Below are 57,671 nucleotides of genomic sequence, written 5' to 3'. Positions count from 1 at the left end.
ACGCCGGCCAGCTGCTCGATGGCCGCGGCGACACCGTCGATGCCCTCGAGCGGACGGGTCAGGTGCTGCCACACGGGGAGGAACCGGGCGTAGGCCTCGGGTGCAACGGGCTCGACGCTTCCGCGGATCGCCGCCAGCGACCGCATCCGCAAGCGGCGCAGGACCTCCGCGTCGCACCACTCGGTGTCGTCGCCGGCAACGGATCCGGCTGCACCTGTCGCGGAGCCCGTCGCAGGGACCGGAAGGAAGAAGCCGCTCGCCATGCGCCCCTGGGACTCCAGGCGCTGCAGCGTCAGTCGCGCGACGGCCACACCGACCCCCAGCCGCTCGGCCACCGCCGCCGCGGGGAAGGGGCCGTGCGTGCGGGCGTAGCGGGCGACCAGGTCTCCGAGCGGGTCGGCGACCGGCTCGAGGAAGGCGTTGGGGAGCCCGACGGGGAGGGCCACCCCGAGCGCGTCGCGCAGGCGTGCGGCATCCTCGATCGCCGCCACGCGCGCCCGCCCCGCAATGGTCACCGGGATCGCGCGACGGTCGGCGATGAGCTGCTCGAGGTGCGCCGCCGCCTCGCGTGCGGCATCGCCCTCGGTGTCGAGCCGCGCCGCGACCTCGGGAGCGTCCAGCGGGCCGAGCACGCGCACGAGGTCGGCGACGCCCTCGACACCGCGCGCTCGTCGTTCGGGATCGAGCCGCTGGACCTCGCGTTCGAACTGCGCGAGCACGTCAGGGTCGAGGAGTTCCCGCATCTCGACCTTGCCGAGAAGCTCCCCGAGCAGCCCGGGATCGACCGACAGGGCTGCGGCCCGGCGCTCGGCCAGCGGCGAGTCGCCCTCGTACATGAAGGCGCCGACGTACCCGAACAGCAGGTCACGGGCATAGGGCGACGGCTGTGAGGTGGTGATCTCGACCAGGCGGATGCGCCGCTCGCCGATCCCGCGGACGATCTGCAGCAGGCCCGGGAGGTCGTAGACGTCCTGCAGCACCTCGCGGAGCGTCTCGAGGATGATCGGGAACGTCGGGTGGCGGCGTGCCACCTCGAGAAGCTGGGCCGAGCGCTGGCGTTGCTGCCAGAGGGGGGCACGGCGGTTCGGATTCAGCCGCGGCAGCAGGAGCGCCCGGGCCGCGCACTCGCGGAAGCGGGACGCGAACAGCGCCGACCCGCCCACTTCGTCGGTGACGATCTGCTCGAGCTCCTCAGGTTCGAAGACGAAGAGATCGGCGCCGGGTGGTTCGGCGGCGGCATCCGGGACACGGGCGATGATGCCGTCGTCGCTGGCCACCGCGGCACCCTCGACACCGAGGCGCTCGCGGATGCGGGCGTTGACGGCGAGCGCCCAGGGGGAATGCACCTGCATGCCGTACGGGGAATGCAAGATCACGCGCCAGTCGCCGACTTCGTCGCGGCTGCGCTCGACCGTGAGGGTGCGGTCGGTCGGCAGAGTTCCGGTGGCCTCGCGCTGCTCGGCCAGATACGACAGGAGATTGGTGATCGCGTTGTCGTCCAAGCCCGATGCGCGGAGACGCTCCTCCGCCTTCTCACGTCCGGCGGTGGACACGTCGCGGGAGAACTTGCCCAGCGCCTCGCCGAGTTCGGCAGGCCGGCCGATTCCGTCTCCGTGCCAGAACGGCACCTTGCCCGGCTGCCCGAAGGCGGGCACCACGTTGACGCGGTCATGGGTGATCTCCACGATCCGCCAGCTCGTCGTGCCCAGGGTGAAGACGTCGTTGACGCGGGACTCGTAGACCATCTCCTCGTCGAGCTCCCCGACCCGCGCGTTCTGCGTCTCGCCGGCGACGAAGACCCCGAAGAGTCCGCGGTCGGGGATGGTGCCTCCACTGGTCACCGCGACGCGCTGCGCGCCCGGTCGGCCGGTGAGCGTTCCGGCGTCGCGGTCCCAGACCACCCGCGGACGGAGCTCGGCGAACTCGTCCGAAGGGTAACGGCCGGCGAGCAGGTCGAGGGTGGCCTCGAACGCCGATCGGGGGAGCGCGCGGAACGGAGCACTGCGCTTGACCGTTTCGAACCAGTCCTCGACGTCGATCGCGCCGAGAGCCGCGGCAGCCACGGTCTGCTGCGCGAGGATGTCGAGCGGATTGGAGGGGACGGCGATGGACTCGATCCGGCCCGCGAGCATCCGTTCGGTCACCACGGCCGTATGCAGCACGTCGCTGCGGTGCTTCGGGAACAGCGCCGCGCGGCTGACCTCGCCCACCTGGTGACCGGCACGGCCCACACGCTGCAGGCCGGACGCGGCGCTCGGCGGCGCCTCCACCTGGATCACGAGGTCGACCGCCCCCATGTCGATCCCGAGCTCGAGGCTGCTGGTCGCTACGACACAGCGCAGCGTTCCCGACTTCAGTTCGTCCTCGACCTGGGCGCGCTGCTCTTTGGACACGGAGCCGTGGTGCGCCTTCGCCAGGACCGGCGGTGCCCCGATGATGGCCCCGGCCTGCGCCATCATCGCCGCCGGGACGGTCGGCTCGGGCAGGTCGACGCCGAGCCGCTCGGCATAGATCTCGTTGAGGCGTCCGGTGAGCCGCTCCGCCAGCCGCCGCGAATTGGAGAAGACGATCGTGGACCGGTGCTGCAGGATGCGGTCGACGATGGCCTCTTCGACGTGCGGCCACACCGAGCCGGTGACCTCGGTGTTCTCGGCGAACCAGTCCTCGCCGGCATCCGCGGGGGGAGCTTCGGTGCCCGGCGGCGGGGGAGGGTTGAGCATGTCGACGACCGGGACGATGACGCGCAGGTCGTAGGCCTTCGTGGCGCGGGGGGCGACGATATCGACCGGCTGCGCCCCGCCGAGGAACCGGGCGACCTCGTCGATGGGGCGGACGGTGGCCGACAGTCCGATGCGCTGCGCGGGCCGATACTTCTGGCCGGCCGCCTCGGCGCGCGCCTGACGCAGGGCGTCCAGACGCTCCAGGCTCACCGCGAGGTGGGCTCCTCGCTTGGTGGCGGCCACCGCATGCACCTCGTCGACGATCACCGTGTGCACGTCGCGCAGGGTCTCGCCGGCCTGACTGGTGAGCATCAGGTACAGCGACTCGGGGGTGGTGATGAGGATGTCAGGCGGTGTGGTGACGAGCTTGCGCCGGTCGGAGGAGGTCGTGTCTCCCGATCGGACGCCCACCGTCATGGATGGTGCTTCGAGACCGAGCCGCCGTGCCGACTGGCCGATTCCGACCAGGGGCGAGCGGAGGTTCCGCTCGACGTCCACCCCCAGGGCCTTCAGCGGCGAGATGTAGAGGACGCGTGTGCCGCGCGGCACAGGCGCCGGGCCGCGACGTCTTCCGCGTGCGGCGGGCGCTGCGGGCTCGGTCGGCGGAGTCTCACGGAAGACGCGATCGATCGCCCACAGGAAGGCCGACAGGGTCTTGCCCGACCCGGTGGGCGCGACCACGAGCGCATGGCGGCCGGCGGAGATGGCATCCCAGGCGCCGATCTGCGCGTCGGTGGGTGCCGCGAACGCGCCACGGAACCAGTCCTGCGTGGCAGGACTGAAGCGTTCGAGCACATCGCTCACCTTTCCATCCTCTCCTGCACCACCGACATCGGGGCGCGGTCGACCCCCGCGCGGCGGGGCGGGGGCTTTCCGGCAAGGTACCGCGGCCTCACGTGTCGAGGGACGGCTGGCGACGACGCGGATCCCGTCGTGGAGGGTGCGTGCTTCCGGATCACCCTTCCACGGTTGTAGCCCGGATTCAGACCTCGCTGATCCCTTCCGCTCCCAGGGCGAGGACGAGGTCGGGCGCGATCCGGGCGAGGAACGCATCGTCGTGGCTCACGACGAGCACCGCTCCGCGGTAGGCCGCGAGGGCGTCGACGAATCGGTCGACCGTATCGAGATCGAGATTGTTCGTCGGCTCGTCCAGAATCAGCAGCTGCGGGGCCGGATCGGCCAGCAGCAGCCGGGCCAGCGCCACCCGGAAGCGCTCGCCTCCCGACAGCGTCGCCACGGGCCGGTCGACCGCGTCCCCGCGCAGGAGGAATCGCGCGAGCCGGTTGCGGAGCTCGGCCGGCGGCACGTCGGGCGCTCCGGCCCGCACGTTCTCGAGGACCGATGCCCCCTCCTCGAGCCCGTCCACCCGCTGCGGCAGGTACGCGACCCGGTCGGTGTGCAGCTGGGCCGTCACCGAACTCGCGCCGAAGCCGCCGCCGACGTTCCCGATGATCTGCTCGAGCAGTGTCGTCTTGCCGATGCCGTTGGGACCGACGATCGCCACCCGCTCGGGGCCTTGCACGATCCAGGTGCGCTCGCCGTCGCCGAGGCTGAGGATGCGGCGCGCACCGGCTACCCCGGGATCGGGGAGGTCGATGCGGATCACGTCGTCGTCCCGCACGCGTCGGTCGGCCGCATCCCACGCAGCGCGAGCCCCCGCCTCCTTCTGACGCACCTCGGTGCGAAGGCGACCGGCCGACACCTGCGCCGCGTGCTTGCGGCCGCCGGCCACGATCCCGGGGACGCGCTTCTCGACCTGTGCCTTGTGCCCCATCTGCGCCCGCCGGGCGAGCTTGTGCTCCGCTTCGATGCGGTCGCGCTTCTCGCGTCGCACCGCCTGCGCGGCGGTCCGCTCGGCCTGGCGCGCAGTATCCTGCTCCGCATTCAGCCATTCCCGCCACGCGGAGTACGGGCCGCCGAACACGGAGAGGGTGTTCTCGTAGAGTTCTGCGGTGTCATCCATCAGGTCGAGGAGGGTCACATCGTGACTCACCACGACGAGCGTGCCGCGCCACGAACGCACCATCTCGGCGAGCCTTCCGCGCGCGTCGCGGTCGAGGTTGTTCGTCGGTTCGTCCAGCAGCGTCAGAGGGGCGTCGCCGAGGCGGATGCCGGCGATCGCGGCGAGGATCGCCTCCCCACCCGAGAGCGAGCCGATCGTCCGGCCGAGGGCATCCGGCGGCAGCCCGGCCTCGGCCAGCGCGGCGATCGCGCGCGCCTCCACGTCCCAGTCGTCGCCGACCGCCTCGAAGTGGCGCGGGTCGGGGTCGCCGGATTCGATGGCCCGCAGGCCCGTCAGCGCGGCGCTCACCCCGAGCAGGTCCGCGACGGGGCGGTCGACATCGAGGGTGAGCCGCTGGGGCAGGTACGCGACCTCACCGGAGCGGAACACGTGGCCGGAGGTCGGCTGCAGGTCGCCCGCGGCGATCCGCAGCAGGGTCGACTTGCCCGATCCGTTGCGACCGACGAGCCCCGTGCGGCCGATGCCGAAGGCGCCGGACACGTCGCGGAGGGCCGCGGTGCCGTCATCCCACACGAGGGACACGGAATCGAAGACGAGAGAGGAGGAAGAGAGGGCGGACATCATGCTCCGGTGGTGCAGGCACTGACACCGGACCGCCGCGGCCTTTCAGGCCGGCAGAGGCTGCCGAGTTACGGCGGGTCGACGGTTCAGCGCGCGGACAGGGGCGCGGAAGCGAGGTCGATCTTCACCGGAGGGGGTCCTCACACTCGGAACAGGGCTCGGCCACGATAATCGAGCAGTTGCAGCGACGCAACCACTTCGCGGGCTGCGTGCGCGCATCACGGCCTGGCGCCGTCGTCCAGGCGCTTCGTGAGGAACGCGTGCACGTCGGCGAGCTCCTGCGCCGACACGCTGTGCGCGAGCCCCGGATAGACGCGTCCGGTGAGCTCGGCATGGGCGGGCAGCCAGTCCACGGTGTGCGCCACGAGGGGCTCGGGGATGACGTCGTCGCGGGTTCCGCGTCCCCAGAAGACCGGCGGCTTTCGCTCGGCAAGGGCCGGGTCTCCCGGGAGCGCGCCCGGTGTGGCGTATCCCGACAGGTTCACCGCGAAAGCGAACCGCTCGGGATCCAGCCGCATCGCCTGCAGTGCCACCGCGGCGCCCTGCGAGAAGCCGAGCAGTCCCACGCGTGCGGCCCCGGCGACAGCATCCACCCACTCCACCACTCCCGCCGCGGCCGCGGTCACCGCCGACGCGTCGCGACCGGCCAGACCCTCGATCGGATACCAGGAGTACCCCGGCGACGGCCACGGCGGGGCCAACGGCGCCCGCACGGCCGCGAAGACGAACGCGTCGGGGAGGTGCTCGGCCAACGCGAACAGGTCGCGTTCATCCGCGCCGTATCCGTGGAGCAGGACCAGCACGGGGCGGTCGGCGCGTTCTGCGGGTGGGGCGCTCCAGACGACGAGGTCGGCGTCGATGCGGGGCGTTTGGCTCATGCGGCCCATCCTTCCAGCCGGCGCCGAAGCCGGGACATCCGTCCGGGATCAGCGCGATTTCGCGGTGGGTTGGTATACAGGGAGCATGCCTGTGCGCACCCCGGATCCCGACCCCGCCGACGGCAACGACGACGACGCCCGCAGCGAGCCGCTCGGTTCGCCCTTCGACTCCGGCTCGGCGGGGGGAACCTCCGGCAATCCCGGGTGGCTCAGCGACGTCGAGCTCGCCGAGATCCGACGGCGGATGCCGATCCTCTACGTCGAGGCGGTGCCGGTGCGCACCGACGGCATGGGAGCCGTGGTGCAGGTGGGGATCCTCCTGCGCGCGACACCCATCGGCGAAATGAGCCGCACCATCGTGTCGGGGCGCGTGCGGTACGGCGAGACGGTGCGCGACGCGCTCTTCCGCCACCTCGAGAACGACCTCGGGCCCATGGCGTTCCCGACGCTGCCGCCGCAGCCGACCCCGTTCACGGTCGCGGAGTACTTCCCGCTGCCGGGGATGACCGCGTTCCACGACGACCGGCAGCACGCCGTGTCGCTCGCCTTCGTGGTGCCGGTGTCGGGAACCTGCGAGCCCCGGCAGGATGCGCTCGAGGTGACGTGGCTCTCACCCGAGGAGGCGTCCTCCGACGCGCTCGCCGACGAGATGGAGGGCGGCCGCGGCACCCTCATCCGCCTGGCGCTCGCGAGCGTCGGCGCCCTGCGCTGACGGCCGGCCCCGCCTGAGCCTTCGCCCCGCGCGCCTTCGCCGAGAAACGAAATCTTCGGCGAGACGTACCGCAGCGCGTCGTGTCTCGCCGAAAATGCCCTGTCTCGCGGGGCGCCCCGGGCGCGGGTGCGGGGGCGCGGGTGCGGGGCGGGGGCGCGGGCGGTCAGGCCCCGGCGGCGGTCGTCTCCCGCGCGATGACCTCGAGGAACGCGTCGATGTCGGCCTCGGTCGTGTCGAAGCTGCACATCCACCGCACCTCGCGGCGCGTGGCATCCCAGTCGTAGAAGCGGAAGCTTTCCCGCAGCCGATCCGCCACGCCCTCGGGCACCGTCGCGAACACGCCGTTCGCCTGCGTCGGCTGGGTGAACGCGATCCCTCGGATCGTGCCCTCCGCGAGGCCCGCCTCGATGCCGGCACGCAGGCGCTGCGCCATTGCGTTGGCGTGCGAGGCGTTGCGCAGCCAGAGGTCGCCGTCGAGCAGCGCGATCAGCTGCGCCGAGACGAACCGCATCTTGCTCGACAGCTGCATGTCGAGCTTGCGCAGGTAGGTGAGGCCGGTGGATGCCTCGGGGTCGAGGACGACGATCGCCTCGCCGATCATCGCGCCGTTCTTGGTGCCGCCGAAGCTCATCACGTCCACACCCACGTCGCGCGTGAAGGCGCGCAGCGGCAGACCGAGGGATGCGGCGGCGTTGGCGATCCGCGCCCCGTCCATGTGCAGCCGCATCCCGCGCTCGTGCACGTGCTCGGAGATGGCGCGGAGTTCGTCGACGCTGTAGAGCGTGCCGAGCTCGGTGGACTGGGCGAGGGACACCACGAGCGGCTGCGCCCGGTGCTCGTCGCCCCATCCCCACGCCTCCCGGTCGATGAGCTCGGGGGTGAGCTTGCCGTCGTCCGTGGGGACGTTGAGGATCTTGATCCCGCCGACGCGCTCCGGCGCCCCGCCCTCGTCGACGTTGATGTGGGCGGTGGATGCGGCGATCACCGCGCCCCAGCGGGGGAGCATGGACTGGAGCCCCACGACGTTGGCGCCGGTGCCGTTGAAGACGGGATAGGCCTCGACGCCCTCGCCCAGGTGCTCGACGAAGACGTCCTTCAGCCGCGCGGTGTAGACGTCCTCGCCGTAGGAGATCTGATGCCCCTCGTTGGCGGCGGCGATCGCGGCCAGAACCTCGGGGTGGACGCCGGAGTAGTTGTCGGAGGCGAAGCCGCGCACGGCGGCGTCATGCAGTGCAGTCACGACATCCCAGCCTAGGTGCGCCCGGAGCCGCCGCGCCGACGCCGAGAAACTACATCCCGGTCGAAACACAGCGCGCCGCGTCGTTTCTCGTCCGGATCGTCGTTTCTCGGCGAGGGAGCGCGAGGGAGCGCGAGGAGCGGGGGGCGGGGGTCAGTCGGGGGTGCTCAGCTCGAGGACCGTGTCGTTCCACACGGAGGCGTCGTCGTCCCACAGGGCGACGAAAGCGTCGGCGAGGGCCGCTTCGAGCCCGGCGAGGCTCCGCACGCGGAAGATCACCGACGCAGCCGTCTGCGGGCCGCCGGCGTCGCGCGCAGCCTTCGCGAACCCCTGTCCCACGGCGCGCGTCCACGCTTCGCTCGCGGCCTTGACCGCGGCATAGTTCGCGCCTCCGGCCAGGGGTCGCGCCGCCGCGGTGGACGACACGATCGCCAGCCTCCCGGCGGTGGAGGCATTCAGATCGGCGTCGAACGCCCGCGAGACGTGCCGCAGGGCGGTGAGCGACACCTCGAGCGCCCGGAAGTCCGCGTCGCTCTGGCCGGCGAGCCCGCCGCCGCCTCGCCATCCCCCCACCAGGTGCAGGATGCCGTCGATGCGGCCGTGACGGGAGCGCACCCGTTCGGCCATCGCCACGACGCCCGACTCATCGGTCAGGTCGCAGGCTTCGACCGCGACGGCGGGCATTTCGGCGCGTAACGCGTCGAGTTTGGCCGCGTCGCGACCGGCCACGATCACCCGAGCGCCCGCGGCCGACAGCGTCGCGGCGGCCGCGCGTCCCGCGGCGCTCGTACCACCGGCGAGGAGGATGAGTCGGCCGGCGACGAGTTCGTCCGGCACGACGTCGATGTCGGGCTGATGTGCCGTCATGCGCCCAGTCTAGGAACGCGGGGGCACGCGCGACACGAGTTCGAGCCGATTCCACTGACCGGGCTCGTCGAGCTCGCCGTAGGCGAGGTCCACGCCGTCCGGGCCGACGGATGCGGCGCAGACGAGCAGCGACAGCGTCGGAACCCCGTACGGCCGGTTGTCGCGGACGATGGCGCGGTCGTCGGTGGGTGGCAGTCCGGCGCTGCGGTCGAGAACCGCCATCCAGTCCCGCCACCACGGCGTGGATGCAGCGGATCCGGCCACACCCGATGTCCCCGCCGCGGCAGCCGCGAACTCCGGGAGCCACCGGGCGATGCGCGGTGTCCCCTCATCGTCCACGTCGTCATGCGCGATCATGTGCACGCCCGGAGCCAGCCGCGTCTCCCGTAGCGCGTCCCCGTCCCACGACGTCACCCGGGTGCCCTCCTCGTCCACCACGACGAGGTTGAAGCCGTTCGTGCGCGGCGCCGACGCCGGCGGTCGCCCGTCGACCGCGTCGAGCACGATGGCGCCGCGGGATTCGGTCGCGCCGGCCACCTCGCGCCGGTTGAGGATGACCGCGAGCCGCGCTCGCGCCGGATCCGCCGCCATCCATGCCCCCCCGGCCCGCGCATCGCGGACGCCGACCACGCCCGGATGCGACTGCGGCCACCACGGCCCCGGCGCATCCCAGGGCCGCCCGGGGTCTTCGTCGCGCACGGCGAGGACGCGCGTGGGCGCTGTCGGGTCCTCCGGAACAGAGAGGATGACGGTGCACATGGCATTTCTCCCGCCTGCGCCTGCCCCGTGGAAGGATGGGCGCGTGTTCATCGTCGTGGGCGTCACCGGTGGGATCGCCGCGTACAAGACCGTGCATCTCGTCCGGCTCCTCGTGACCAACGGCCATGAGGTGCACGTGATTCCCACCGAGGACGCACTGCGTTTCGTCGGGCTGACCACGTGGGAAGCGATCAGCCGCAACCCCGTGTCCACCAGTGTGCACGACGACGTGGCAGAGGTGCGGCACGTCGCCCTCGGCCGTCGCGCGGAACTCGTGATCATCGCACCGGCGACCGCGAACACCCTCGCCTCGATGGCGGCGGGTCTCGCGTCCGATCTGCTGGGAACGACGCTGCTCGCCACCTCCGCGCCGGTGGTGGTGGCCCCGGCGATGCACACCGAGATGTGGCAGCATCCCGCCACCCGGGCGAATGTCGCGACCCTCGCCGCACGCGGCGTCACGATGGTGGGCCCGGCCGACGGACCGCTCACCGGCGGTGACTCCGGTCCTGGGCGGATGAGCGAACCGGAGACGATCGTTGCGGTCGCTCTTGCGCTCGTACCCGAGCGCGTCGACCTGGCGGGGCTCACCGTCGTCGTGTCCGCCGGTGGCACGCGCGAGCCGATCGACCCCGTGCGGTTCCTCGGAAACCGCTCCAGCGGCAGGCAGGGCGTCGCCCTGGCGCTGGCCGCCGCCGACCGCGCGGCAGAGGTCGTCCTCGTGGTGGGGCACGTGGATGACGGCGTGCTCGATGTGGCCGCGGCGCACCCGCGCATCCGCGTCGAGCGGACCAGCACGGTCGCCGAGCTGGAAGCGACCATGGGCCGCGCCGCGCCCGTCGCCGATGTCGTCGTCATGGCCGCGGCGGTGTCGGACTACCGCGTCGCCGAAGTCAGCGAGCACAAGCTCAGCAAGGAAGACGCCGGCGGAACGGGACTCACGCTCGAGCTGGTCCGCACCCCCGACATCGTCGCGGGGCTCGCCGAGCGCCGCCTCCCCGGGCAGACCGTGGTCGCGTTCGCCGCCGAGACGGAGGACGACGACGAGGCGCTGCTCAACCGCGCGCGCCGCAAGGTCGCGCGCAAGGGCGTCGACCTGCTCGTGGCCAACCGGGTCGGGTGGGAGGCCGGTTTCGGCGGAACCCACAACGTCGTGACGGTGGTCGGGCGCGACGGTGCCGCGCTCGCGCGGGCCGAGGGCACGAAGCGCGAGGTCGCCGACGCCGTCTGGGACGCGATCCTCGCCGTGCGCTGATCCCGCCGCGTACCCGCGCGCCGCTCGCCCCAACCCGGGTTTGGGGCGCGAGGCGTGCTTCGGGGCGAGAAATACCCGCCCCGAAGCACGCGATCCGCCCCGAACCCGGGGAAGGTGCCGGGCAGGGGGGATGCGGGGGTCAGTCGGTGCCGCGGATCCCCGCGGTCGACGCGATGACCGCGCGCATCTTCTTCTCGAGCGCCTCGTAGAACATCGACAGCGGGAATTCGTCGTCCAGCACCGCATCCGTGTAGCCCTTCGGGGTGCCCGAGAGCACCTCGTCGGGAAGGCCCCGCGCCCACGGCGATGCCGGATGCGGCGTCAGCACGCCGCGCACGAGCTCATATGCCGCGAGCCAGTGCGCTGTCTTCGGCCGGTCGATCGAGCGCCAGTACAGCTCGTCGATCGCATCCCCGAGCGCCACGACCGCTGCCGGGACCTCGTCCCAGTCGAACGCGAGCGACGTGTCGGTCCAGTGCAGCACTCCGCGCTGGTGCAGCCAGGCGAACAGCAGCTGGCCGCCGACCCCGTCGTAGTTGCGCACCCGCGAACCGGTGATCGCGAACCGGAAGATGCGGTCGAAGATCACCGCGTACTGCACGAGCGTGGCGTGCTCGAGCATCGCGGCCTCCGCCGCATCCAGCGGTTCGACCGGCTCACCGGCGGCGGCGTCCTCCACGCGCGCCCGCAGCCGCTTCTCGATCGCGACGCACTCGCGGAACGCCGTCAGGTCGCACCGCAACTCCTCCAGCGAGTACAGGAAGAACGGCATGCGCTGCTTGATCATGAACGGATCGAACGGCAGGTCGCCGCGCATGTGCGTCCGGTCGTGGATGATGTCCCACATCACGAACGCGCGTTCGGCGAGTGCCTGGTCCTCCAGCATCCGGGCAGCGTCGGCGGGCAGCTCGAGCTTCGTGATCGCCGCCGCGGCGTCCACGACGCGTCGGTACCGGGCGGCCTCGCGGTCCTGGAAGATGGCGCCCCACGTGAAGGTCGGGATCTCGCGCATCGCGACCGTCTCGGGAAACAGCACGGCGGAGTTCGTGTCGTACCCGGGTGTGAAGTCCACCAGGCGCAGCGACACGAACAGCCGGTTGGTGTACTCCTGCTCCAGCCGCGCGATGAACTCGGGCCAGATGACCTCGGCCAGCACGGCCTCGACGTGCCGGTCGCGGGAGCCGTTCTGCGTGTACATCGGGAACACCACGAGGTGCCGGATGCCGTCGATGCGATGCTGCTGCGGCTGGAACGCGACGAGGGAGTCCAGGAAGTCCGGGACGCCGAACCCCTCGGCCTGCCACCGCGCGAAGTCGGCGACGGAGGCCTCGAGGTACTCCGCGTCGTGCGGGAAGCGCGGCGCCAGCTCCTCGATCGCGGCGGTGATCTCTTCCACGAGGGACGCGGCGGCGGGATGATCCGCGGCATCCGGAACCGACCCGTCCTGCGCCTGCAGGGACTGCAGGGCCGTGGCGGCGTCCTTCAGCGACAGCCATGCCGGGGAGCGCTCCACACCGGAGGCCCGGCCGTCCTCGACGACCTCGGGCTCGCCGATGATCGCCTTGTGCGCACGGGACGTGGCGGCGGAAACAGACATGGGAACCTCCGATCTCCGGGGTATGACCGGCGCGTCGCACCGGGGCTGGTCAGGATGCGGCCAGCCTACCGCCGGCGTGTCAAGCGCTCTTGGCGGGGCGGGCGGACCAGTAGCGTCGGAGCATGCCCGACGAAAACGAACCGGCGTCTGCGGACGGCTTGGGTCTGCTGGTGCTCGCGAACAGCGGCGCGGGCGAGGCGGTGCTGCGTGCCGATCCGATGCCGGAGATCCGCAGGCGGCTGCCGCGCGCCGTCGTCCGCGAGCTGGACGCGGACGAGAGCCTGGACGACGTCGTGGCGGAGGCCATGGCCGCCCGTGACCGCCCCGCGGTGCTCGGCGTGCTCGGGGGTGACGGATCGGTGTCGCGCATGGCGCACCTGGCGCGTCGCTACGAGGTTCCGCTGCTGGTGCTCCCCGGCGGTACGTTCAACCACTTCGCGCGCGCCGCCGGTCTCGAGGACGTGGATGCGGCCCTGGATGCCTTCACCGCCGGACGCCTCCGCGAGGTCGCGGTGGCCGAGGTCGTGGTGGACGGCGGGCATCCGATCACGGTTCTCAACGCTGTCTCGCTGGGCGCGTACCCGCAGTTCCTCGCCGAACGCACCCGCGAGGGCCATCTGGGGAAGTGGGCCGGTGGCGTCGTGGCGATCTGGCGCGAACTGCATGGTTCCCAGCCGATCGTTATCGTCCGCGATGGCCGCCGCGCGGCGGTGTGGTCGGTGTTCGTCAGCGTCGGACGCAACGACCCGGAGCGGCACGCGACGATGCAGCGCGTGCACCTGGACGACCCCACCCTCGACGTGCGGGTTCACCACGCGCGAGGGTCGCGGGTGCGGGCCATGGCCTCCCTCGCGTTCGGGCGGCGGACGGTCGCCGCGATGCGCGCCCTGCGGCTCATGCCGCCCGCTTCCGACTTCGAGCGGTTCATCGAACCGGCGTGGGACATCCAGGTCCGCCCCGGGAAGGCGGAGCCCGTGTACGTCCACGACGGTGAGCTGGAGGAGGCCGACCCCGCCGGGTTCTCGCTCAGCATCCGCGCCATACCTGCCGCCCTGCGGGTCTACGCGCGGTAGCGGCAGCCCCCGCAGATACATCTGCAGGCGGATGCTGCGTCTTCCCGCTCCGCGTAGCCTCGGACACGATGTTCCGTACGCTGCGCCGCTCCCAGATCGTCATCGACGTCGTCGCGGCGCTGGTGTTCGGTTTCGTGGCGCTGGTGGTGGACGTGTCGCTGCTGAGCATGAGCAGCAACGCGCAGCTGCTCGCGGGCGTCGGCGCGGCGGCACTGCTCGCGGTGGCGCTCGCGTTCCGCCGCCTCGCCCCGGGGCTGGCGCTCGCCATCGCGTGGCTCAGCGCGATCGTGCAGATGGTGGCCCTGCTCGACCCGTCGCCCAGCAACGTGGCGATCTTCGCGGTGCTGTACGCCACCGCCGCGTACGGCAGCCGCCTGGTGTACTGGCTGGGCTTCGCGTCGGCGTTCGCGGGCGCGCTCGTGATCGCGGTGTACCTCTACGTGGTCCAGCCCGGCGTCGTGGAGTCTCGGCTGATCACGGTGGGGCTCGCCGTGCTCGTCGCCGCGACGTTCGCGCTGCTGCTGGCGTGGGTCACGGGAGCCCTGGTCCGCACGGCGCTGTCCGCGCGTGAGGCGCGACGTGCGCGCGAAGAAGCCGAGGCGGATGCGGTTGCCGAGCAGGAGCGGGTGCGCATCGCTCGCGACATGCACGATGTCGTCGCGCACTCGCTCGCGGTGGTCATCGCGCAGGCTGACGGTGCACGGTATGCCGCCGCATCCGATCCTGCCGCCGCGACGACGGCGCTCAGCACGATCTCCACGACGGCCCGCGCCGCGCTGTCGGACGTCCGCCTGCTCCTCACCCAGCTGCGGCACAGCCAGGGCGAGGGACCGCAGCCCACGTTGGCCGATGTCGACGCGCTGTACGCCCAGGTGCGTGCGGCCGGTGTCGACCTCGAGGTGGATGTGGATCCGGCGCCGGCCGCCGATCCCTCGGCCTCCGTGCAGCTCGCGGTCTACCGCATCCTGCAGGAAGCCCTCACCAACGCGCTGCGCCACGGGGCGAGCGGCCCGGTCACGGTCCGGCTGGCGTGGCATCCCCGCGGGGTGGAGATCGCGGTCGGCAACCCGCTCGCGTCCCCCGCGCCCCCCTCCACGGGCGGGCACGGACTCATCGGCATGCGCGAACGCGCGCAGCTGGCCGGGGGCGCACTCGAGGCGGGGCCCGACGGCGGTCGCTTCGTCGTCACCGCGCGGATCCCGATCGCGGAGGCGCCATGACCACGCCCATCCGCGTCGTGCTCGTCGACGATCAGGCGCTGTTCCGCGCCGGCATCCGCATGGTCATCGACTCCCAGCCCGACCTCGACGTCGTGGGGGAGGCGGCGGACGGCCGCGAGGCACTCGCCGTGGTCGCCGCCACCCGCCCCGACGTCGTGCTCATGGACATCCGCATGCCGGTGATGGACGGCCTGGCCGCGACGGCCGATCTGCTGTCCCGACCCGACCCGCCCCGCGTGGTCATGCTGACGACCTTCGATCTCGACCAGGCGGCGGCCCGCGCCATCCGCCAGGGTGCGAGCGGGTTCCTGCTGAAGGACGCCGAACCGGAGTTCCTCCTCGCCTCGATACGCACCGTCCACGCCGGCTCCGCCGTGATCGCCGCGTCGGCGACCCGGGAACTCTTCGCCGCGGGGGCGCGGGAGACCCGGCCGGTTCCGCCATCGTTCGCGGCCCTCACCGGGCGTGAGCGGGAAGTGTTCGCGCTCGCCGCCCGGGGCCTCAGCAACGCCGAGATCGCCGCGGGGGAGTTCCTCTCCGAAGCCACGGTCAAGACGCACATCAGCCGCATCCTCGCCAAGCTCGGTCTTCGCGATCGCGTGCAGCTCGTCGTCTTCGCCTACGACCACGGCCTCGCCTGACCCCCGCGTCCCTCCGTCCGCCCGCGTCCGCGCCCGCGAGAAACGACGTTCCGGATGAGAAACGCCGCGCCGCGTGCCGTCTCGTCCGGATCGTCGTTTCTCGGGGTGGTCGTTGTCGGGCTCAGTCGCCGGCGACGGGCTCCGGATCGTGCGCCCACGATGGGGCGAGGGCGCGGATGCGGGCGGCACGCCACTGCCACGTGGACCACAGCACCGGCCACAGGAGCGGCGCGGTGCGCCCGCCGATCACGAGCCGATCGCGCCAGAGGGTGCGGGTCGGGTCGCCCGGCGCCGGGGATACGGCCATCTGGTGGTCCCAGACATCCAGACTCGACAGCGGCCCGGTGAGGGGAATGCCGCTGTCGCGGAAGATCCGCACCGGGCCGTTGGCGTCGGATGCCTCGCGCTCACTGACGGAGATGAGCTGGTTCCCCATGGGGAGCGCGCCGGCGACGGACAGCTGCACGGGCATGTCCATCCCCGCCTCCCACGAGGTCGGCGCATCGGACAGCGGCTCCATCGTCAGGAGCGGGCCGTACAACTCCGCCACCGCGCGTGGGGAGTGAAGGGCACGCCAGGCCGCGTCGGCGTCGCAGTCGATGACCAGCTTGAGCAGGATGCGCATCGCCCCATCCTCGCCCATCGGGCCGGCCGCGGCGCGCGTCCTAGGCTCGACGGGTGCCTGCAACCGCATCCTCGTTCGACCAGTCCGTCTACCAGGTGCGCTTCGAGTGGGGAACCGAGGGCCTCGCCCGGCTCACCCCTGCCGACATCGTGGTGGTCGTGGACGTGCTGCGCTTCTCCTCGACCGTGACCGACCTGCTGGCCGCGGGCGGGTCGTACCGGCTGGATGCCGCGGCCCACACCGTCTCGCTCAACGGCGCGGCCGTGGCATCCGCCGCCGCGAGGGGCGAAGGCGAGGTCGTGCTCGGGTGCATCCGCAACGCTTTGGCGGTGGCCCGGTGGGTCCTCGCGCGACAGGGCGAGCGCGGCGTTCGCACGAGCGTGGCGGTGGTCGCGGCCGGGGAGCGGGTCGAGGCGGATGCGCCGGAGCTGCGTTTCGCCGTCGAAGACTCCCTCGGCGCCGGGGCGGTCATCGCGGCGCTCGGCGACCTCGGCATCGACGCCTGCTCGCCCGACGCCGCCGTCGCCGGTGAGGCGTTCCGCGCGCTCCGCGGCGCCACACGGCACCTCTTGACGGCGAGCGGGTCGGGCCGACAGCTCGCGGCACAGGGCCGGCGCGACGAGGTGCTCTCCGCAGCGGTGGTGGATGCCGCATCCGTCGTACCGGTCCTCCGCAACGGAGCCTTCGTGCCGGGGTGACGCCGCGGCGCATCCGCCCACCCCAGCGCAACCCGCCAGAGCCCGGGTCAGCGGGGCGTCTGCGCGGCCAGCCGCGTGGCGGGGGTGATCTCGCGCCGCGTCCAGGTGAAGACGTTCCGCGGATCGAACCGCGGGGCGCATTTCGCGCAGGAGGTCGGCCGGGTCGCCTTTCGGTGGCGGTAAGCCACATGCCCGGCGGGGCATACGCCCACCCACGGCGCGAGCTCGTTCGCCGTCTCGCCCGCGTGGGTGGTGCCGCCGATGTAGCCGAGGTCGCGCGCGACGCGCTTCCACTGCGCTCCGTGGCCGGCCGCCGGCCCGGCGAGGGCGTGCGCCACCTCGTGCAGCAGCGTCTGGTGGTTGGTGTCGTCGTCGTAGCGGGCCGTGAGGTAGCGCGACACGCTGATGCGGCGGCGCGTGTAGTCGCACAGGCCCGCGCGACGTTTGGCGTTGTCGAACCCGAACGACCACGTCGCATCCAGGTGGAGGGAGATCAACGCCTCCGCCCACGTGCGCACCCGCTGCAGCTCCGACATGACAATCGAGCGTAAAGGCAGGTGCCGACAGTCAGCTGGCGACCGACGCGCGGGATCGACGCCGGTCGGCGGCATCGATCGCCAGCAGCGTCGATTCGAGCTGCTCGTCGGCGGCGCCGGCGTCCTGGCGGAGGAAGAGGGCGCGCTTGAAGTCGGTGCGGGCGTCGTCGTAATCGCCGGCGTCGTAGTAGACCTTGCCGCGATGCTGGTAGGCGAAGGCGGCGATCCCCGACCATCCCGCGCCGTCGGCCTCCGCAGCACACGTGCTGAGCTCTTGGGCCGCGGCGGGCAGCGCGTCGCGGGCCTGCAGGATCGTGGCATGCAGGATGCGTGCGCGCAGGAGGTCTTTGCGGGTTCCGGCCATCCGTGCCACGCGCACCGACTGGTCCGACACCGACAGGGCGTCATCCAGCCGACCGAGCACCTTCAGGAGCCAGACGCGTTCGAGCAGAGCCGGCAGGCTCCGCTGCGTACCGATCTCGTCGAGCCGATGCTGGCACTCGTTCAGGTCGACGATCTCGCGCAGCGTCTCGGGGTCGTATCCGCGGATGTAGCTCATCGTCGTCTCCCTTCGCCGTGCGGTGTCGCTCGCCTGTCACGGGCCGCTTCTAGTGTGTGGCAGCCGCGCCGGGTCGCCGGGAGGGCACGCCGGTCTCAGCGGTCGAACAGCGAAGAAATCGGCTTGGGGGAGGGCGTCGCATCCGCATCTGTGGCAGGAAGCGCGCCGCGGGCGAACTCGTCGAGCTCGGCGCCGTGCGCCACCTTCGCCGGGTGGGGTCCCGCCGCCATGAGCCGCGGGAGCCACTCCACCGGCAGGGGTGCGGGGGATGCGGCGATCACGAGATTGCCGAAACGCCTGCCCTTGAGCACCTGCACTTCGGCGAGCACGGCCACATGCGGCAGCACGGAGCGCACGGTCGCGACCTGCCGGCGCGCGAACGCGAGCCCCGCGCCGTCGGCGACATTGACCAGCAGCACGCCGTCGGGGGCGAGCAGCCGGAGGGCGTCGCGGTAGAACTCCACCGTGGTCAGGTGGGCCGGTGTCTGCGCTCCGGCGAACACGTCGCTGACGAGCAGATCGACCTGCCCGACAAGGCCTGCCGGAAGGCGTCCCAGTCCCTCCCGGGCATCCCCGATCCGCACCCGGATCGATCCTCCGCGGGGTAGCGGCAGGGTGGCGCGCACCAGATCGACGAGCGGTTGCTCCAGCTCGATCACCTGCTGACGCGAACCCGGCCGCGTCGCCTCGACGTACCGCGGCAGGGTGAAGGCGCCCGCTCCCAGGTGCACCGCGGTGAGCGGTTGCCCCGGCATCCGCAGCCGGTCGATCACCGCGGCCATCCGCGCGATGTATTCGAAGTGCAGGTGCGTGGGATCGTCGGGGTCGACGTGCGACTGCGGTGTTCCGTCCACCTCGAGCTCGTATCCGCCCGCATACGGCGACGGCACGACACGGGCGATCGTCCCGTCGGAGAGGCGCGTGGAGGCGATCTCGGCGGGTTCGACGCGGGCGCGGGCCATCCCTCCACGCTAGCCCGCGGCGGGGGTGGGCCGGCGGAACGGTCGAAACACGATCGATACACACGGGCAACCAGCACCCGGATCGCTTGCAGGTACGGTCGGTACATCGGTTGAACCGGATGCGGCACGACCGCGTGGACGCGCGTCGGCCCCGTCTTCACCCCCACATGGAAGGTGCACAGCACATGGCACACACGATGAGACGGCGCCTGCTCAGCGGCGCCGCCGCGGTCGCGATCGGGGCGATCGCCCTCTCCGCCTGCTCCAGTCAGCGCGGCGGAGGGGAAGAGGAGACGACGTCCGGCGATGTCGACTCCACCTTCGTCTTCGGAGCGTCGGGCGACCCCTCGAGCCTCGACCCGGCCTTCGCCAGCGACGGCGAGTCGTTCCGTATCTCGCGGCAGATCTTCGAGGGTCTCGTCGGAGTCGAGGCCGGCACGGCCGACCCGGCGCCGCTCCTGGCGGAGAGCTGGGAGCAGTCCGAAGACGGGCTGTCCTATACCTTCCAGCTGAAGGAGGGCGTGACCTTCCACGACGGCACCGAGTTCAACGCGGATGCTGTCTGCTTCAACTTCGACCGGCAGAACAACTTCACCGGGATCGCGCAGAGCGAGAGCCTGTCCTACTACTGGGGCAAGATCATGCGCGGCTACGCCGACACCGGCACCTCGATCTACGAGAGCTGCGAGGTCGGCAGCGACACCGAGGTCACCGTGACCCTCAACGAGCCGTTCGCCGGATTCATCCCGGCGTTGTCGCTGCCCGCGTTCGCCATGCAGAGCCCGGCCGCGCTCGAGGAGTACAACGCCGACGACGTGGGCGGCACCTCGGAGGCGCCCACGCTGAGCGAGTACGCCACCGAGCACCCCACCGGCACCGGACCGTTCATGTTCGACTCGTGGGAGCCGGGCGCCGAGGCGACCGTCACCGCGTACGAGGACTACTGGGGCGAGCAGGGCCAGGTGCAGGAAGTCATCTTCCGCGTGATCGGTGACACCACCGCCCGCCGCCAGGCGCTCGAATCCGGCTCGATCGACGGCTACGACCTCGTCGCCCCCGCCGACCTCGGCGCACTCGAGGACGCGGGCTACACGCTCGTCAACCGCGAGCCGTTCAACATCCTGTACCTCGCCATGAACCAGGCCGACCCCGCGCTCGCCGACATCCGCGTGCGCCAGGCCCTCGCCCACGCCATCGACAAGGAGCAGCTGGTCAGCCAGGTGCTGCCCGAAGGCACCGTGATCGCCGACCAGTTCATGCCGGAAAGCGTCATCGGCTTCAACGAGGACGTCACGACATACGAGTACGACGTCGAGGAGGCTCAGTCGCTGCTGGCCGCAGCCGGCTTCACCGAGGCGAACCCGCTGACGCTGACCTTCAACTACCCGGTCAACATCTCGCGGCCGTACATGCCGAACCCGGAGCAGATCTTCACGAACCTGCAGTCGCAGCTGGAGGCCGTGGGCGTGGTGCTCAACCCCGTCTCGAACGAATGGGCCGAGTACCTCGACCTCATGCAGGGCGGTAGCGATCACGGCATCCACCTCCTCGGCTGGACCGGTGACTACAACGACCCCGACAACTTCGTGGGCACCTTCTTCGGTGCTCCCTCGAACGAGTGGGGCTTCGACAACGCCGAGCTGTTCTCGGCGCTGACCACCGCGCGCGGCCTCGCCACCGAAGAAGAGCAGGACCCGGCTTACCAGGACATCAACGAGCAGATCGCGCAGTTCCTGCCCGGCATCCCGCTGGCAAGCCCCGTCCCGACCCTGGCGTTCGCCGAGCGAGTCACCTCGTACCCGGCCAGCCCGGTGCAGGACGAGGTTTACAACCTGATCGAACTGTCGGAGTGACACCCCGGATGCTGCGACCCGGACCGCCACGCGGCGCCCGGGTCGCAGCATCCTCGCACTCCCGTCGTCCGACTTGCGTGAATCGGCTGCCCTAACGCGTCGCGAGGCAGCCGATTCAGGCAAGGCGGAGGACCCTACCTCGGAGTCCTCGTGCTACGCACCATCGGCAGGCGTCTGCTCCTGCTCATCCCGACCCTGTTCGGCCTGTCCGTCCTGCTGTTCTTCTGGGTTCGGGCGCTTCCGGGCGGACCGGCCGTCGCGCTCCTCGGTGAGCGCGCCACCCCCGAAGCCGTCGAGCGCATCAACGAGCTCTATGGATTCAATGAGCCGCTGTACGTGCAGTACTTCACGTGGCTCGGGCGCCTGGCCACCGGCGACTTCGGCGCCTCGATCCAGACCGGGCGACCCGTGCTCGAGGAGTTCGTCCGGCGGTTCCCCGCGACCCTGGAGTTGTCGATCGCGGCGCTGATCATCGCCGTCGGCGTCGGCATTCCGCTCGGCTACTGGGCCGCGCGCAAGCACGGCAAGGCGTGGGACCACATCGCGGTCGTGCTGAGCCTCGTCGGCATCACGATCCCGGTCTTCTTCCTCGCGTTCATCCTCAAATACATCTTCGCGGTGCAGCTGGGATGGCTGCCCTCCGACGGGCGGCAGAACCCGCGGATCGACGCGACCCACTACACGAATCTGTACGTGCTCGACGGCCTCATCACGGGCGAGTTCGATGCGGCGTGGGACGCGTTCCTGCACCTCATCCTGCCGGCGCTCGCCCTCGGCACGATCCCGCTCGCGATCATCGTGCGCATCACGCGCGCATCCGTCCTCGACGTCCAGAACGCCGACTACGTCCGCACCGGCCGGGCCAAGGGCATCGGCCGAGGAACGCTCCGCAACCGCTTCATCCTCCGCAACGCGATGCTCCCGGTGGTCACGACCGTCGGCCTGCAGGCGGGTCTGCTGATCTCCGGGGCGGTGCTCACCGAGACGGTGTTCGCCTTCCCGGGGATCGGGCAGTTCCTCGCGAGGGCCATCTTCACGCGCGACTTCCCCGTGCTGCAGGGGTTCATCATCTTCATCGCGATCCTGTATGCGCTGATCAACCTGCTCGTGGACGTGTCGTACAGCGTGATCGACCCGAGAGTGAGAGTGCAGTGAGCTCCAGCATCCTGCCCCCCGCCCCCAGCGGCGGACCCGTCGACGACAACGCGATCGTCGACGCCGGGCTCCTCCGCGCCCAGACGCGCGGCGGGTTCTGGCGTGACGTCTTCCGGCGACTGCGGGGCAACCCCACCGCCTGGGTGGGCGCCGTCATCGTCGCGTTGTTCCTCCTCGTCGCGCTGCTGGCCCCGATCCTCGCCCCGTACCCGGCCGAGTCGCTCCCCGGCCAGCGGTTTATCACGCCTACCGACATTCCGGGCCCGGGTGAGATGGCCGAGTTCCCTCTCGGCCTCGACCGCTTCGGCGGCGACGTGCTGTCGAAGCTGATCTGGGGCGCGCAGGCCTCGCTGACGATCGGCATCGTCTCGACCAGTTTCGGCCTCGTCGGCGGGATGCTGCTCGGCCTTCTGGCCGGGATGTTCGGCGGGTGGGTCGACAACGTCGTCATGCGATTCGTCGACATCCTCCTCTCGGTTCCGAACCTGCTGCTGGCCGTGTCGATCGCGGCGATCCTCGGGCAGAGCCAGCTGGCGATCATGATCGCGATCGGAGCATCCCAGATACCGGTCTTCGCCCGGCTCCTGCGCGCGTCGCTGCTGCAGCAGCGCGGCGCGGACTACGTGCTGTCCGCGCAGACGCTCGGGTTGTCCCGCCGGTCGATCACCATGACCCATGTGCTGCCCAACAGCGTCGGTCCGGTCATCGTCCAGGGGACGCTGACCCTCGCCACCGCCGTGATCGATGCGGCGGCGCTGTCGTTCCTGGGTCTCGGCGGCGGGCTGCCGCAGACGGCCGAGTGGGGCCGCATGCTCACCTACGCGCAGTCCGAACTGGCGATCGCGCCGTGGCTGGCCTTCCTCCCCGGCATCTGTATCGCGGTCACCGCGCTCGGCTTCACGCTCCTCGGCGAGTCCCTGCGCGAGGCGATGGACCCCCGCACCCGCGCCCGCTGACCCCGCGGTCCCCGTGCGCGGGGCGGGAGGACCGCGAGACTCCATCTGCGCCACGAGACCGCATCCGTCGCCGGCTGTCTCGTGGCGGGGATGCAGTCTCGCGGTTCGGGGCGGGCGGGACGGCCGGGCGGCGGGGCGGGTCAGCCGGTCAGGCCGAGCTCGTTGCCGGGGATCGAGGCGAGGAGGCGCCGCGTGTAGGGGTCACGCGCGTTCGTGAAGATCTCCTCGCTGGATGCTGCCTCCACGAGGCGCCCGTCCTTCATGACGCACACGTAGTCGCTGATGAGGCGGACCACCGCCAGGTCGTGAGAGATGAAGAGGTAGCTCAGGCCGTACTCGGTCTGGAGGTCGCGGAGCAGGGTGAGCACCTGGTCCTGGACGAGCACGTCCAGTGCCGAGACGGGTTCGTCGCACACGATGAGGTCGGGGGAGAGGGCGAGGGCGCGCGCGATCGCCACGCGCTGACGCTGCCCGCCGGACAGCTCCGACGGATAGCGGCGCAGCATCGACTGCGGCAGGGCCACGTCATCCATCAGCTGCCGCACACGCGCCGAGCGCTCCTTGGCCGAACCGCGTTTGTAGAACGACAGCGGCTCCTCGATGATCCGCTCGATCGTGAACATGGGGTTGAGGCTCGAGTACGGATCTTGGAAGATCGGCTGCACCTTCTGGCGGAAATCCCGCAGCGCCGCACCCTTCAGGGCGGCGACGTCCTGCCCCTCGAACCGGATCGACCCGCTGGTCGGCTCGACCACTTTCAGCAGCATCCGCGCTGTCGTCGTCTTGCCCGATCCCGACTCCCCGACGATCGCGACCGTCTGACCGCGCGGGATGGCGAGCGAGACGTCGTCGACGGCGCGGAAGTCGTCGCCGCGCCCGCGGGTGGGGTACACCTTGCTGAGGTGCTCGATCTCCACGATGTGATCGGCGGCGGCCGCCTCGACCGTCTCCAGCTTGCGGCCGCGGAACTCCTCCGGCCGGAGCCGCACGGCCGCCACCGACGGGGCGGCGGCGACGAGCGACTGGGTGTACGGATGCTGCGGAGCCTCGAGGATCTGCCGCGCCGGGCCCTGCTCGACCACGCGGCCGCGGTGCATCACGATCACCCGCGACGCCCGCTCGGCGGCGAGCCCCAGGTCGTGCGTGATGAGCAGCACGGAGGTGCCGAGCTCGGCGGTCATCCGCTCGATCTGGTCGAGGATCGTGCGCTGCACCGTGACGTCGAGCGCGCTCGTCGGTTCGTCCGCGATGAGCAGCCGCGGGCTGCAGGCCAGCCCGATCGCGATGAGCGCCCGCTGGCGCATCCCGCCGGAGAACTCGTGCGGATACTGCTTGGCGCGGGTCGCCGCATCCGGAAGCCCCGCCGCCTCGAGAGTCTCGACGACCTTCCGCTGCACGTCGGAGCGGGTGGCGAGCCCGTGCGCGAGGAGGGTTTCGGCCACCTGCGTGCCGATCTTCGCGACCGGGTTGAGATTCGACATGGGGTCCTGCGGCACGAGGCCGATCTGACGCCCCCGCACTTCGCGCATGCGGCCCTCGGAGAAGCGCGTGAGGTCTTCGCCGTCGAGCAGGATGCTGCCGCGGGCGACGGATCCGCCGGAGGCGAGGAGGCCGATGATCGCCATCGCCGTGGTCGACTTTCCCGACCCGGACTCGCCGACGATCGCGATCGTCTCCCCGGCGGCGATGTCGAAGTCGACGCCATCGACGGCGCGCACGGGCCCGTCGAGCGTGGCGAAGTCGACGGCCAGGTCACGAACGGACAGCAGCGGTGCTCCGGGAGCGGGGGTCATCCGTCCATCCTGCCTCCCGCGGCGGGTCGCCGCATCCCGCCCCGCACATCGTTCCGCAGCCGTAACCCGCGCCGCCTCTGCCCGTAACCCGAACCCCGCGCCGGCCGAGTCGGTCCGCGCCGGGCGCGGCCCGTCCGGGCCGGTCCGCGCCGGTAGCGTGGGCCCATGCGCGTGATCGACCTGAACGCCGACCTCGGCGAGACGATCGCGGGCGTGCCGACCGCCGACGACGAGGCGATGTTCGCGGTGATCTCCAGCGCAAGCATCGCGTGCGGAGGGCACGCGGGGGACGCCGCATCCATGCGCGCGGCCGTGGAGCGCGCCGGTCGGCACGGCGTGGCCGTCGGTGCCCATCCCTCGTACGTCGACGCGGAGAACTTCGGCCGAGTCCGCCGCGACACATCCCCGGCCCAGCTGCGCGCCGAGGTCGCCGTGCAGCTGTCGGCGCTCGTGGCAGCCGGCGCCGACGTGCGCTACGTCAAGCCGCACGGCGCGCTGTACCACGCGGTCACGGTCGACGCCGGGCAGGCGGATGCGGTCGCCGCCGCCGTCGCGGAGCTCTCCGCCCGCCTGGGACAGGCCCTTCCGATCCTGGGCCTGGCCGGAGAGATCGAACGAGCAGCACGGGAGGTGGGCCTCCCGTTCGTCCGCGAGGCGTTCCTCGACCGCGGCTACACGGCGGCAGGCGGGCTGGTGTCCCGCGGCGAGACCGGTGATGTCCTGCATGACCCCGTCGTCGTCGCCGAGCGCGCTGTCCGGCTCGCCCGCCACGGGGTCGTGGACGCGGTGGACGGGACTCCGCTGACGGCGGATGCGGCATCCCTCTGCCTGCACGGCGACACGCCCGCGTCCCTCGCGATGGCCCGAGCCGTCCGGGCCGCGCTCGATGCCGCGGGCGTCGAGGTGCGTGCCCCGTGGTGACGATCGAGCTCCGGTCGATGGGGGAGCGGGCCGTGCTTGCCCAAACGGGATCGCTCGCCGAGGTGCTGGCACTGTCGGCGGTGCTCGCGTCGTCGCGCCCGGCGGGGATCGTCGATGTCGTGCCCGCCGCCCGGACGGTGCTCGTGCCGTTTGACCCGTCCGTCATCTCCCCTTCGGCGGTGCGCTCCTGGATCCGCGACGAAGCCGAGCGCGCCGCCGGGGATCGTTCCCTCGACCCCGCGCCGCTCGTGGAGGTGCCGATCCGCTACGACGGCCCCGACGTGGCGGCGACGGCCGAGATGCTCGGAGTTCCCGCATCCGAACTCGTCGCCCGGCACCAGGGCGCGGAGTGGTCGGTCGCGTTCACGGGCTTCGCGCCGGGGTTCGCGTACCTCGTCAGCGACGCCTGGCCGTTCGACGTCCCGCGGCTCGCGTCGCCGCGGACCCGCGTGCCCGCCGGCGCGGTGGGCCTGGCCGGCGCCTTCACGGGTGCGTACCCGCGCGAAACCCCGGGCGGCTGGCGGCTGATCGGCACGACGGATGCTCCGCTGTTCGACCCGTCCGCCGCATCCCCGGTGCTCTTGCCCCCCGCCACCCGCGTGCGCTTCGTCGAGACGCCACATTCCGGGCGAGAAACAACGCCGCGCGTCGTTTCTCATCCGGAACGTCGTTTCTCGGCGGGGGATGCGGCGGGGGTGCGCGTGCGGGAGCCGGGGCTCCTCGCCACGGTGCAGGACCTCGGCCGCGGAGGCCGGGCCTCGCTGGGGATCGCGCGCTCGGGCGCGCTGGATCGGGCGGCTCTGCGCCGGGCGAACCGGCTCGTGGGCAACCCGGAGGACGTCGCCGGAATCGAGATCACGGTGGGCGGGTTCCGCGCCGTCGCCGAACGCGACGTCTGGGTCGCGTTGGCCGGGGCGACGGGTCCGATGACGCTCGACGGGCACGCGGTCGACCCGCACACGGCCGTGCACTGGGGCGCGGGCGCCGAGTTGCACGTGGACTGGTTCGCCTCCGGAGCGCGGGGATACCTCGCTCTCCGCGGTGGCGTCGACGTTCCTGCCGTTGCCGGTTCTCGCGCGACCGACGTGCTCGCCGGGCTCGGACCCGCCCCGCTCCGCGCCGGCGACACGATCGCGATCGGCGCCGAGCCGCGCACGCCCGTGCCCGTCGCCGACCTCGCGCCGTGGGGTCCGCCGCACGACAGCGAGATCGAGGTCGAACTGGCCCCCGGCCCGCGGGCCGACTGGTTCGCCGCATCCGCACACCGGGCGCTGTTCGAGCACCTGTGGACCGTCTCCGGCGCGGCCGACCGTGTCGGGATGCGGCTGGACGGCCCCGAGCTGGAGCGCATCAGAGACGGCGAGCTGCCAAGCGAGGGAATGGTCCCGGGGGCCGTGCAGGTGCCGCCGTCGGGTCGCCCGACGATCCTGCTCGCCGACGGGCCGGTGACCGGGGGTTATCCGGTGATCGCCGTGGCGACGGAGGCGGCCCTCGACGCTCTCGCCCAGGCCCGGCCGGGCACCCGTCTACGGTTCCGTCACGCCCGTCCGCTGCCCTGATCCCGCCCCGCCCCGCCCCGCGCCGCCGTCCCGCCGCGGCTCCGCCCCGCCCCCGCAGGCCTCACCAGCGCTGGAGGACGTCGGCCACCGCGCCGTAGTCGGCCTCGGGAAGGGCCAGCGCGACCACCTCCGGGACGCTGAGCCCCGCCCCGCGGGCTTCACCGCGGGCCACCGCGTCCGCGTCCTTCTCACGCGCCGCGGCCAGCTGCGGCGCGTACACCGTGAACGGCTCCACGTCGAACACCCCGATGCGGTGGCGGATCGCCGCCGCGGCCGCGCTCAGCATCCCCGCCCGCTCGGCGTCGCCCCGGGCCGCGGCGACCGCGCACAGGCCCTCGAGGCCGTAGGCGACGCCTTCCTCGTAGTGCAGCCGGATCGACACCCCCAGGGTCCGGATGCAGCGACCCTCAGCGGCATCGATCTCCCCGCGCACGAGCTGCATGCGCGCGAGGTGGTCGCCGGCGACGGAGACGGTGAAGAGGTCCGATCCGGCCTCGGCGACCGCCGTCGCGCGGTCGAAGTGCGTGAGCGCCGCGTCGGGCGATCCGCGCAGCCACGCCAGGCGTCCGACCGCGACCTCGGTGATCGCCTCCGCCCAGCCGTTGCCGAGGTCGCGCAGCCGTGCGATCGCGTCGGTCAGCTCGGTGTCGGCGGTGTCGAGGTCGGGAGTCGGCAGCTGCAGGCGCGCGGTCGCGCGCGCCGCGATGGCCATGGCGGCGGCATCCTCATCGCCCGACTCGGTGAACAGGCGCAGGCACTCCCCGAGGCCCGCCACCACCTCCTCCGAGGGGTGCTGCCACATCTCGCCCCACAGTGCGAAGAACCACGCGACGGCACGCGTGTGCGGGGAAATGGGCCGGTCCTTGCCCAGGAGCTCCAGCATCCACACCCGCACCTCGGCGAAGAACCCGGCGATCCACCAATAGATGAGGAGGCCCCAGGCGAAGGCGCCGGCGTCGTCGAGCCGGTCGATGTGGACGAGGTGGCGGACGGCCGCACGCAGGTTCGGCAGCTCCAGCCCCAGCAGCGCGACCACCTCGGCCTGCCGTTCCCCGCGGAGCCCGGGTGCGAGGTCGCCGACCAGGCGCAGGTAATAATCGGCGTGAGCCGCCCGCATCTGGGACGCGGCCCCCCGGCGCTTCAACCGGGCGACCGCATACTCGCGCACCACGGCCAGGAGGGAGTACACCGACCGTCCGTCCACATCGGTCTGCGCGACGAGGGAGGCATCCACGAGCGCGCCAAGGGCCTCGATCTCCTGCCCTCCCCACATCCGGTCTTTTCCGAGCGCTTCCACGGCCTCCAAGGTGAAGCGCTTCGCGAAGACCCCCAGATCCTCGAGGAGTGCGCGCTGCTCCTCCGTCAGCAGTTCGACGCTCCAGTCGATCGCCGCCGTCATGGTGCGGTGTCGGTCGGGAACGTCGCGCGCCGTGGCGGTGAGGAGCGGAAGGCTCCGCTCCAGTCGACGCGCGATGGCACCGGGAGTGAGCGTCCGCACCTTCGCCGCGGCCAGCTCCAGGGCCAGAGGCAGGCCGTTGAGGCGGGCGCAGACGGCGCAGATGTCGGCGGCGTTGTGTTCGGTCAGCTCGAAGTCGGGCCGCGCCGCGCGGGCTCGGTCGACGAAGAGCGCGACGGCGGCCGAGCGCATCGCCCGCTCGAGCGTCGCGGGCGCCGTCGGGTCGGGGGCCTCCAGGGCGCGTACTTCGAAGACGCGCTCCCCCCGGATGCGGAGGACGACCCGGCTGGTGACGAGGAAACGCGCACGCGGCGCGAGTTCGTACAGACGCACCAGCGCCGGGGCGGAGTCGATCAGCTGCTCGAAGTTGTCCAGGACCAGCAGCGCCGTGCGGTCGGCCAGAGCCAGGCCGATGCGTTCCTCGAGTGCGGCCTCGCCGTTGTCGCGCACGCCCAGCGCGTACGCGATGGTCGGGATGAGCAGGGCCGGCTCCAGCACCCCCTCGAGCGGGACGAAGTGCACGCCGTCGGGAAAGAGGTCGCCGCAGGAGTGCGCGATCTCGATCGCCAGGCGGCTCTTGCCGATGCCCCCCGTGCCGACGAGACTCACCAGACGCCCGTCCGGAGCGGCGAGCAGCTTCCGCACCTCCGCGATCGCGTCGTCGCGGCCGACCGTGCGGGTGTACGGCACGGGCAGCCGCGTGGCCACCGCGGCCGCCGCCGTCGGGTCAGCCGCGCCCGCCGCCGTCGGGTCGGCCGCGCGGGAACTGTCGAAACGCTCGGCGAGCAGCATCGCGAGGTCGGTGGCCACCTGTTCCTCGAGCTCCTCCGCACCCCGGAAGGGGAGGTATGCGGCGGTGTCATCCGAGCGGATGCGGTGGATGAGCTCCTCCAGGCGGGGCTCCCGCGTGGTGGTCTGCTTGATGTAGATGAGCTTCGGCATCTCTCGCGGGGCGAGCCGGTACTCATCCTCGAGGCCGGAGATCTGCTCGCCGGGCGCGACCCAGCCGTAGCTGTCGCCGTAGATGCCCACGAACACATCGCTCTGGTCCAGGTAGGCGCGGTACAGATCGCGCGGCGGATGGGGACGCGCCCCGAGCTCGAACATCACCGGCGCGAGGCGCAGGCGTTCGACGGCCGCCCGCACCGCCCGGCGCTCGTCGGCGAGTTCGCGCAGCGTCGAGGAGACGAACACACGCAGGCGCGCATCCGGAGTGCGGATGTGCGCGGCGACGCGGTCCCCCATCGGCACATTGTGCACCCGCAGGCCGGTCGCCGGGAGGGGGGTTCTCCCCATTCCGCGGGCCGTAGAGCGCGGTTATACCGCACGTCGGGGAACCCGTCAAGATTCCGGCTGGACACGGCGCGTCATCCGACGTATAGTCGTCTTTTGCGCTCCCCTTTCCCCTGCCCTCATATGGTGGTCGGCTGTTCCTGCACGTCCCCGCTCTCGCGGTGTGCGTCGTGTCAGGTTTCGGGGCCGGGAGCACTCCACCCTGACGACAAGGAAATCACGAGTCCTGCCCGGGCTCTGCGGAGGTTATTCCCTTGGCTGCTGCGCGCAACGCATCCAACCCCACCACCCCTAAGAACGGCCGCGGAGCATCCCGGCTTTCGTTCGCAAAAATCTCCGACACGCTGACGGTCCCAGACCTTCTCGCGTTGCAGACCGAGTCCTTTGACTGGCTCGTCGGCAACGAAGCGTGGAAGGCACGCGTCGCCGAGGCTCTGGCCGCCGGTCGCACCGACGTGCCCGAGATCAGCGGCCTCGAGGAGATCTTCGAGGAGATCTCGCCGATCGAGGACCTGAGCGAGACGATGCAGCTCTCGTTCACGAACCCGTACCTGGAGCCGGAGAAGTACTCGATCGAGGAGTGCAAGGAGCGCGGCAAGACGTACGCCGCGCCGCTGTACGTCGAGGCCGAGTTCATGAACCACCAGACCGGTGAGATCAAGACCCAGACGGTCTTCATGGGCGACTTCCCGCTGCAGACCGGCAAGGGAACGTTCATCATCAACGGCACCGAGCGTGTCGTGGTGTCGCAGCTCGTCCGCTCGCCGGGCGTCTACTTCGACAGGACCCCCGACAAGACGTCCGACAAGGACATCGTGTCGGCTCGCATCATCCCCAGCCGTGGTGCATGGCTGGAGTTCGAGATCGACAAGCGCGATCAGGTCGGCGTCCGCATCGACCGCAAGCGCAAGCAGTCGGTCACCGTGTTCCTCAAGGCCCTGGGCCTCACGAGCGAAGACATCCTCGCCGAGTTCGCCGGCTTCGACTCGATCGAAGACACGCTGTCCAAGGACACGATCCTCACCAAGGAAGACGCGCTCCGCGACATCTACCGCAAGCTCCGTCCGGGCGAGCAGGTCGCCGCTGAGGCTGCCCGCGCGCTGCTGGACAACTTCTACTTCAACTCCAAGCGCTACGACCTGGCCAAGGTGGGTCGCTACAAGATCAACCAGAAGCTGGGCCTCGAGCTCCCGCTGAGCGACTCGGTGCTGACCGTCGACGACATCGTCGCGACGATCAAGTACCTCGTCCGCCTGCACCGCGGCGACGCCACCTTCTCCGGCACCCGCGCCGGAAAGCCGGCCGAGATCCGTCTGGACATCGACGACATCGACAACTTCGGCAACCGCCGCATCCGCGCGGTCGGCGAGCTGATCCAGAACCAGGTCCGCACCGGACTGTCCCGCATGGAGCGCGTCGTCCGCGAGCGCATGACCACGCAGGACATCGAGGCGATCACCCCGCAGACCCTGATCAACGTGCGCCCCGTCGTCGCCGCGATCAAGGAGTTCTTCGGCACCTCGCAGCTGTCGCAGTTCATGGACCAGAACAACCCGCTCGCGGGTCTGACCCACAAGCGCCGCCTGTCGGCGCTGGGCCCCGGTGGTCTGTCCCGTGAGCGCGCCGGCGTCGAGGTACGTGACGTCCACCCCTCGCACTACGGCCGCATGTGCCCGATCGAGACGCCGGAAGGCCCGAACATCGGCCTGATCGGCTCGCTCGCATCGTTCGCTCGCATCAACGCGTTCGGTTTCATCGAGACCCCGTACCGCCGCGTCGTGAAGGGCCGGGTCACCGACCAGATCGACTACCTGACCGCCAGCGAAGAGGCCGACTTCATCGTCGCCCAGGCCAACGCGCCGCTGAAGGCCGACGGTCACTTCCAGGAGGACCGCGTCCTCGCCCGCAAGATCGGCGGCGAGGTCGACCTCATCCCCGCTGACGAGATCGGGTACATGGATGTCTCGCCGCGCCAGATGGTGTCGGTGGCGACGTCGCTCATCCCGTTCCTCGAGCACGACGATGCGAACCGCGCCCTGATGGGTGCGAACATGCAGCGTCAGGCCGTGCCGCTGGTGCGCAGCGACTCGCCGCTGGTCGGTACCGGTATGGAGGGCTACGCCGCCGTCGACGCGGGGGATGTCATCACCGCCGAGAAGGCCGGTGTCGTGATGGAGGTCTCGGCCGACGTCGTGACCGTGCAGCTGGACGAGGGTGGCACGCAGGACTACTTCCTGCGGAAGTTCGACCGCTCCAACCAGGGCACCTCCTACAACCAGCGTGTCGTGGTCTCCGCGGGTGAGCGCATCGAGGTCGGCGAGGTCATCGCGGATGGCCCGGCGACCCAGGAGGGCGAGCTCGCGCTCGGTAAGAACCTCCTGGTGGCGTTCATGACGTGGGAGGGTCACAACTTCGAGGACGCGATCATCCTCAGCCAGGAGCTCGTCAAGAACGACACCCTCTCCTCGATCCACATCGAGGAGTACGAGGTGGATGCTCGGGACACCAAGCTGGGCAAGGAGGAGATCACCCGTGATCTCCCCAACGTCAGCCCCGACCTGCTGAAGGACCTCGACGAGCGCGGCATCGTCCGCATCGGCGCCGAGGTTCGTCCCGGTGACATCCTCGTCGGCAAGGTCACGCCCAAGGGCGAGACCGAGCTGAGCGCCGAGGAGCGCCTGCTGCGCGCGATCTTCAACGAGAAGAGCCGCGAAGTCCGCGACACGTCGCTGAAGGTTCCTCACGGTGAGCAGGGCACGATCATCGCGGTCAAGGAGTTCAACGCCGAGGACGGCGACGACGAGCTCGGCTCGGGCGTCAACCGCCGCGTCGTGGTCTACATCGCCCAGAAACGCAAGATCACCGAGGGTGACAAGCTCGCTGGACGCCACGGCAACAAGGGTGTCATCGCGAAGATCCTCCCCGTCGAGGACATGCCCTTCCTCTCCGACGGCACCCCGGTCGACGTGGTGCTGAACCCGCTCGGTATCCCGGGCCGGATGAACTTCGGCCAGGTGCTGGAGCTTCACCTCGGATGGATCGCCCAGCAGGGCTGGAAGGTCGAGGGAACCCCGGAGTGGGCCGTCCGTCTGCCGGAGGAGGCCTTCGAGGCCGCCCCCGGTACGAAGGTCGCCACCCCCGTGTTCGACGGTGCGAGCGAGGAGGAGATCGCCGGTCTGCTGGACTCGACGCTCCCCACGCGCGACGGCGACCGGCTCATCGGCTCCTCGGGCAAGACGCTGCTGTTCGACGGTCGCTCCGGCGATCCGTTCCCGGCTCCCGTCTCGGTCGGCTACATGTACATCCTGAAGCTGCACCACCTCGTGGACGACAAGATCCACGCCCGCTCGACCGGTCCGTACTCGATGATCACCCAGCAGCCGCTCGGTGGTAAGGCGCAGTTCGGCGGTCAGCGTTTCGGTGAGATGGAGGTGTGGGCCCTCGAGGCCTACGGCGCCGCATACGCGCTCCAGGAGCTCCTCACGATCAAGTCCGACGACATCCTCGGCCGCGTCAAGGTGTACGAGGCGATCGTCAAGGGCGAGAACATCCAAGAGCCCGGCATCCCCGAGTCGTTCAAGGTGCTCATGAAGGAGATGCAGTCGCTCTGCCTGAACGTCGAGGTCCTCTCGGCCGACGGCACTGCGGTCAACCTCCGCGACACCGACGATGACGCCTTCCGTGCTGCCGAAGAACTCGGCATCAACATCTCCAGCCGCTTCGAGTCCTCGTCCATCGACGAGATCTGATCCGGCCAGGCAACGAACAGAATTCCGACACAGGAGACGTAGTGCTCGAATCAACCACTTTCGATCAGCTTCGAATCGGCCTGGCTACCGCTGACGACATCCGTCGTTGGTCGTTCGGCGAGGTCAAGAAGCCTGAGACCATCAACTACCGCACGCTCAAGCCGGAGAAGGACGGCCTCTTCGGAGAGCAGATCTTCGGACCCTCCCGTGACTGGGAGTGTGCGTGCGGAAAGTACAAGCGCGTCCGCTTCAAGGGCATCGTGTGCGAGCGCTGCGGCGTGGAGGTCACCAAGTCCTCCGTCCGCCGCGAGCGCATGGGCCACATCGAGCTCGCCGCGCCCGTCACGCACATCTGGTACTTCAAGGGCGTCCCCTCGCGCTTGGGCTACCTGCTCGACATGGCGCCGAAGGACCTCGAGAAGGTCATCTACTTCGCCGCGTACATGGTCATCTCCGTCGACGAGGAGGCGCGTCACCGCGACCTCCCCACGCAGGAGAACAACATCCGCCTCGAGCTGAAGACGCTGGGTGACCGCCGCGATGCCCGCATCGCTGCTCGCATGGCCAAGCTGGAGGAGGAGCTCGCCGCTCTCGAGGCGGAAGGTGCCAAGGCCGACCAGAAGAAGAAGGTCAAGGACGCCGCCGAGAAGGACATGTCGCAGGCCCGCAAGGCCGCCGACGAGCAGATCGCCAAGCTCGAGCGCGTGTGGGAGGACTTCCGCTCGCTCGAGGTCGGCACGCTCAAGCCCGAGGACGACGTGTTCCACGAGCTCCAGGACCGCTTCGGTCAGTACTTCGAGGCCTACATGGGTGCCGAGTCGATCAAGCGTCGCCTGGAGGCTTTCGACCTGGCCGCCGAGTCGGAGAGCCTGCACCTGCAGATCTCCGAGGGCAAGGGACAGCGCAAGATCCGCGCGATCAAGCGTCTGAAGGTCGTCAACTCGTTCCTGCAGACGGGCATGAGCCCGGCCGCGATGGTGCTCGACGTCGTTCCGGTGATCCCGCCGGAGCTGCGCCCGATGGTCCAGCTGGACGGTGGCCGCTTCGCGACCTCCGACCTCAACGACCTCTACCGTCGCGTGATCAACCGCAACAACCGCCTTCGTCGCCTGATCGACCTCGGTGCTCCCGAGATCATCGTCAACAACGAGAAGCGGATGCTGCAGGAGGCCGTCGACGCACTGTTCGACAACGGCCGCCGTGGTCGCCCCGTCACCGGTACGGGAAACCGTGCGCTGAAGTCGCTGTCCGACATGCTCAAGGGCAAGCAGGGCCGGTTCCGCCAGAACCTGCTCGGCAAGCGCGTGGACTACTCGGGCCGTTCGGTCATCGTCGTGGGTCCCCAGCTGAAGCTGCACCAGTGCGGTCTGCCCAAGCAGATGGCGCTGGAGCTGTTCAAGCCGTTCGTGATCAAGCGCCTGATCGACCTCGGTCACTCGCAGAACATCAAGGCCGCCAAGCGTGCCGTCGAGCGCACCCGTCCCGAGGTCTGGGACGTGCTCGAGGAGATCATCCGCGAGCGTCCGGTTCTGCTGAACCGTGCGCCCACGCTGCACCGCCTCGGCATCCAGGCCTTCGAGCCTCAGCTCGTGGAAGGCAAGGCCATCCAGCTGCACCCGCTCGTGTGCGCCGCGTTCAACGCGGACTTCGACGGTGACCAGATGGCTGTGCACCTGCCGCTGTCGGTCGAGGCGCAGGCCGAGGCCCGCATCCTCATGCTGGCGTCGAACAACATCCTGAAGCCGTCGGACGGCCGCCCGGTGACCCTGCCCTCGCAGGACATGATCATCGGTCTGCACCACCTGACGACCCTCAAGGAGGGCGCAGCCGGTGAGGGCCGCGTGTTCGGCTCCGTCGGCGAGGCGATCCTGGCCAAGGACGAGGGCACCCTCGACCTGCAGGCCAAGGTCCGCATCCGCATCCCGGGTCTTTCGTTCCTCGAGGGCCAGGCGCCCGAGGGTTACGAGCGTCACGGCATCGTGGACGCCTCGCTCGGTCAGGCGATCTTCAACGACACCCTCCCCAAGGGCTACCCGTTCGTTCGTGAGCAGGCAGACAAGGGCAAGCTGTCGCAGATCGTCAACAAGCTGGCCGAGGAGTACCCGAAGGTGGAGGTCGCCGCGACCCTCGACCGCATCAAGGACGCCGGCTTCTACTGGGCGACGCGTTCGGGTGTGACCGTGGCGCTGAGCGACGTTCTCACCCCGCCGAACAAGAAGGAGATCGTCGCCGGCTACGAGAAGCAGGCCGCGAAGGTCCAGGCGCAGTACGAGAAGGGTCTGACGACCGACTCGGAGCGTCGCCAGGAGCTCATCAAGATCTGGACCGAGGCAACCGACGAGGTCCAGAAGGCGATGCGCGACAACTTCCCGGAGGACAACACCATCAACCGCATGGTGTCGTCGGGTGCGCGTGGTAACTGGCTGCAGATCCGGAACATCGCCGGTATGCGAGGCCTGGTGAACAACCCCAAGGGTGAGATCATCCCCCGTCCGATCATCTCCTCGTACCGCGAGGGGCTGTCGGTGGCGGAGTACTTCATCGCGACGCACGGTGCCCGTAAGGGTCTGGCCGACACGGCCCTCCGTACGGCCGACTCGGGGTACCTGACCCGTCGTCTCGTGGACGTCTCGCAGGATGTCATCATCCGCGAGGAGGACTGCGGTACGTCGAAGGGTCTCGAGCTCCCGATCGCTGCGATGGGCGCCGACGGCACCCTCGTCAAGGACGCGAACGTCGAGAACTCGGTGTTCGCCCGTACCCTCGCCGCCGACGTGGTCGACGCGCAGGGCACGGTTGTGGCCGAGGCGGGCGACGACGTGGGCGACGTGCTCATCAACAAGCTGGTCGAGGCCGGCGTCGAGAACATCAAGGTCCGCTCGGTCCTGACGTGTGACTCGGCGGTCGGTGTCTGCGCGAAGTGCTACGGCCGTTCGCTGGCCACCGGCAAGATCGTCGACATCGGCGAGGCCGTGGGCATCATCGCGGCCCAGTCGATCGGTGAGCCCGGCACCCAGCTGACGATGCGTACCTTCCACACCGGTGGGTCGGCGTCGGCGGAAGACATCACGCAGGGTCTTCCCCGTGTGCAGGAGCTGTTCGAGGCGCGCACCCCGAAGGGTGCGTCGCCGATCGCCGAGGCCGATGGCCGCATCACGATCGACGAGACCGACAAGGCCAAGAAGGTCATCCTCACGCCCGACAACGGCGACGAGGCGGTCGTGTACCCCGTCCTGAAGCGCGCGACGCTTCTGGTGGAGGACGGCCAGCACGTCACCGTCGGTCAGCCGCTCCTGGTCGGAACGCTCGACCCCAAGGAGGTCATGCGCGTGCAGGGCGCCCGCGAGGTGCAGAAGTACCTCGTCAACGGCGTCCAGGGCGTGTACCGCTCCCAGGGTGTGCCGATCCACGACAAGCACATCGAGGTCATCGTGCGCCAGATGCTGCGGAAGGTCACCGTGGTCGACCACGCTGACACGACGCTGCTTCCGGGTGAGCTGGTCGACTTCAAGAAGTACCAGAACATCAACCGCGAGACCGTGGCCGAGGGCAAGCGCCCCGCGTCGGGTCGACCGGAGCTGATGGGTATCACGAAGGCGTCGCTCGCGACGGAGTCGTGGCTGTCGGCGGCATCGTTCCAGGAGACCACCCGCGTCCTGACGCAGGCGGCCATGGAGGGCAAGAGCGACCCGCTCGTCGGCCTCAAGGAGAACGTCATCATCGGAAAGCTCATCCCCGCCGGAACCGGACTTGCGAAGTACCGCAACGTCACGGTCGAGGCGACGGAAGAGGCCAAGAGCGAGCGGTACCCCAACCGCATCTTCGCCTCGGACGGCGCGTACAGCGACGCCGACCTGAGCTACGTCGACTTCGACAGCTTCTCGACGGACGACTTCACGCCCGGAACGTACAACTGATCACGATCTGATCCTTCGAAGGCCCTCGGCATCGCGCCGGGGGCCTTCGTCGTTCCCGCGGGCGTGGCATCCGGGGGAGGATGGGCCGCCCGATTACCGTGAGTGGGGAGGGGTGCCATGGCTCGGGTGAGCGGACGCAGTCTGTGGATCGCGTGGCCGGTGGGGATGATCTGCGCCGGCGTGATCGGCGCGCTCGTGTGGCTGGCTGCCCCCGGGCTGCCGGTGGTGGTCGAGGTCGTCGGCAGCACCCTCCGCGGCGCGACCTCCGCTCCGGTCGCCGACAGTGACGGCGCCGGCGCAAGCCCCGAGGCGCCCGCGACCGACTGCCGCGGGCTGTACCCCGACCGCTTGTGGTCCGAGCTGACATGGACGCCCGAGGCGCTCCTGTCGCAGAACACCGCTCCGCCGGCGACCACCACGACGCTCGGAACGGCGCTGACTCCCCAGGTGCGCCTGACGTGCGCCTGGCGCGTGAACGAGGGGAGATCGGCATCCACCACGGTGGCCACGGTCGCTCAGGGTGCCGCCGCGATCGCGCACGCGGCCCTTACCGCGGAAGGTTTCGCGTGCACCGCCGACGGCGAGGCGGTGCACTGCGAGCGGACGAGCGGCACCGTGGTGGAGGTCCACGACCTCCGCGGCGACGTGTGGCTGTCCAGCGTCCTCACCGACTGGATGCCGGAGGACTACGCCGCGCAGGTGGCCTCCCGCGTCTTCTAGGCGGCTCGCCCTGCGCCGAGAAACGAGATTTCCGGCGAGACATAGCGCAGCGCGCCCTTTCTCGCCGGAAATGTCGTTTCTCGCGGAGCGGGAGGGACGGGCGGGAGGGACGGGCGGGAGGGACGGGGGAGGTCAGGAAGGGAAGAGGGACGCGATGATGCTGTCGGTGTAGCCCGACGGGGCGAGGTTCGAGAACTGCGTGTCGATGAGGATGCCGTCGCGCCAGAAGAGCGTCCGGCCGTCGGTGACGGGGTACTGCTCGTTGATCCACGTCTTCTCGCAGCGCGTACCGCCCTCGGGGGAATAGCACGTGAAGTGCTCCTGGTCGGCGAGACCGTTGAGCAGGTCCAGGGCGGGACCCCGGTTCATCGCGGAGATCGTCGTCGTCAGCATCGTCGTGTCGGCGCGCGGGTCGCGCCACACGCACACGAGCGATCCGTCCGGCTGCACGCCGGTGCTCATGCCCAGTGCCGGGTCGTTCAGCGGCGTCTCGCCGAGTTCGGCCAGCACGGACTCGGACAGGATGGCGCGGCAGTCGTCCGGGACGGCCGCCGGAGGAGTCGCGGACGGCGACGGGGTCGGGGATGCGGTGGCATCGGCGCTCGCGCTTTCCCCCGGCGATGGGCGCGACGAGGAGCCGGCAGAGCCGCCCTCCGGGGCGCAGGCGGCCAGCGCGAGCATCCCGGCCGCGATCGCCCCGACCAGCGCAGCACGAAACCACGAGCGTCGATCGGCGACCATCATGGCCACACCCTAGCGGCTGGCCGCGGATGGACATCGACACACGACGGCACGCCTCCCCGAGCGGATGGCAAGCGCGCGTTACCCTTCGAACGCGGGGATGCACCCCGCGTGAGGAGTGCTGGGCGATGAGTGATCCCAAGTCGTCGTACGGCGACCCGGTCGACGAACCGACGGATGCGGAGCGCGACGCCGACGTCGTCAGCCGCGCACGCGAAGGCCTCGCCGAGGCTGAGGCCGCGCGCGCCGACGTGCCCGCCGAGTCGTCCGAGTCGTCCGAATCCCCTGAGCGTCCCGTCGACGACCGGCCGCAGAGGGTCGTCGTCGAGGAGACCGTGGTCGTGGAAGAGCGAGACGACGACCCCGATGATGCCCGGTGGGCCATGTACGCCGCATCCGCCGAGGCTGAGGCTGAAGCCGACGCGCGTGCCGCCGAGGCCCGCGCCGACGAAGCCCGCGCCGACGCCCGCGCTGCCGAAGCACGCGCCGACGACACCCCCACCGTCGCCGCAGTACCCGTGGGGACGCCGAGCGAGCCGGTTCCCGACTCCGCCCGAACCTCGTCGGCGCCCTACGGCGGGGCGCAGCCGATCTTCGTCCAGGCCCCCGAGGCGCCGCGACCCCGCGGCAACCGTGGAGCCGCCGGCGCGATCGGGCTGCTCGCCGCCCTCGTCTTCGCCGTCCTGTACCTCGCCGCGACCCTCGGTCTGCAGCTGCTCAACCGCGAGATCGAGGTGTCCGGGCTGGCCGATGCCACGCTCGCCGCCCTCACGACGTGGGCGTTGTGGGTGCCGGTCGTCGTCTTCTTCATCGCGTTCTGGCTGCTCGGAGCGGTCATCAACCGCGGCCGCTGGGGTCACTGGGTCGTGTGGGGCATCCTCGTCGGACTCGCCGCGTACGCCGGCCACCTCCTCGGCGAGCTGTTCGAGGCACCCTTCTGGATGCTGACCGCCCGTGAGGGTGCGGAACTCATGGAGGGTGCGGTCCTCGCACCGCTGGCCATCGTCGCCTTCGTGCTGGGTCGCGAACTCACCATCTGGTTCGGTGCGTGGGTGGCAGCCCGCGGCCGCCGCATGACCGAGCTGAACGAGGAAGCTCAGCGCGAGTACGAGCGCACGCTCGAGGCCGGCCCGCAGCTGCACCGCGCCTGACGATGACCCGCGACGCCGGTGCGGAGGGCGGACCGGTACCGCCCGCGGTCGCCCTGGCGTTCGCCGTCGTCGGCTTCGTCGCCCTGGCCATCGCGGGGCTCGGTCTCACGAGCCTCGCACTGGACGCCGACGTCATCGCCACGCCCGGCCTCGGCCAGATTCCCGGGGTCGTGGGGATGCTGCTGGCCACGGGCGGATTCGCTGCGGCCCTGTGGTTCTTCGGCCTGCGGGCGGAGCATCCCGCGTACGGAACCGGCATCGTCACCGGCCTCGCCGCCTACCTCGGTGAAGTCATCGGCGTCGCCGTGGGCGCGTTGATCAGCGGCAACGGCCCGGCGGCATCGTTCGCGGCCGCCGGGGGAGTCGCGATCGGGTGGCCGGGAGTGGTCATCGCCGTCACGGGTCTCCTCGCCGGATGGGGCGGTATCGCGCTCGTGCGTACACACGGGCGGCGGCCGCGCTGGCCGTGGGAGCGCGACGAGGACCCGTCGTGAGCCTCCGGCGGGGACTAGCGTAGATCTCCGTGGAGCGCTCGCTCGAAACCCAGGTCAGCCAGGCGGTGGACGCCTGGCTGCGGTGGTTGCCCCGGTGGGAGCCGTCCACGCACCGCGGCCGGATCGCACCGTGTCGCCGCTGCTTCGGCTCGCCGGTCCTTTCGGCGGCGGGGCTCGGCGCCGATGTGCCCCACGGGGTGCAGCACGGGCTGTCCACCCGGGTGAAGACGATCGTCGACACGGCGGTCGCGGAGTACACGGCCAGGAACCTGCCGATGCTGCAGGCCGAACTCGACCAGCAGTCCGCCCGCAATCGCGCGCGCAGCTACCGGCCCGCCGAAGGCCTGGAGCCGGAGTTCGAGGGGCTGCCGCTGGACCCGGAGCCCTCTCCCGGTGCGCCGTTCCTCTTCACGGTCTCGGGGATGGCCGCCGAGGAGGAGGAAGCGATCCCTGCCCTTCCGCCGCTGAGCGAGGAGGCGAAGGCAGCGCTCCGCCAGGAGGTCGGGCTCGCCGACGACTACGCCAACATGATCGGACGGGAGGTGTGTGCGATCCTGCTCCACCATCGGCTGCGCATCCAGGCCGCGGTGACGGAGCACGTCGAACCCCAGATCACCGCCATGCTGGAAGAGCTGACGCGATCGCTCGACTCGCCGTTCGACCCGAACGACCCCGGGCTGCCCACCCTCTGAGCCCCCGCCGAGGGGGGATGCCGCGTCCCGCGACCAGGTGCACCCCGCGGATTTGTTACCATGACCGGGCTTGCACTGTTACGCGCCACCGACGGCGTGATGGGGATACCGACCGGGGGAGGCGGGGTTGCCGACACGCCTGCCCGCCGCGCCTCCGATTCTTCCGGGGCTGGCGTACATCCGGCCGCTGGGCTCCGGCGGCTTCGCCGACGTGTTCCTGTACGAGCAGGACATGCCCCGTCGGAGCGTCGCGGTGAAGGTGCTGCCCAGCGACGTGCGCGACCCTGATCTGCTGCGGATGTTCAACGCCGAAGCCGACGTTCTCGCGCACCTGTCGGCGCATCCGTCGATCGTCACCGTGTATCAGGCGGGGATCTCCGCCGACGGACGGCCGTACATCGTGATGGAGTACTGCCCCGGTTCTCTGGCCCAGCGGTATCGGGTGGAACGCATCCCCGTCCCCGAGGTGCTCGCGATCGGCGTGAGGATGGCCAGCGCGCTGGAGACCGCGCACCGCGCCGGCCTGGTGCACCGCGACGTCAAGCCCAGCAACATCCTCACCACCACTTTTGGCACGCCCGTGCTGGCCGACTTCGGGATCGCGTCGGCCTTGGCCCGCCAGAGCGCCGATGAGGTGCTCGCCATGAGCGTGCCGTGGAGCGCCCCGGAGGTGGTCGCCGAGCAGACGGCGGGCACCATCTCGAGCGAGGTGTGGAGCCTCGGCGCGACCGTGTACTCCCTGCTGGCCGGGCACAGTCCCTTCGAGCGGCTCGAGCGCGGGCAGAACACGCGGGAGCAGTTGCGTCGGCGGATCGCCCGGGCGAGCTACACGGAGATCCCCCGCGCCGACGTCCCGGGTTCTCTGCAGACGGTCCTGGCGCGCACGATGAACCGTGACGCGCGCGAACGGTACGCCAGTGCTCTCGAGGTCGGTGAGGCCCTGCGAGGCGTGCAGGCCGAACTGGGGCTGGCGGTCACGCCGCTCGAGGTGGCGGCGGACGGGTGGTCACCCGGAGGACGTTCGGTGGATTTCTCCGACACGTCGCTGCGCGGCACGGTCCGCAGCACCGTCGAGCACAGCGGGCGCCGCAAGGTGCGCTCGGCCACCGGCGTCGCAGGCCTCGCGCGCGACGAGGACACCGACATCGCGGGCCAGGACCGACGCGTCCGCGCCGTCGTGCCCTGGGTTCTCGGGGGTGCGGCTCTGATCGCCGCAGCCGCCGTCGCAGTGGCGGCGCTGTTCGCCACGGGGATCCTCTGATGCGTCGGCGATCCATCGCCGCCCTGGCAGCGGGAGGTGCGGCCCTCGCTCTCGTGGTGGGCGTGAGCATCGTGTGGCCGGGACTCGACGCGCAGGAGACCCCCGAGGTGGACACCTCGGTGTGGGCGCTCCAGACCGGCGAGGGACGGCGCTACGCGCGGGTGAACACGTCCATCGGCGAACTGGACACCGTGCGCAGCGTCAGCAACCCCAGCTCCGTGGCCCAGTCGGCCGATGGGGCCTTTCTCTTCTCCGACAGCTTCAGCAAGCTCACCCGCATCGACGAGGCTCTACCGCGCGACCTGGATGACGAGGCACTGCGCTCCTCGGAATCCACCCCGGCCGGAACCACCGACGTCGTCACCGCGGGCGATTTCGTCGCGTACCGCACCGACGCGGGCACCGTGCACGCGGGTCGCCTGTCCGCCGGCGACGCCGCGCAGCTCGACCCGTTCGCAAGCGACGGCGACGATGAGGACACCCCGCCGTACACCGCCGATGCGCTCACCGTGAACAGCGAAGGGATGCTGTTCGCGTACTCGTCGGCGGATGAGTCGGTGTTGCGTTACGACCTGCGCGCCGGCGAGGTGCGGGGGCGCGACCCGCTGGCTGCCGAGGTCGCCAGTCCTGCGGTCACCGCGGCGGGAGAGGTGTGGGCCGTGGTCGACCGGGAGAGCGGGGAGGTGCTGCTGCGCGGACGGAACGAGCCCGTCGACGTCGGCCTCGCCGGCGACGTCCGGGTCGGAGCGGCCGATCCGAACGGCGACGCGGTCTATCTCGCGGACGAGACCGGGCTGGTCACCGTTTCGACCGAGGGCGCGGTCACCGCAGAGGTGGAGCGGGGCGCGACGGTCCTCGGGACGCCTGCCGACCCGATCGTGCACGACGGAGAGGTGCTCGCCGCGTGGCTCGGCCCCGCAGACGGCGGCGGGACGCTGTGGAGTTCCCGCTCCGGCGAGACCGCGCTCGACTACGGCGGCGAGACCATCCCCGACGAGCGGCGGCCCGTCTTCGTCGCCACCGGGGAAGCGGTGATCCTCAACGAGACCCGCACCGGCTGGGTGTGGACGGCACCGGACGGCGCGCTCGTCGCTTCCAGCCAGGACTGGTCGCTGGATGACCGTCTCGATCCAGCCGCGGTGCCCAGCGAAGAGCAGCTCAGCGTCGTGCTCGACCCCAAGCCGCCGATCGCCGAGGCCGACGCCTTCGGCGTGCGCGCCGGGCGCCTGGCGACCCTGCCGGTGCTCCTCAACGACCACGACCCCAACGAAGACGTGCTGAGCGTCGATCCGGCATCCGTCGCAGGCCTCGACCCGGGCTTCGGCGTCGTCACGGTGACCGACGACGGCCAGCGACTCGCGGTGCGCCTGGAGCCCGGCGCATCCGGTTCCGCGAGTTTCCAGTACGTCGTCACCGACGGCACGGCGGCCGACGGTCTGCGGTCGGAGCCCGCGAGCGTGACCCTCACGGTGTCCGAAGGCGACGGCGCCCCGCAGTGGTGCGGCGTCGAGGGGTGCCTGGTGCCCTGGCCGACCCCCGAGGTCGCGCGCGGCGGAACCGTCACCGTCCCCGTGCTCCCGGGATGGGTCGACCCCGACGGTGATCCGCTGCTGCTGCTCTCGGTCGACAACCCGGCAGGCATCGGCACCGTGGCATCCACCCCCGCCGGCGACATCGTCTACCAGCACGCCGATGACGGGTCGGGCGGTGAGCAGCTGATCGAACTGAACGCCACGGTCGCCGATACCTCCGGACAGATGTCCACGAAGCCCCTCCTGGTACGGGTCAGCCCCGACCCCGCCCTGGCCGTGCAGTCCTTCGCCGTTATCGACACCGTGGGCGCCGGCCTCATCGTCGATGTCGCCCCGCACGTCACCGGCACGGCCGGCACCCTCGCGGTGACCTCGGTGCGCGTGCTCGACGATGCGGCCGCCACCGCCACCGTCCTCGGCGGAACGACGACGTTCGACTTCACCGCCGCCGACCCGGGCACCTACCGTGTGGGGTTCACCGTCACCGACGGGCGGACCGACGCCACCGGCACGGCGCGCATCACGGTGCTGCCCGCCGACGCGCCCGCCCAGCTGGCGACCTCCCCGGTCGTGGCGTTCGTCCACCCGCAGCAGGATGCGACGCTCGACGTGTTCGCCGCCGTGTCGAACCCGACCCGTCGCGTGCTGCTCCTCAGCGAAGTGGTCGCCACGGCTGACGACGGCGCCACGCTGTCGGTGGATGCGGTGGGCCAGAACAACCTGCGGGTCTCGGGCACCACCGCCTCCGGCGCCCCGGGCCGCCTCGGCACCGTGACCTATACCGTCAGCGACGGCACCGAGGACGCCGGCGCTCGCGTCGGCGGCGAGGCGACGGTGTACCTGCTTCCGCCCGCGCCGGAGATCGCACCGATCGCGGTGGACGACGCTGTCACCGTGCGTGCCGGTGCACAGATCGACATCCCCGTGCTCGACAACGACATCTCCCCGGCGGGAGGCCGGCCGAGCCTTGACCCCTCGACGGTGACCTCCACCGATGCCGACGCGCTCGCGTTCTCCTCCGGCGGCGTGCTGCGCTACCTCGCGCCGCTCGAACCCGGCGACTACGGCGTCGATTACTCCGTATACACCACAGGATCGCCCGCGCTCCGCGACACCGCCAGCGTCCGCATCCGGGTGCTCCCCGAGGACGAGAACCGCGCCCCATCGCCGCGGACGCTCGAAGGCCGGGTGCTCAGCGGCGGCACGACCAGCGTCGAGTTCGACGGGTTCGGGATGGATCCGGACGGCGATGTGGTGACCCTCGACCGCATCCTGGAACAGCCCGAACGCGGATCGGCGAACATCTCCGCCGACGGCGCCTCGATCGTGTACAACGCGCTGCCGGGCGACCGAGGACAGGTCTCGTTCCGCTACCGCGTCGAGGACGCGGCGGGGGCGACGGGCGAGGGCACCGTCCGCATCGGCGTCCTCGACATCGAGGCGAACCCGAGCCCCGTGACGTTCACCGACTACGTCGAGGTGCAGGCGGGGGAGGACAACACCATCCGGGTGAGTCCGCTGGCCAACGACATCGACCCCACACAGGGCACGCTGAGCCTCACCGACGTCCGTCCCGATCTGCCCGAGGTGCTCACCGACGGCAGCGCGAACCCCGAGCACGCCCGCATCGAGGAGCACATCCTCTCCGTGAGCGACACGGAGGTGGTGCTCGCCGCCGGCGAGGAGCCCGCGACGATGTCGTTCCTCTACGACGTCGAGTCCGACTCGGGCAACACCGGTCGTGGACTGGTCGTCGTGCGGGTCGTGCGCGAGAGCGTGCCCGACTATCCGATCGTCTCCGACACCGTGCTCTCGGTGGAGAATCGCGAAGAGTTCGAGTCGGGCGTCGATGTCCTCACCGGCAAGGCCGCGTGGTCGCGCGGCGATGTCGCCGACCTCGACGTGAGCCTGTGGGGCGAGCCGGAAGGCGTCGAGGTGGAAGGACGTCGCCTCAGCGGTGCGCTTCCCGCCCGCACGCGCGTCATCCCGTTCGCGGTGACCGGCACTGTCGGCGAGGAGGAGGTCACGACCTACGCGTTCCTGCGCGTGCCCGGCGACGACGACCTCGACCTCGCCCTGCGCACCGGTACCCCGCCGCAGGAGGTGCCCGAGCTCGAATCGGTCTCGTTCGACATGGCCGACCTCGTCGCGCTGCCGCGCGGGGCGACCCTCGAGGTCGGCGACGACGTGCGCGCCTCCGGGGCACGCGCCGAGGCCGGCTGCGCCCGCGAGTCGGGCACGGGTGTGCGGTACGACGCCGGCGCGGGGGCGCCGTGGACCGACTCCTGCCAGGTGCCCGTGCGCCTCGAGGGCACGGAGGAGTGGACATCGGTGTCGGTGCCGCTCACCGTCGTCGCCCGTGATCCGCAGCCGGAGCTTCGCCCGGGGTCGCTCACCGTCGGTCCGGGCGAGACGGCGACCTTCGACCTGCGCAACATGACCACGTGGCAGCTGGCACGGGAGGACTGGGACGCGATCCAGTACAGCCTCGAGCCGGCCGGTGCCGCGTTCGAGGTGTCACTGTCGGGATCGATCGTCACGGTGGTCGGCGCCGACCGGGCGGTGCCGGGCACCGAGACGGCGGCGCTCGTCGGGGTCACCAGTCACCCGTCGGTGGCCCCCGCCCGTCTCGTCCTGAGGGTCGGTGCCGCCCCGTCGGCCCTCCCGCAGGGCGGCGCGGTGACCCAACAGTGCTCCCAGGCCGCGGGGTCGTCCTGCACGATCGCCGTGATCGGCGCCGGCGGCGAAGTGAACCCGCTGCCGCGGACCCCCCTCGAAGTCGTCGACGTGCGGCCCACCGGGGTGTGCGTGGGCGTCAGCTTCCGGGTCGCCTCGGCCACCGCGGTCGCCGCATCCTGGACCGGGGATGCGCCGGGCGCCACGTGCACGGCATCCTTCTCGGTACGTGACGCCCAGGGGCGGACGACCGCCTCCGAGCGGGACGGACGCATCCTGCTCGACCTGCAGGGGTTCCCGAAGGCGCCCGCGAGCGTGCGGCAGACCGCCTATGGCGACGGAACGGTGACGCTGCGCGTCGATGCGGGCGAGTCGCGGCTGGCCTATCCGGCGCTGACGGGCTTCGTGGTGCGGAGCGCCGGCGTGGAGGTGGCCCGATGCTCCGCCGACGGCACGTGCCCGGTCATCCCGGCGCCCAACGGCGAGCAGCGCGTGTACGAGGCGTGGGCCGTCAACGGCGTGGGCGAGTCGCGCGCGAGCGTCCGGACGACAGCGTGGGCGTACGACACCCCCGGTCGTCCCGCCAACGTGTCGTGGGCGCCTGTGCCCAACGGCAACGACGGCGGCCTCATCGAGCTGACGATCACCGGCATCGACGCCGCCGAGACCGGCTCGCTCCAGATCGCCAGCGCCACCGGTGAGACGCAGAACGTTCCCATCGGGCGCAACCAGGACAGCGTCGACCTGCCGCGGTACCGCGTCGGCACGAACGTGGCCACCGCGGTCACGATCACACCGGTCTCGCGGTATTCGCTGCCGCCGGGCCTCGGGGGCCGCCCCAACGGCGACGCCTACACCGTGGAGGCCAACGGCGTCGGCGCGCCTCTGGATCTCAGCCTCGCGCTGAGCTCCCGATCCGACGGCGACGGCACGTCCACCGTCACCGCGCAGGCGGCAGCGCGGGTGAACGGCTCAGGGTCGCAGCTGCGCTACGGGATCGTCCTGTACAACGAGCGGTTCCGGTGCGATCCGCGATCGGGCGGCGAGCAGGCGAGCTTCTCCGGGCTGCCAGACGGGGATGAGTACCGGTTCTTCGTGTGCGCCGAGTCGGTGTACGGCGACCGGGCGTTCGGCACCGCGCAGGCTGAGGCGTCCGTGCGTGCTGTCCAGAGCGACCGGGCCCCACAGGGATGGACGTTCCGGGTCGACCCGCAGCCGACGATCAGCGGGCAGGAGGCCCGGTGGAGCATCACCGAGCAACCGACCTCGACAGAGACGCCGCCGAGGCGCAACAGCCCCGAGTTCAACACCGGCTTCCCCCCTTCCCCTTACGGCACCGACCCGGGCATCCAGGTGCGCTATGTCCATGAGTGGTGGGGGCCGACGACGGCATGGGCACCCGTGCGACCGGCCAGCGGGAGCGCCCCGTTCCAGGTGAACGCCCGATGGTCCGCCACCTGCATCGGCGGGTCGGACCTGCAGCGCTCCGGGCAGTCGTCGAATGCGCCGTCGGGGCAGTCCGCGGCCATCACCTTCACCAACGCGAACCTTCGCTACTACGACGCCAGCAACCAGGTGCTCCCGCACACCGCCGACACGTGGCTCGTCCCCGTCGGGGCGACCCGCGTGGACGGCATCCGGGTCAGCGTCGACTGGAGCGCCCTCGGGTGGAGCCTCAACGGGGTGCAGAACCAGCAGTTCTCCGTGAGCTGCGACCCGAACAATCCCGTCCCCCCGCCCGCCGAGCCGCCCGTGGTGCCCACACCATGACCCACCCCGTCCCAGGAGGACCGCACCGATGACCCTCACCCAGGAGCAGGCGACCTGGTTCGCCATGACGTTCGGGCAGATCGCCGACAACGTCGAGCGTGCCGTGCTCGGCAAGCGTCACGTCGTCGAGCTCGTGCTCACGGCGATGCTGAGCGACGGCCACGTGCTCCTGGAGGACGTACCCGGAACAGGAAAGACCTCGCTCGCCCGGGCGATCGGGCAGTCGGTGCAGGGGACGAACACCCGCATCCAGTTCACCCCCGATCTCCTCCCCGGCGACATCACGGGCATCACGGTGTACGACCAGAAGACCGGTCAGTTCGAGTTCCACTCGGGCCCGATCTTCGCCAACATCGTCCTGGCAGACGAGATCAACCGCGCGAGCCCGAAGACGCAGTCCGCGCTCCTGGAGGTGATGGAGGAGGGCCGCGTCACCGTCGACGGCGTGACCCGCCCGGTCGGTGTGCCGTTCCTCGTCCTCGCCACCCAGAACCCGGTGGAGCAGGCCGGCACCTATCGGCTGCCCGAGGCGCAGCTGGACCGGTTCATGATGCGCACGTCGGTCGGCTACCCCGACCACGCCGCCACGGTGCGCATCCTCGATGGGGCGCCGATGGCGATCGCCGAGCTGTCACCGGTGATCACGCCGCAGGCGCTCGTGGGAATGGCCGACCTGGCCGCCGAGACGTACGTCGATGCGCTCGTGCTGGACTACATCGCCCGGCTCGTGGATGCCACGCGCTCCGCCGACGAGGTGCGTCTGGGTGTCAGCATCCGCGGTGCCCTCGCCCTCACGCGCGCGTCCCGCGCCCGCGCCGCCTCTCAGGGGCGCACCTATGTCACCCCCGACGATGTGAAGGCGCTCGCCGTCGCGGTGCTGTCCCACCGGCTCATCCTGCACCCCGAGGCGGAGTTCGACGGCGTCACTCAGGAGGCCGTGATCGGGCAGGTGCTGCTGGATGTGGCACCGCCCACGCAACGCGAGGCCGTATGAGTCCGACCGAGTCGCGCGTCACCCGCACCTCCGTCTCGTCCACCGGCACCACGACCCGCTCGTCGGTGACGTCGGCCACGACGACGGCGCGACGGCGGCGCGCACTCGTGCGCGCGGCGGTGTGGGGGACCGCGGCCTGGCGGGCGATTCTCGCCGGAACCGCCGCCGCGGTGCGCTGGAGCGCCCATACGGTGCGGCCGGCCGGCGCGCTCGTGGTCGTCGCGGCAACGGCGGGTCTCGTGCTCGGGATCGTCTTCGGCTGGGTCGAGTGGATGGTCGCGGGGGCGGTCGCGCTCCTTCTCCTGCTCATGAGCGTGCCGTTCCTCTTCGGTGCGCGCGCGTACGACGTCGACCTCACCCTCGCGCACGAGCGGATCGTCGCGGGGCAGGGGGTGGAGGGGGAGATCGTCGTCCGCAATCACGGGCGGCGCATCGCGCTCCCGGGGCGCCTCGACATCCCCGTGGGCCGGGGCCTGGTGGAATTCGGGGTGCCGCTGCTGCGTCCCGGGCACACCGTCGCTCAGCCGCTGGAGATCCCCGCCCTTCCGCGGGGGATCATCCGCGTCGGGCCGGTCACGACCGTCCGCAGCGACCCGATCGGACTGGTCCGCCGGGAGCACGCCTTCCGCGACGTCCATGAGGTGTTCGTTCATCCGCGCACCGTGGCCCTTCCGTCCACCAGCGCGGGCCTCATCCGCGACCTCGAGGGAAACCCGACGCGGCGCCTCGTGAACGCCGACATGTCGTTCCACGCCATCCGCGAGTACGCGCCCGGTGACGCCCGCCGGCAGATCCACTGGAAATCCACCGCGAAGACCGGCCAGCTCATGGTGCGGCAGTTCGAGGAGTCGCGGCGCTCGCGCATGGCCGTGGTGCTCGCCACCGCGCAGCAGGAGTACGCCGACGCCGACGAGTTCGAGGTGGCCGTCGGCGCAGCGGCCTCTCTCGGCCTCCGCGCCGTCCGCGACGCGCGCGACCTCGACATCGTCACGGGGTCGGAGATCCCGCGGGTGGTGCGGGGGCGGCTGCGCGCGATCTCCCACATCCCGACGGTCTCCCCGCGGACGATGCTCGACGGGTTCAGCGCCGTCCAGCAGTTCGAGAACACGATGGGCGTCGAGGACATCTGCCGTCTCGCCTCGGAGGCGAACGAGCGGCTGTCGATCGCGTTCGTCGTCGTGGGCTCACTGGTGGCTCTGGGCCGCCTCCGCTCGGCGGCGCTCGCGTTCCCCGTGGACACCACCGTCGTCGCCGTCGTCTGCGATGAGCGCGCGCATCCGCGGATGCAAGCGCTCTCGGGCATCTCGATCCTCACGATCGGCACGCTCGACGACCTCTCCGGACTGCTCCTGCGCGGGGCGACCTCGTGAACGCCCGGCGGGTGATCGGCGGGTCGATCTACGTCGCCATCACGGTGCTCGCCGCCGCGGTCGCCGCCTGGCCGGTGTACGCCTCCGCGCCGTTCGTGCTTCTCGTGGCGGTGGCGTCCGTCGTCGGTGCCGGCATCGCCGCGATCGTGCGGGTGCGCGGCTGGGGGCCGTGGACGGCAGCTGGCCTCCTCGCCGCGGCATTCGCGCTGCTGTGCGTCCCCGTCGCCGTGCCCTCCCGCCTCGGCGGCCCCTTCGACTTCCTCCGCGGGCTGGGGGATGCCGCGGCCGGCGTCGTCCTCGGCTGGAAAGACCTCGTCACCGTCGACCTTCCCGTCGGCGCCTACCGCAACCTTCTCGTGCCCGCCCTCGTCGTGTTCCTCGTCGGCACGTGCGCGGCGCTCCTCCTGGCGTGGCGCGCCGACCGCTGGGCGCTCGCCGCGGTCCCCGTCGGCTTCGGGATGCTGGCCTTCGGGCTCTTCTTCGGACGCACCGTCGTGAGCGACCCGTGGCGGGTCGGGCCGATCGCCCTGTCCGCGCCGGTCGAGACGATCCTCGGAGCATCCGGCCTCATCTCCGCTCTCCTCTGGCTCGCTTGGCGGACGCACGATGAACGGGTCCGCGCGCTTCACCGCGCCGCTTCCGCGAGCGGCGTGCGGGTGTCGCGGCGTCCCTCCCGCACCGATCGGCGCCGCACGGCGCTCGGAGCGGGCATGGTCGCCGTCGCGCTGATCGCCGCCGTCGCCGTCGTGCCGTGGGCGGCACGGGGCGCCGATCGCGATGTGCTGCGGTCGGTCGCCGGCCCCGAACGCGATATCGCCGCGGCCGTGAGCCCGCTCGCGGAGTATCGCGCCCACTTCTCCGCCGACGGCTCGGACGACGTTCTCTTCCGAGTGTCGGGTGAGGGCGAACTGCCCGAGCGTGTGCGCCTGGCGACGCTCGACGTCTACGACGGGGAGACGTATCGCGCGGGCGGCGAGGCGGATGCTGCCGCCCCGTTCGTCCGCGTCCCTTCGACGCTGGACCCCGGACCCGGGGCCGCCGTGGACGTCGAGGTCGTCGTCGAGGGCCTCCAGGGGATCTGGGTGCCCACGGCGGGTCGCCTGGCCTCCGTCGAGTTCGCGGGCGAACGCGCCGCCGCCCTGGCCGACCGTTTCTATTACAGCGGCGCAGCCCAAGCCGGCGTCGAGACGGCCGGCGGTGGTCTCCGTCCCGGCGACTCCTACCGGCTGCGTGCGGTCGAACCGGCGCCACGGGATCTCGCGGGCATCAATGCCCCCGGAGGGGAGCGTTCGGGCCCGGAGGCGCCGGAGAACCTGAGGCAGTGGGTCGAACAGCACGCGACCGGTTCTGACGGCGCCGCGCTCTCGGGGCTCGTGGAACTCCTCCGTGATCGCGGATTCCTCAGCCACGCGCTGTCCGTCCCGGACGACGCGCCTCCGCCGTGGATGTCGGCGCTCGCCGACTACCGGTTCCAGCCCAGCGCCGCGGGGCACTCCCTCGCCCGCATCGACACCATGTTCTCCCGGCTCCTCGACCGCGAGAGCGATCCTCGGGCGGTCGCATCCGGAAACTACGTCGCCGCCGTCGGCGACGACGAGCAGTTCGCCGTGGCGACCGCGCTCATCGCCGGTGAGCTCGGCTTCCCTGCCCGCGTCGTCGTCGGCGCGCGTCTCAGCGCGGCGGACCCGGGTGTCATCACGTGCGAAGACGGCGCATGCGAAAGTCAGGATCTCTCCGCGTGGACCGAGGTGCTCTCCGACGAGGGGGCCTGGATCCCGATCGACGTCACCCCCCAGTGGAGCCAGGCCCCGAGCCTCGAGGTGACCGAGCAGCGCGACCCCGAGAACGTCACCGAGGTGCGCCCCGACAGTGTCGAGGAAGTCGTCCCGCCCGAGCCGGTGCAGGACGACAGCGCACGCGATGAGAACGAGGACGAGACGGCGGGCTGGGACCTGGCCTGGCTGTGGCCGATCCTGCGCGTCGCAGGGATCGTCGCTCTTGTCCTGCTCCTGGTGCTGGGCCCCTTCCTGCTCGTTCTCGCCGCCAAGGCGGTCCGCCGCCGGGGGCGCCGCCGCGCGGCCGACCCCGCGCAGAGCATCGCCGGCGGCTGGGACGAGTATGTCGACGCCGGAGTGGATGCGGGGCGCGCGACGCCGCCCGCGGGCACCCGACCCGAGCTCGCCGCAGCCCTGGGCACCGCCTCCGGGGCTCAGCTCGCGGCCGTCGCCGACCGTGCGGTCTTCTCGCAGGAGACCACGACGGCGGACGACGCGGAGGAGTTCTGGCGGATCGTCGAGACCGAGCGTCGCTCGCTGACCCGCGGCGGGGGTTTTCGGCGCAGCATCCTCGCGGCCGTATCTTTGAAATCGTTCGTCCGTCTTGTGGCGCCGCAGGCGTCGAAGCGGGTGTCGCGCATCGTTGAGAGGGGGAGGCGCCGGACCATCGGTCGCGGGCGCATCACATCATGAACACCGAAACCATCACGATCGCGCTGGTACTGACTTCGGTCGTACTCACCGTCATCCTGTACGTGTGGATGGCTCTCGCCCTGTCCGCGCTGTTCCGCAAGGCCGGCGAGGAGGGATGGAAGGGCTGGGTGCCCTTCCTGAACCAGGCGATCCTCCTTCAGCTGGGCGGATTCTCGCCGTGGCTGATCCTGCTGATCCTGATCCCCGTGCTCGGCCAGCTGGCCGTCTACGTGCTCATCGTGATGGCCGCGCACCGCATCAATCGTTCGTTCGGGTACGGCGCGGGGATGACCGTGCTCGCGGCGCTGCTGTTCCTCATCTGGGCGAGCGTGCTCGGCTTCGGCTCGGCGCGGTGGATCGGCGGCCCGGTCGCCGGGCCGTCCCGCACCCCGGAGCCCGCGGCTCCTGCGGCTCCGCCGCTCGTGGGCGGATGGACGCCGTCCGCGCCGGCGCCGCCGGCGCCCTCGCTCGGTCCCGCACCCGCACCCGCACCGGCAGCGCGGCCCGCAGCCGCCGCAGCACCGGCGTCGTGGGCACCCGTGCCGCCCCCGCCCGCCCCTCCCGCCCGGCCTGCCCTCGCCCGGGAGGTGGAGGACAGCGCCGTCGATCCCGAAGACCGCATCGCGCCGCCGGCCCCTCGCCCCTCCGGGTCGTTCACGCCGCCCCCGGTGTCACCGCCGCCCGCAGCGCCCGCGGCCCCGGTCGTGCCCATCTCTTCGGTACCCGGCACCCGATCCGCACCGCCCCGCCCGCCGGCTCCCGCTCCGGTCGAGAGCGTCCCCGCGGCGCCGCCGGTGGCCGACGAATCCGAGCCCTGGGCTCGGGAGCGCTCGTACCACCGGGCGGATGACAGCTTCCCGGAGCTGTCCGAAGCCATCTCGGCTGTCGTCGGCTCGCCGGACGCGGGCGCGCCGCGCTCGGCGCGCTCGTCAGTCTCGGCGCTGTACGCGCAGTCGGAGATCCCCGACGACGACCTCGGTGCGGGGGAGCCTGCGGACGAGGACGAGGACGACCCCATCGATCAGACGATGATCGCCAAGCGCCGGCGGACGCCGTGGAAGCTCGTGCCGCCGTCGGGCGCACCGATCGACATCGCGTCGGATGTCGTCATCCTCGGCCGCCGGCCGGCCCCCGACCCGTCGTACCCCGACGCGCAGCTGGTGTCGATCCCCGACGAGACCCGTACCGTGTCCAAGACGCACGCGCGACTCGAACTGCGGGGCGAGACCTGGTACGTGACCGACCTCGGTTCGACCAACGGGGTCCTGTTCGCGACGTTGATGGGGACCGAGGTCGAGGCGCAGCCGGGGCAGGAGCTCGAGGCGGGGGAGAGGTTCTTCCTGGGCGACGCCGAAGTGCGCCTTCGCCGCATCGACTCTTGAGCCGGACATGACCGAACCGGCCGACGAGGACGACGTCACCATCTGGGCGGGGCGCCTGCGGGCGTGGCCGGGCTCGTCGCCCGACCCGGAACCCGACGCCGGCTTCGACGACGCGACGGCGCTGGTCGCGCGCGCCCCCGCCCCAGCAGGCCGGCGCCGGACCGCTCTGCCGGCGGAGCAACCCGTGCATCCGGAGCCGGAGCCCGAGCCGGAGCCGGAGCCGGACGCCACAGCGCTCCGGCCCCGCCCCGCGGATGCGGAACCGGGGAAGGCGACGCCCGGAACCGCGACGCCCGGAGCCACCGGCCCCGAGGGGCGGCGCACCGCGCGGATCCCCGAGCCGGAGTCTCGCGAGATCTACCGTCCCCGCCTCTCCCAGCCGGAGATCGTCGAACGTCGCGCTCCGGCCCCCCGCGCGCCGCAGCATCCCGTCGGCAGGGACGCCACCGCGGTGGGGGCGGCCCAACGGATGCGGCGGCGCCGTCGCCGCTGGGTGACGATCGTCGTGTGCGTGGCGGCGCTCGCGGCTCTCGCGGCCGCGGGAGGAATGCTTCTGCTCGCTCTCGGCTGAATCCCGCGTTTGCCACCCCTCCCGGACGCGCGTATCATTAGTCGGGTGTGCGCACATGCGCGCTCTGCGTCGTGCCCCGGCTCGCTGCAGGCGGGTACGCGCGGCATCTCAGGGAACGGCCTGCGAACAGGCCACCCCCACGGCATACCCACCAAAGATCGCGCCGGTTTTCCGGGCGCGCGGGCGGGTCTGTGGTGAAACCACATGGCTGTCACCGTGCAGCATTATCAAGGAGAGAACGTGCCAACCATTCAGCAGTTGGTTCGCAAGGGGCGTGCGCCGAAGGTCTCGAAGACCAAGGCTCCCGCACTGAAGTCGAACCCGCAGCAGGCAGGCGTCTGCACCCGCGTGTACACGACCACGCCCAAGAAGCCGAACTCGGCGATGCGCAAGGTCGCCCGTGTCAAGCTCCGCAACGGCGCCGAGGTCACCGCCTACATTCCCGGCGAGGGCCACAACCTGCAGGAGCACTCGCTCGTGCTCGTGCGTGGCGGCCGTGTGAAGGACCTTCCCGGTGTGCGCTACAAGATCGTCCGCGGCGCCCTGGACACCCAGGCCGTGAAGAACCGCAAGCAGGCCCGTAGCCGCTACGGCGCGAAGAAGGGTTGAGTTAGATGCCTCGTAAGGGTCCCGCCCCCAAGCGTCCCGTCGTCAACGATCCGGTGTACGGCGCTCCCGTCGTCACCCAGCTCGTGAACAAGATCCTCGTCGACGGCAAGAAGTCCATCGCCGAATCGATCGTGTACACCGCGCTGCGCGGCGTCGAGACCAAGAACGGCCAGGATGCGGTCGCCACCCTCAAGAAGGCGCTCGACAACGTGCGCCCCACCCTTGAGGTCAAGAGCCGCCGCGTCGGTGGTTCCACCTACCAGGTGCCGGTCGAGGTCAAGCCTCACCGCGCCAACACGCTCGCCCTGCGCTGGCTCGTCAGCTACGCCAAGGGCCGTCGTGAGAAGACCATGACCGAGCGCCTCCAGAACGAGATCCTGGATGCCTCGAACGGCCTGGGTGCCGCGGTCAAGCGCCGCGAAGACACTCACAAGATGGCCGAGTCGAACCGCGCCTTCGCGCACTACCGCTGGTAAACAGCTTTTCTGCATCCGGCCGGGGACACTGTCCCCGGCCGGATGCACCCCACAAGATGTAAAGGAAAACCCCCGTGGCACAAGAAGTGCTCACCGACCTCACCAAGGTCCGCAACATCGGCATCATGGCGCACATCGATGCCGGCAAGACGACGACGACCGAGCGCATCCTGTACTACACCGGAACCAACCACAAGATCGGCGAGACGCACGATGGCGCGTCCACGACCGACTGGATGGAGCAGGAGCAGGAGCGCGGGATCACGATCACGTCCGCCGCCGTGACGTGCTTCTGGGACAAGAACCAGATCAACATCATCGACACCCCCGGTCACGTCGACTTCACCGTCGAGGTCGAGCGCTCGCTCCGCGTGCTCGACGGCGCCGTCGCGGTGTTCGACGGCAAGGAGGGCGTCGAGCCCCAGTCCGAGACGGTGTGGCGCCAGGCCGACAAGTACGACGTGCCCCGTATCTGCTTCGTCAACAAGATGGACAAGCTCGGTGCCGACTTCTACTTCACCGTCGACACGATCGTCAACAAGCTCAAGGCGAAGCCGCTCGTCATCCAGCTCCCCATCGGCGCCGAGAACGACTTCGTCGGCGTGGTCGACCTCGTCGAGATGCGCGCCCTGGTGTGGGCCGGTGACGCCAAGGGTGATGTGACCATGGGCGCCAAGTACGACGTGCAGGAGATCCCGGCCGACATGGCCGACGTCGTCGCGAAGTATCGCGAGATGCTGCTCGAGACGGTCGCCGAGTCCGACGAGGCCCTGCTCGAGAAGCACTTCAGTGGCGAGGGTCTCACCGTCGCCGAGATCAAGGCCGCCATCCGGAAGATGACCGTCAACTCGGAGCTCTACCCCGTGCTCTGCGGATCGGCGTTCAAGAACCGCGGCGTGCAGCCGATGCTCGACGCCGTCATCGACTACCTCCCCTCTCCCCTCGACGTGCCCGCGATCGAGGCGCACGACCCGAAGAACGAAGAGACCATCATCGAGCGTCACGCCGACCGCGATGAGCCGTTCACGGCGCTCGCGTTCAAGATCGTGACGCACCCGTTCTTCGGTCGCCTGACCTACATCCGCGTCTACTCGGGTCACCTCGACTCGGGGAGCCAGGTGGTCAACTCGACCAAGAGCAAGAAAGAGCGCATCGGGAAGATCTTCCAGATGTACGCGAACAAGGAGAA

At 71.0% G+C, this 57,671-nt stretch carries 41 protein-coding genes (2 of these 41 running past the window's edge); 27 read left to right on the top strand and 14 right to left on the bottom strand.

Annotated elements, in window-relative coordinates:
* The 3 genes from AC4FS1_RS09510 to AC4FS1_RS09500 form a co-directional block, all read right to left on the bottom strand.
* On the bottom strand, positions 1 to 3,524 hold the 5' portion of the coding sequence (locus tag AC4FS1_RS09510) for an ATP-dependent helicase (protein ID WP_491154484.1). 1,186 nt of this gene lie to the left of the window's left edge; 3,524 of the gene's 4,710 nt are visible here — the first part of the coding sequence; its start codon is at positions 3,522 to 3,524; its stop codon lies beyond the left edge, outside the window.
* A 178-nt stretch (positions 3,525 to 3,702) separates the two neighbouring features.
* Positions 3,703 to 5,304: an ABC-F family ATP-binding cassette domain-containing protein gene (locus tag AC4FS1_RS09505; protein WP_491154483.1), complete on the bottom strand. Its 1,602-nt coding sequence runs from the start codon at positions 5,302 to 5,304 to the stop codon at positions 3,703 to 3,705.
* 218 nt (positions 5,305 to 5,522) lie between these two features.
* A complete protein-coding gene (locus tag AC4FS1_RS09500; protein ID WP_491154482.1) occupies positions 5,523 to 6,182 on the bottom strand; it encodes an alpha/beta hydrolase in 660 nt (219 codons plus the stop codon).
* Positions 6,183 to 6,267: 85 nt separating this feature from the next.
* Between AC4FS1_RS09500 and AC4FS1_RS09495 the strand changes: the two genes are divergently transcribed.
* Complete coding sequence (locus AC4FS1_RS09495) at positions 6,268 to 6,894, top strand: NUDIX hydrolase family protein (protein WP_491154481.1); 627 nt, start codon at positions 6,268 to 6,270, stop codon at positions 6,892 to 6,894.
* Between the two features lie 163 nt (positions 6,895 to 7,057).
* Here AC4FS1_RS09495 and AC4FS1_RS09490 read toward each other — a convergent pair whose 3' ends face one another.
* From AC4FS1_RS09490 to AC4FS1_RS09480, 3 genes are all read right to left on the bottom strand, one after another.
* Positions 7,058 to 8,134, bottom strand: coding sequence for a threonine aldolase family protein (locus tag AC4FS1_RS09490; RefSeq protein WP_491154479.1), 1,077 nt, complete (start codon positions 8,132 to 8,134; stop codon positions 7,058 to 7,060).
* Between the two features lie 150 nt (positions 8,135 to 8,284).
* Entirely contained in the window at positions 8,285 to 8,998 is a 714-nt protein-coding gene (locus AC4FS1_RS09485; protein ID WP_491154477.1) for an SDR family NAD(P)-dependent oxidoreductase, read from the bottom strand.
* Positions 8,999 to 9,007: 9 nt separating this feature from the next.
* Complete coding sequence (locus AC4FS1_RS09480; RefSeq protein WP_491154475.1) at positions 9,008 to 9,757, bottom strand: NRDE family protein; 750 nt, start codon at positions 9,755 to 9,757, stop codon at positions 9,008 to 9,010.
* A gap of 43 nt (positions 9,758 to 9,800) precedes the next feature.
* On the opposite strand from AC4FS1_RS09480, the gene coaBC reads away from it, so the two are divergent.
* Complete coding sequence (gene coaBC, locus AC4FS1_RS09475) at positions 9,801 to 11,012, top strand: bifunctional phosphopantothenoylcysteine decarboxylase/phosphopantothenate--cysteine ligase CoaBC (protein ID WP_491154473.1); 1,212 nt, start codon at positions 9,801 to 9,803, stop codon at positions 11,010 to 11,012.
* Positions 11,013 to 11,151: 139 nt separating this feature from the next.
* Here the strand turns inward: coaBC and AC4FS1_RS09470 are convergent, their stop codons facing one another.
* Positions 11,152 to 12,609, bottom strand: a complete 1,458-nt coding sequence (locus tag AC4FS1_RS09470) for a DUF6421 family protein (protein ID WP_491154471.1) — start codon at positions 12,607 to 12,609, stop codon at positions 11,152 to 11,154.
* A 122-nt stretch (positions 12,610 to 12,731) separates the two neighbouring features.
* On the opposite strand from AC4FS1_RS09470, the gene AC4FS1_RS09465 reads away from it, so the two are divergent.
* From AC4FS1_RS09465 to AC4FS1_RS09455, 3 genes are all read left to right on the top strand, one after another.
* On the top strand, positions 12,732 to 13,682 hold the full coding sequence (locus AC4FS1_RS09465; RefSeq protein ID WP_491154469.1) for a diacylglycerol/lipid kinase family protein: 951 nt from the start codon (positions 12,732 to 12,734) through the stop codon (positions 13,680 to 13,682).
* Positions 13,683 to 13,750: 68 nt separating this feature from the next.
* Complete coding sequence (locus tag AC4FS1_RS09460; protein WP_491154468.1) at positions 13,751 to 14,902, top strand: sensor histidine kinase; 1,152 nt, start codon at positions 13,751 to 13,753, stop codon at positions 14,900 to 14,902.
* A complete protein-coding gene (locus AC4FS1_RS09455) occupies positions 14,899 to 15,543 on the top strand; it encodes a response regulator (RefSeq protein WP_491154467.1) in 645 nt (214 codons plus the stop codon). The genes AC4FS1_RS09460 and AC4FS1_RS09455 overlap by 4 nt, the downstream gene beginning before the upstream one ends.
* Positions 15,544 to 15,664: 121 nt before the next feature.
* Here AC4FS1_RS09455 and AC4FS1_RS09450 read toward each other — a convergent pair whose 3' ends face one another.
* Positions 15,665 to 16,168 (bottom strand): hypothetical protein, encoded by a 504-nt coding sequence (locus tag AC4FS1_RS09450; protein WP_491154465.1) that lies wholly within the window; start codon positions 16,166 to 16,168, stop codon positions 15,665 to 15,667.
* A 53-nt stretch (positions 16,169 to 16,221) separates the two neighbouring features.
* Here AC4FS1_RS09450 and AC4FS1_RS09445 point away from each other — a divergent pair, with 53 nt between their 5' ends.
* Complete coding sequence (locus tag AC4FS1_RS09445) at positions 16,222 to 16,866, top strand: 2-phosphosulfolactate phosphatase (protein ID WP_491154464.1); 645 nt, start codon at positions 16,222 to 16,224, stop codon at positions 16,864 to 16,866.
* Between the two features lie 47 nt (positions 16,867 to 16,913).
* Here AC4FS1_RS09445 and AC4FS1_RS09440 read toward each other — a convergent pair whose 3' ends face one another.
* The 3 genes from AC4FS1_RS09440 to AC4FS1_RS09430 all read right to left on the bottom strand — a co-directional run bounded on the left by AC4FS1_RS09440 (position 16,914) and on the right by AC4FS1_RS09430 (position 18,923).
* Positions 16,914 to 17,402 (bottom strand): SprT-like domain-containing protein, encoded by a 489-nt coding sequence (locus tag AC4FS1_RS09440; RefSeq protein WP_491154463.1) that lies wholly within the window; start codon positions 17,400 to 17,402, stop codon positions 16,914 to 16,916.
* A 31-nt stretch (positions 17,403 to 17,433) separates the two neighbouring features.
* Positions 17,434 to 17,961: a tetratricopeptide repeat protein gene (locus AC4FS1_RS09435; RefSeq protein WP_491154462.1), complete on the bottom strand. Its 528-nt coding sequence runs from the start codon at positions 17,959 to 17,961 to the stop codon at positions 17,434 to 17,436.
* A gap of 95 nt (positions 17,962 to 18,056) precedes the next feature.
* The gene (locus AC4FS1_RS09430) at positions 18,057 to 18,923 is read right to left on the bottom strand and encodes a spermidine synthase (RefSeq protein ID WP_491154461.1); all 867 of its coding nucleotides are present in this window, start codon (positions 18,921 to 18,923) and stop codon (positions 18,057 to 18,059) included.
* 185 nt (positions 18,924 to 19,108) lie between these two features.
* On the opposite strand from AC4FS1_RS09430, the gene AC4FS1_RS09425 reads away from it, so the two are divergent.
* The 3 genes from AC4FS1_RS09425 (at position 19,109) to AC4FS1_RS09415 (ending at position 22,887) form a co-directional block, all read left to right on the top strand.
* On the top strand, positions 19,109 to 20,776 hold the full coding sequence (locus AC4FS1_RS09425) for an ABC transporter substrate-binding protein (RefSeq protein ID WP_491154460.1): 1,668 nt from the start codon (positions 19,109 to 19,111) through the stop codon (positions 20,774 to 20,776).
* A gap of 150 nt (positions 20,777 to 20,926) precedes the next feature.
* Complete coding sequence (locus tag AC4FS1_RS09420; RefSeq protein WP_491154458.1) at positions 20,927 to 21,931, top strand: ABC transporter permease; 1,005 nt, start codon at positions 20,927 to 20,929, stop codon at positions 21,929 to 21,931.
* Positions 21,928 to 22,887 (top strand): ABC transporter permease, encoded by a 960-nt coding sequence (locus AC4FS1_RS09415; RefSeq protein WP_491154457.1) that lies wholly within the window; start codon positions 21,928 to 21,930, stop codon positions 22,885 to 22,887. The genes AC4FS1_RS09420 and AC4FS1_RS09415 overlap by 4 nt, the downstream gene beginning before the upstream one ends.
* A 140-nt stretch (positions 22,888 to 23,027) precedes the next feature.
* On the opposite strand, the gene AC4FS1_RS09410 is transcribed toward AC4FS1_RS09415, so the two are convergent.
* Positions 23,028 to 24,680 (bottom strand): ABC transporter ATP-binding protein, encoded by a 1,653-nt coding sequence (locus AC4FS1_RS09410; protein WP_491154456.1) that lies wholly within the window; start codon positions 24,678 to 24,680, stop codon positions 23,028 to 23,030.
* Positions 24,681 to 24,845: 165 nt separating this feature from the next.
* On the opposite strand from AC4FS1_RS09410, the gene pxpA reads away from it, so the two are divergent.
* Both pxpA and AC4FS1_RS09400 read left to right on the top strand, forming a co-directional pair.
* On the top strand, positions 24,846 to 25,601 hold the full coding sequence (pxpA, locus tag AC4FS1_RS09405; RefSeq protein WP_491154454.1) for a 5-oxoprolinase subunit PxpA: 756 nt from the start codon (positions 24,846 to 24,848) through the stop codon (positions 25,599 to 25,601).
* Positions 25,595 to 27,160 (top strand): 5-oxoprolinase subunit B/C family protein, encoded by a 1,566-nt coding sequence (locus AC4FS1_RS09400; RefSeq protein ID WP_491154453.1) that lies wholly within the window; start codon positions 25,595 to 25,597, stop codon positions 27,158 to 27,160. The genes pxpA and AC4FS1_RS09400 overlap by 7 nt, the downstream gene beginning before the upstream one ends.
* Positions 27,161 to 27,221: 61 nt before the next feature.
* On the opposite strand, the gene AC4FS1_RS09395 is transcribed toward AC4FS1_RS09400, so the two are convergent.
* Positions 27,222 to 29,861, bottom strand: a complete 2,640-nt coding sequence (locus AC4FS1_RS09395; RefSeq protein WP_491154451.1) for a DUF4062 domain-containing protein — start codon at positions 29,859 to 29,861, stop codon at positions 27,222 to 27,224.
* Between the two features lie 302 nt (positions 29,862 to 30,163).
* Between AC4FS1_RS09395 and rpoB the strand changes: the two genes are divergently transcribed.
* The 3 genes from rpoB to AC4FS1_RS09380 all read left to right on the top strand — a co-directional run bounded on the left by rpoB (position 30,164) and on the right by AC4FS1_RS09380 (position 38,295).
* Positions 30,164 to 33,658, top strand: a complete 3,495-nt coding sequence (gene rpoB / locus AC4FS1_RS09390; RefSeq protein WP_491154449.1) for a DNA-directed RNA polymerase subunit beta — start codon at positions 30,164 to 30,166, stop codon at positions 33,656 to 33,658.
* Positions 33,659 to 33,699: 41 nt separating this feature from the next.
* On the top strand, positions 33,700 to 37,575 hold the full coding sequence (rpoC, locus tag AC4FS1_RS09385; protein WP_491154448.1) for a DNA-directed RNA polymerase subunit beta': 3,876 nt from the start codon (positions 33,700 to 33,702) through the stop codon (positions 37,573 to 37,575).
* A gap of 126 nt (positions 37,576 to 37,701) precedes the next feature.
* Complete coding sequence (locus AC4FS1_RS09380) at positions 37,702 to 38,295, top strand: hypothetical protein (protein WP_491154447.1); 594 nt, start codon at positions 37,702 to 37,704, stop codon at positions 38,293 to 38,295.
* 132 nt (positions 38,296 to 38,427) lie between these two features.
* Here AC4FS1_RS09380 and AC4FS1_RS09375 read toward each other — a convergent pair whose 3' ends face one another.
* Positions 38,428 to 39,039, bottom strand: coding sequence for a hypothetical protein (locus AC4FS1_RS09375; protein WP_491154446.1), 612 nt, complete (start codon positions 39,037 to 39,039; stop codon positions 38,428 to 38,430).
* A gap of 125 nt (positions 39,040 to 39,164) precedes the next feature.
* Here AC4FS1_RS09375 and AC4FS1_RS09370 point away from each other — a divergent pair, with 125 nt between their 5' ends.
* From AC4FS1_RS09370 to fusA, 13 genes are all read left to right on the top strand, one after another.
* Positions 39,165 to 40,187, top strand: coding sequence for an ABC transporter (locus AC4FS1_RS09370; protein ID WP_491154444.1), 1,023 nt, complete (start codon positions 39,165 to 39,167; stop codon positions 40,185 to 40,187).
* Positions 40,188 to 40,189: 2 nt separating this feature from the next.
* Entirely contained in the window at positions 40,190 to 40,681 is a 492-nt protein-coding gene (locus AC4FS1_RS09365; RefSeq protein WP_491154442.1) for a DUF6121 family protein, read from the top strand.
* Between the two features lie 29 nt (positions 40,682 to 40,710).
* Positions 40,711 to 41,373 (top strand): spermidine/putrescine ABC transporter substrate-binding protein, encoded by a 663-nt coding sequence (locus AC4FS1_RS09360; RefSeq protein ID WP_491154440.1) that lies wholly within the window; start codon positions 40,711 to 40,713, stop codon positions 41,371 to 41,373.
* Between the two features lie 127 nt (positions 41,374 to 41,500).
* Positions 41,501 to 42,634: a serine/threonine-protein kinase gene (locus AC4FS1_RS09355; RefSeq protein WP_491154438.1), complete on the top strand. Its 1,134-nt coding sequence runs from the start codon at positions 41,501 to 41,503 to the stop codon at positions 42,632 to 42,634.
* Positions 42,634 to 48,612 carry an Ig-like domain-containing protein gene (locus AC4FS1_RS09350; RefSeq protein WP_491154436.1) on the top strand — a complete coding sequence of 1,993 codons (5,979 nt, stop codon included), beginning with the start codon at positions 42,634 to 42,636 and terminating at the stop codon, positions 48,610 to 48,612. Before AC4FS1_RS09355 ends, AC4FS1_RS09350 begins: the two co-directional genes overlap by 1 nt.
* Before the next feature lie 28 nt (positions 48,613 to 48,640).
* Complete coding sequence (locus AC4FS1_RS09345) at positions 48,641 to 49,606, top strand: AAA family ATPase (protein WP_491154435.1); 966 nt, start codon at positions 48,641 to 48,643, stop codon at positions 49,604 to 49,606.
* A complete protein-coding gene (locus tag AC4FS1_RS09340; RefSeq protein ID WP_491154433.1) occupies positions 49,603 to 50,976 on the top strand; it encodes a DUF58 domain-containing protein in 1,374 nt (457 codons plus the stop codon). Before AC4FS1_RS09345 ends, AC4FS1_RS09340 begins: the two co-directional genes overlap by 4 nt.
* The gene (locus tag AC4FS1_RS09335; protein WP_491154431.1) at positions 50,973 to 53,444 is read left to right on the top strand and encodes a transglutaminase family protein; all 2,472 of its coding nucleotides are present in this window, start codon (positions 50,973 to 50,975) and stop codon (positions 53,442 to 53,444) included. The genes AC4FS1_RS09340 and AC4FS1_RS09335 overlap by 4 nt, the downstream gene beginning before the upstream one ends.
* The gene (locus AC4FS1_RS09330; protein ID WP_491154429.1) at positions 53,441 to 54,826 is read left to right on the top strand and encodes a DUF5684 domain-containing protein; all 1,386 of its coding nucleotides are present in this window, start codon (positions 53,441 to 53,443) and stop codon (positions 54,824 to 54,826) included. Before AC4FS1_RS09335 ends, AC4FS1_RS09330 begins: the two co-directional genes overlap by 4 nt.
* A gap of 7 nt (positions 54,827 to 54,833) precedes the next feature.
* Entirely contained in the window at positions 54,834 to 55,397 is a 564-nt protein-coding gene (locus tag AC4FS1_RS09325) for a hypothetical protein (protein WP_491154427.1), read from the top strand.
* A 240-nt stretch (positions 55,398 to 55,637) separates the two neighbouring features.
* Positions 55,638 to 56,006, top strand: coding sequence for a 30S ribosomal protein S12 (gene rpsL, locus AC4FS1_RS09320; RefSeq protein WP_484510388.1), 369 nt, complete (start codon positions 55,638 to 55,640; stop codon positions 56,004 to 56,006).
* Between the two features lie 5 nt (positions 56,007 to 56,011).
* Complete coding sequence (gene rpsG, locus AC4FS1_RS09315) at positions 56,012 to 56,482, top strand: 30S ribosomal protein S7 (RefSeq protein WP_150920673.1); 471 nt, start codon at positions 56,012 to 56,014, stop codon at positions 56,480 to 56,482.
* Between the two features lie 74 nt (positions 56,483 to 56,556).
* A protein-coding gene (fusA, locus tag AC4FS1_RS09310) for an elongation factor G (protein WP_491154424.1) crosses the window boundary here: on the top strand, positions 56,557 to 57,671 show its 5' portion. Its footprint extends 1,000 nt past the window's final position; 1,115 of the gene's 2,115 nt are visible here — the first part of the coding sequence; it begins with the start codon at positions 56,557 to 56,559; the stop codon falls past the right edge of the window.

The organism is Microbacterium sp. Z12_35, from assembly GCF_058310475.1.
The sequence above is the reverse complement of the archived record's forward strand: the minus strand, read 5'-3'. Positions and strand labels throughout refer to the sequence as shown.

Excerpts from the sequence above, each read along its gene's own strand:
- AC4FS1_RS09505 (WP_491154483.1), bottom strand. The coding sequence starts at position 5,304 with ATGTCCGCCCTCTCTTCCTCCTCTCTCGTCTTCGATTCCGTGTCCCTC.
- AC4FS1_RS09500 (WP_491154482.1), bottom strand. The coding sequence starts at position 6,182 with ATGAGCCAAACGCCCCGCATCGACGCCGACCTCGTCGTCTGGAGCGCC.
- AC4FS1_RS09495 (WP_491154481.1), top strand. The coding sequence starts at position 6,268 with ATGCCTGTGCGCACCCCGGATCCCGACCCCGCCGACGGCAACGACGAC.
- AC4FS1_RS09485 (WP_491154477.1), bottom strand. The coding sequence starts at position 8,998 with ATGACGGCACATCAGCCCGACATCGACGTCGTGCCGGACGAACTCGTC.
- AC4FS1_RS09480 (WP_491154475.1), bottom strand. The coding sequence starts at position 9,757 with ATGTGCACCGTCATCCTCTCTGTTCCGGAGGACCCGACAGCGCCCACG.
- AC4FS1_RS09470 (WP_491154471.1), bottom strand. The coding sequence starts at position 12,609 with ATGTCTGTTTCCGCCGCCACGTCCCGTGCGCACAAGGCGATCATCGGC.
- AC4FS1_RS09465 (WP_491154469.1), top strand. The coding sequence starts at position 12,732 with ATGCCCGACGAAAACGAACCGGCGTCTGCGGACGGCTTGGGTCTGCTG.
- AC4FS1_RS09460 (WP_491154468.1), top strand. The coding sequence starts at position 13,751 with ATGTTCCGTACGCTGCGCCGCTCCCAGATCGTCATCGACGTCGTCGCG.
- AC4FS1_RS09455 (WP_491154467.1), top strand. The coding sequence starts at position 14,899 with ATGACCACGCCCATCCGCGTCGTGCTCGTCGACGATCAGGCGCTGTTC.
- AC4FS1_RS09450 (WP_491154465.1), bottom strand. The coding sequence starts at position 16,168 with ATGCGCATCCTGCTCAAGCTGGTCATCGACTGCGACGCCGACGCGGCC.
- AC4FS1_RS09440 (WP_491154463.1), bottom strand. The coding sequence starts at position 17,402 with ATGTCGGAGCTGCAGCGGGTGCGCACGTGGGCGGAGGCGTTGATCTCC.
- AC4FS1_RS09435 (WP_491154462.1), bottom strand. The coding sequence starts at position 17,961 with ATGAGCTACATCCGCGGATACGACCCCGAGACGCTGCGCGAGATCGTC.
- AC4FS1_RS09430 (WP_491154461.1), bottom strand. The coding sequence starts at position 18,923 with ATGGCCCGCGCCCGCGTCGAACCCGCCGAGATCGCCTCCACGCGCCTC.
- AC4FS1_RS09425 (WP_491154460.1), top strand. The coding sequence starts at position 19,109 with ATGGCACACACGATGAGACGGCGCCTGCTCAGCGGCGCCGCCGCGGTC.
- AC4FS1_RS09410 (WP_491154456.1), bottom strand. The coding sequence starts at position 24,680 with ATGACCCCCGCTCCCGGAGCACCGCTGCTGTCCGTTCGTGACCTGGCC.
- pxpA (WP_491154454.1), top strand. The coding sequence starts at position 24,846 with ATGCGCGTGATCGACCTGAACGCCGACCTCGGCGAGACGATCGCGGGC.
- AC4FS1_RS09395 (WP_491154451.1), bottom strand. The coding sequence starts at position 29,861 with ATGGGGGACCGCGTCGCCGCGCACATCCGCACTCCGGATGCGCGCCTG.
- AC4FS1_RS09375 (WP_491154446.1), bottom strand. The coding sequence starts at position 39,039 with ATGATGGTCGCCGATCGACGCTCGTGGTTTCGTGCTGCGCTGGTCGGG.
- AC4FS1_RS09370 (WP_491154444.1), top strand. The coding sequence starts at position 39,165 with ATGAGTGATCCCAAGTCGTCGTACGGCGACCCGGTCGACGAACCGACG.
- AC4FS1_RS09365 (WP_491154442.1), top strand. The coding sequence starts at position 40,190 with ATGACCCGCGACGCCGGTGCGGAGGGCGGACCGGTACCGCCCGCGGTC.
- AC4FS1_RS09350 (WP_491154436.1), top strand. The coding sequence starts at position 42,634 with ATGCGTCGGCGATCCATCGCCGCCCTGGCAGCGGGAGGTGCGGCCCTC.
- AC4FS1_RS09345 (WP_491154435.1), top strand. The coding sequence starts at position 48,641 with ATGACCCTCACCCAGGAGCAGGCGACCTGGTTCGCCATGACGTTCGGG.
- AC4FS1_RS09340 (WP_491154433.1), top strand. The coding sequence starts at position 49,603 with ATGAGTCCGACCGAGTCGCGCGTCACCCGCACCTCCGTCTCGTCCACC.
- AC4FS1_RS09330 (WP_491154429.1), top strand. The coding sequence starts at position 53,441 with ATGAACACCGAAACCATCACGATCGCGCTGGTACTGACTTCGGTCGTA.
- AC4FS1_RS09325 (WP_491154427.1), top strand. The coding sequence starts at position 54,834 with ATGACCGAACCGGCCGACGAGGACGACGTCACCATCTGGGCGGGGCGC.
- rpsG (WP_150920673.1), top strand. The coding sequence starts at position 56,012 with ATGCCTCGTAAGGGTCCCGCCCCCAAGCGTCCCGTCGTCAACGATCCG.